The 57671-nt window shown below is 36.1% G+C and carries 42 protein-coding genes, 2 tRNA genes and 4 pseudogenes (1 of these 48 running past the window's edge); 9 read left to right on the top strand and 39 right to left on the bottom strand.

Features of this window, described 5'->3' with window-relative positions; translation table 11 throughout:
- From ACFIQC_RS03445 to sodC, 4 genes are all read left to right on the top strand, one after another.
- Positions 1-567, top strand: partial view of a UbiH/UbiF family hydroxylase gene (locus tag ACFIQC_RS03445; protein WP_375706743.1) — the final stretch only. Its footprint begins 660 nt before the window's first position; the window shows 567 of its 1227 coding nt (coding positions 661-1227); its start codon lies off the left edge, out of view; its stop codon occupies positions 565-567.
- Positions 568-1076: 509 nt separating this feature from the next.
- Positions 1077-1421: a hypothetical protein gene (locus tag ACFIQC_RS03440; protein ID WP_375621250.1), complete on the top strand. Its 345-nt coding sequence runs from the start codon at positions 1077-1079 to the stop codon at positions 1419-1421.
- Complete coding sequence (locus tag ACFIQC_RS03435; protein ID WP_375621249.1) at positions 1414-1722, top strand: hypothetical protein; 309 nt, start codon at positions 1414-1416, stop codon at positions 1720-1722. The genes ACFIQC_RS03440 and ACFIQC_RS03435 overlap by 8 nt, the downstream gene beginning before the upstream one ends.
- Positions 1723-2174: 452 nt before the next feature.
- Positions 2175-2702 carry a superoxide dismutase [Cu-Zn] SodC gene (gene sodC, locus ACFIQC_RS03430; RefSeq protein ID WP_375621248.1) on the top strand — a complete coding sequence of 176 codons (528 nt, stop codon included), beginning with the start codon at positions 2175-2177 and terminating at the stop codon, positions 2700-2702.
- 548 nt (positions 2703-3250) lie between these two features.
- Here sodC and ACFIQC_RS03425 read toward each other — a convergent pair.
- The 9 genes from ACFIQC_RS03425 to ACFIQC_RS03385 all read right to left on the bottom strand — a co-directional run bounded on the left by ACFIQC_RS03425 (position 3251) and on the right by ACFIQC_RS03385 (position 15729).
- Positions 3251-4189, bottom strand: a complete 939-nt coding sequence (locus tag ACFIQC_RS03425) for a COG2958 family protein (protein WP_375611904.1) — start codon at positions 4187-4189, stop codon at positions 3251-3253.
- 372 nt (positions 4190-4561) lie between these two features.
- Entirely contained in the window at positions 4562-7315 is a 2754-nt protein-coding gene (locus ACFIQC_RS03420; RefSeq protein WP_375706742.1) for a DEAD/DEAH box helicase, read from the bottom strand.
- Positions 7316-7337: 22 nt separating this feature from the next.
- Positions 7338-8981, bottom strand: coding sequence for a site-specific DNA-methyltransferase (locus ACFIQC_RS03415; protein ID WP_375706741.1), 1644 nt, complete (start codon positions 8979-8981; stop codon positions 7338-7340).
- Positions 8982-9064: 83 nt separating this feature from the next.
- Positions 9065-9466 carry an SUF system Fe-S cluster assembly protein gene (locus tag ACFIQC_RS03410; protein ID WP_273787976.1) on the bottom strand — a complete coding sequence of 134 codons (402 nt, stop codon included), beginning with the start codon at positions 9464-9466 and terminating at the stop codon, positions 9065-9067.
- Positions 9459-10703 (bottom strand): cysteine desulfurase, encoded by a 1245-nt coding sequence (locus ACFIQC_RS03405; protein WP_375629820.1) that lies wholly within the window; start codon positions 10701-10703, stop codon positions 9459-9461. The genes ACFIQC_RS03410 and ACFIQC_RS03405 overlap by 8 nt, the downstream gene beginning before the upstream one ends.
- Before the next feature lie 10 nt (positions 10704-10713).
- Positions 10714-11976, bottom strand: coding sequence for a Fe-S cluster assembly protein SufD (gene sufD, locus ACFIQC_RS03400; RefSeq protein ID WP_375621244.1), 1263 nt, complete (start codon positions 11974-11976; stop codon positions 10714-10716).
- A gap of 11 nt (positions 11977-11987) precedes the next feature.
- Complete coding sequence (gene sufC / locus ACFIQC_RS03395; RefSeq protein WP_375706740.1) at positions 11988-12743, bottom strand: Fe-S cluster assembly ATPase SufC; 756 nt, start codon at positions 12741-12743, stop codon at positions 11988-11990.
- A gap of 159 nt (positions 12744-12902) precedes the next feature.
- A complete protein-coding gene (sufB, locus tag ACFIQC_RS03390; protein ID WP_375613439.1) occupies positions 12903-14414 on the bottom strand; it encodes a Fe-S cluster assembly protein SufB in 1512 nt (503 codons plus the stop codon).
- A 139-nt stretch (positions 14415-14553) separates the two neighbouring features.
- Positions 14554-15729: a cysteine desulfurase family protein gene (locus tag ACFIQC_RS03385; RefSeq protein ID WP_375706739.1), complete on the bottom strand. Its 1176-nt coding sequence runs from the start codon at positions 15727-15729 to the stop codon at positions 14554-14556.
- A gap of 160 nt (positions 15730-15889) precedes the next feature.
- On the opposite strand from ACFIQC_RS03385, the gene ACFIQC_RS03380 reads away from it, so the two are divergent.
- The 3 genes from ACFIQC_RS03380 (at position 15890) to ACFIQC_RS03370 (ending at position 18824) form a co-directional block, all read left to right on the top strand.
- Positions 15890-16570: an alpha/beta hydrolase gene (locus tag ACFIQC_RS03380; protein ID WP_375621241.1), complete on the top strand. Its 681-nt coding sequence runs from the start codon at positions 15890-15892 to the stop codon at positions 16568-16570.
- A gap of 324 nt (positions 16571-16894) precedes the next feature.
- Positions 16895-18148 (top strand): tyrosine--tRNA ligase, encoded by a 1254-nt coding sequence (tyrS, locus tag ACFIQC_RS03375; protein WP_375621240.1) that lies wholly within the window; start codon positions 16895-16897, stop codon positions 18146-18148.
- Between the two features lie 190 nt (positions 18149-18338).
- Complete coding sequence (locus ACFIQC_RS03370; RefSeq protein ID WP_375621239.1) at positions 18339-18824, top strand: peroxiredoxin; 486 nt, start codon at positions 18339-18341, stop codon at positions 18822-18824.
- A 338-nt stretch (positions 18825-19162) separates the two neighbouring features.
- Here the strand turns inward: ACFIQC_RS03370 and prfB are convergent.
- The 3 genes from prfB to ACFIQC_RS03355 form a co-directional block, all read right to left on the bottom strand.
- Positions 19163-20291 (bottom strand): peptide chain release factor 2 gene (gene prfB, locus ACFIQC_RS03365; RefSeq protein ID WP_375706738.1). Its coding sequence is split into 2 segments (ribosomal slippage): positions 19163-20221 and positions 20223-20291, totalling 1128 coding nucleotides; the frame shifts between segments, so codons are not numbered across the junction.
- Positions 20292-20462: 171 nt separating this feature from the next.
- Positions 20463-22928, bottom strand: coding sequence for a penicillin-binding protein 1A (locus tag ACFIQC_RS03360; RefSeq protein WP_375621237.1), 2466 nt, complete (start codon positions 22926-22928; stop codon positions 20463-20465).
- A 168-nt stretch (positions 22929-23096) separates the two neighbouring features.
- Positions 23097-24326, bottom strand: a complete 1230-nt coding sequence (locus ACFIQC_RS03355; RefSeq protein ID WP_375706737.1) for an N-acetylmuramoyl-L-alanine amidase — start codon at positions 24324-24326, stop codon at positions 23097-23099.
- 587 nt (positions 24327-24913) lie between these two features.
- Between ACFIQC_RS03355 and ACFIQC_RS03350 the strand changes: the two genes are divergently transcribed.
- The gene (locus tag ACFIQC_RS03350; protein ID WP_375706736.1) at positions 24914-27544 is read left to right on the top strand and encodes a ribonuclease E/G; all 2631 of its coding nucleotides are present in this window, start codon (positions 24914-24916) and stop codon (positions 27542-27544) included.
- 89 nt (positions 27545-27633) lie between these two features.
- On the opposite strand, the gene ACFIQC_RS03345 is transcribed toward ACFIQC_RS03350, so the two are convergent.
- From ACFIQC_RS03345 to ACFIQC_RS03230, 24 genes and pseudogenes are all read right to left on the bottom strand, one after another.
- Entirely contained in the window at positions 27634-28245 is a 612-nt protein-coding gene (locus ACFIQC_RS03345) for an invasion associated locus B family protein (RefSeq protein ID WP_273791265.1), read from the bottom strand.
- Between the two features lie 1640 nt (positions 28246-29885).
- Positions 29886-30725, bottom strand: a complete 840-nt coding sequence (locus ACFIQC_RS03340; RefSeq protein ID WP_375621234.1) for a hypothetical protein — start codon at positions 30723-30725, stop codon at positions 29886-29888.
- A gap of 242 nt (positions 30726-30967) precedes the next feature.
- A complete protein-coding gene (gene mfd / locus ACFIQC_RS03335; protein WP_375640730.1) occupies positions 30968-34456 on the bottom strand; it encodes a transcription-repair coupling factor in 3489 nt (1162 codons plus the stop codon).
- Between the two features lie 5 nt (positions 34457-34461).
- Positions 34462-34749 carry a succinate dehydrogenase assembly factor 2 gene (locus tag ACFIQC_RS03330; RefSeq protein WP_375621232.1) on the bottom strand — a complete coding sequence of 96 codons (288 nt, stop codon included), beginning with the start codon at positions 34747-34749 and terminating at the stop codon, positions 34462-34464.
- Positions 34750-34814: 65 nt separating this feature from the next.
- Entirely contained in the window at positions 34815-35495 is a 681-nt protein-coding gene (locus ACFIQC_RS03325; protein ID WP_273791269.1) for an ABC transporter ATP-binding protein, read from the bottom strand.
- Complete coding sequence (locus tag ACFIQC_RS03320) at positions 35495-36763, bottom strand: lipoprotein-releasing ABC transporter permease subunit (protein ID WP_273791270.1); 1269 nt, start codon at positions 36761-36763, stop codon at positions 35495-35497. Before ACFIQC_RS03320 ends, ACFIQC_RS03325 begins: the two co-directional genes overlap by 1 nt.
- 11 nt (positions 36764-36774) lie before the next feature.
- Positions 36775-38100, bottom strand: a complete 1326-nt coding sequence (gene proS, locus ACFIQC_RS03315; protein ID WP_375706735.1) for a proline--tRNA ligase — start codon at positions 38098-38100, stop codon at positions 36775-36777.
- 203 nt (positions 38101-38303) lie between these two features.
- On the bottom strand, positions 38304-39980 hold the full coding sequence (locus tag ACFIQC_RS03310) for a ribonuclease J (RefSeq protein ID WP_375706734.1): 1677 nt from the start codon (positions 39978-39980) through the stop codon (positions 38304-38306).
- Between the two features lie 45 nt (positions 39981-40025).
- Positions 40026-40836: pseudogene (locus ACFIQC_RS03305) on the bottom strand (biotin--[acetyl-CoA-carboxylase] ligase).
- The gene (gene nuoN, locus ACFIQC_RS03300) at positions 40836-42290 is read right to left on the bottom strand and encodes an NADH-quinone oxidoreductase subunit NuoN (protein ID WP_375706733.1); all 1455 of its coding nucleotides are present in this window, start codon (positions 42288-42290) and stop codon (positions 40836-40838) included. The pseudogene ACFIQC_RS03305 and the gene nuoN overlap by 1 nt, the downstream one beginning before the upstream one ends.
- 17 nt (positions 42291-42307) lie before the next feature.
- Entirely contained in the window at positions 42308-43777 is a 1470-nt protein-coding gene (locus ACFIQC_RS03295) for an NADH-quinone oxidoreductase subunit M (protein WP_273791287.1), read from the bottom strand.
- Positions 43777-45741, bottom strand: a complete 1965-nt coding sequence (nuoL, locus tag ACFIQC_RS03290; RefSeq protein ID WP_375629783.1) for an NADH-quinone oxidoreductase subunit L — start codon at positions 45739-45741, stop codon at positions 43777-43779. The genes ACFIQC_RS03295 and nuoL overlap by 1 nt, the downstream gene beginning before the upstream one ends.
- Before the next feature lie 6 nt (positions 45742-45747).
- Positions 45748-46056, bottom strand: coding sequence for an NADH-quinone oxidoreductase subunit NuoK (nuoK, locus tag ACFIQC_RS03285; protein WP_273791275.1), 309 nt, complete (start codon positions 46054-46056; stop codon positions 45748-45750).
- Between the two features lie 14 nt (positions 46057-46070).
- Positions 46071-46691: an NADH-quinone oxidoreductase subunit J gene (locus tag ACFIQC_RS03280; protein ID WP_375629780.1), complete on the bottom strand. Its 621-nt coding sequence runs from the start codon at positions 46689-46691 to the stop codon at positions 46071-46073.
- 94 nt (positions 46692-46785) lie between these two features.
- The gene (gene nuoI, locus ACFIQC_RS03275; RefSeq protein WP_273723184.1) at positions 46786-47277 is read right to left on the bottom strand and encodes an NADH-quinone oxidoreductase subunit NuoI; all 492 of its coding nucleotides are present in this window, start codon (positions 47275-47277) and stop codon (positions 46786-46788) included.
- A gap of 14 nt (positions 47278-47291) precedes the next feature.
- Complete coding sequence (nuoH, locus tag ACFIQC_RS03270) at positions 47292-48338, bottom strand: NADH-quinone oxidoreductase subunit NuoH (RefSeq protein WP_375629900.1); 1047 nt, start codon at positions 48336-48338, stop codon at positions 47292-47294.
- Between the two features lie 22 nt (positions 48339-48360).
- Positions 48361-50430 (bottom strand): NADH-quinone oxidoreductase subunit NuoG, encoded by a 2070-nt coding sequence (gene nuoG, locus ACFIQC_RS03265; protein ID WP_375629777.1) that lies wholly within the window; start codon positions 50428-50430, stop codon positions 48361-48363.
- Between the two features lie 68 nt (positions 50431-50498).
- Positions 50499-51803, bottom strand: a complete 1305-nt coding sequence (gene nuoF, locus ACFIQC_RS03260; RefSeq protein WP_375629774.1) for an NADH-quinone oxidoreductase subunit NuoF — start codon at positions 51801-51803, stop codon at positions 50499-50501.
- Between the two features lie 129 nt (positions 51804-51932).
- Positions 51933-52623: pseudogene (gene nuoE, locus ACFIQC_RS03255) on the bottom strand (NADH-quinone oxidoreductase subunit NuoE).
- Positions 52623-53813, bottom strand: coding sequence for an NADH-quinone oxidoreductase subunit D (locus ACFIQC_RS03250; protein ID WP_375613457.1), 1191 nt, complete (start codon positions 53811-53813; stop codon positions 52623-52625). The pseudogene nuoE and the gene ACFIQC_RS03250 overlap by 1 nt, the downstream one beginning before the upstream one ends.
- Before the next feature lie 121 nt (positions 53814-53934).
- Positions 53935-54546, bottom strand: coding sequence for an NADH-quinone oxidoreductase subunit C (locus ACFIQC_RS03245; RefSeq protein ID WP_375613458.1), 612 nt, complete (start codon positions 54544-54546; stop codon positions 53935-53937).
- A 14-nt stretch (positions 54547-54560) separates the two neighbouring features.
- Positions 54561-55142, bottom strand: a complete 582-nt coding sequence (locus ACFIQC_RS03240) for a NuoB/complex I 20 kDa subunit family protein (protein WP_375629768.1) — start codon at positions 55140-55142, stop codon at positions 54561-54563.
- Entirely contained in the window at positions 55133-55498 is a 366-nt protein-coding gene (locus tag ACFIQC_RS03235) for an NADH-quinone oxidoreductase subunit A (protein WP_005773599.1), read from the bottom strand. Before ACFIQC_RS03235 ends, ACFIQC_RS03240 begins: the two co-directional genes overlap by 10 nt.
- A 297-nt stretch (positions 55499-55795) precedes the next feature.
- Positions 55796-55872, bottom strand: a tRNA-Asp gene (locus ACFIQC_RS03230).
- A gap of 173 nt (positions 55873-56045) precedes the next feature.
- Here ACFIQC_RS03230 and ACFIQC_RS03225 point away from each other — a divergent pair.
- Positions 56046-56121: transfer RNA gene (locus tag ACFIQC_RS03225), tRNA-Val, on the top strand.
- 34 nt (positions 56122-56155) lie between these two features.
- On the opposite strand, the pseudogene ACFIQC_RS03220 reads toward ACFIQC_RS03225, so the two are convergent.
- The 3 genes and pseudogenes from ACFIQC_RS03220 to ACFIQC_RS03210 all read right to left on the bottom strand — a co-directional run.
- Positions 56156-56589: pseudogene (locus ACFIQC_RS03220) on the bottom strand (XRE family transcriptional regulator).
- A 49-nt stretch (positions 56590-56638) separates the two neighbouring features.
- Positions 56639-57427, bottom strand: coding sequence for an AAA family ATPase (locus ACFIQC_RS03215; protein WP_375706732.1), 789 nt, complete (start codon positions 57425-57427; stop codon positions 56639-56641).
- Positions 57428-57473: 46 nt separating this feature from the next.
- Positions 57474-57671, bottom strand: a pseudogene (locus ACFIQC_RS03210) (filamentous hemagglutinin); the annotation flags it as partial.

The following is a 57671-nucleotide window of genomic DNA, read 5'->3' as shown; positions in this document are numbered from 1 at the left end:
AGATCTAGTCTTGTATGGGTTGTTCATCCTTCCCGCGCTGAGGAATTATTAAATATAGAACCAAAAACAATTGCAAAAATGATCGAAAACCAAATGCAATCAATGCTTGGAAAGCTAAGCTTAGAAACATCAATTCAAGCATGGCCGCTTTTCGGACTTCTTTCTCATCATTTTGCTGCTAATCGAACAATTTTAGTGGGTGAAGCCGCTCATGTTTTTCCCCCTATTGGGGCACAGGGATTGAATTTAGGATTCCGTGATGTCCAAACTTTAATTGATATTTTACCCAATAAAATATCCAATTCTAACTCTGAAATGATTGTTGCACATTATAACAAATGCCGCAAACCAGATATATTAATCCGAAGTGGAGCTGTTCATGCGCTGAACTCTGCTCTACTTTCTCATATGTTGCCTGTTCATATCATACGAAGCATTGGGCTTGGTTTGTTGCATAGTTTCCCACCATTACGTAATTTATTTATGCGCGAAGGAATGTATCCCGGTTATGGATTTAAGGAAATTATGCAAATATTTCCAACAAAATCATCAAAACAGCTCTACTAAGCAATAATGGATAATAACGTAAAATAATAAATTGCATTTTGCAATCATATCTATTACTGATATAAAAAATATTTTTGTTCTTTATAAGAAGTAACAAATTATATTAAAATAATTAATTATATTTATTTGATTTATTTATAATAATAACATGTGTAATTAATATAACTGTAAATTATTTTTTATTAAAAATTATTATATATATTTAGTATGTTGATATGAAATAAGAGAAAACTGAATTATATACTACAAATTAAATTATAAAGATATCTTCTAAATCATAGCTGTTAAATTTAGAAATATAAATAAAATGAAAAATAATACCGTTTTGAAAAAGTTATTTTATAAAATTAATTTTAATAATAAAATAAATAATAAAAAAACAGTTTTATTTAATCAATATATTTTTAAAAATTTTTATTGTTAAGTATAATATTAAAAATAAAATCATCTTTGGAACCTGTTAGTAACACAGAGGTTAATGAAATGTTGTTTCAACAAATGGTAACAAGATGACACTAAATAATTTTTTGAAATTAAGTACTTTTTTTATAATGATTGCATGTGTCTCGTTGATAGTCACGACTTCAATAAGTGAAGTTTTTCACCTTCCTTATTGTCAAACCTTTACCTATAGCTCTACTCAAAAGGTCACTAAAATAGGTCAGAACTCATTTACTGCTTCACAAGTTAAAAATTGTCTTATGCAAAATGGTTTTGGGAATATTAAACGATTGCGCTTAGATGACAATGGTATCTGGCGTGCTTTAGTAAAATTTAAAAAGTCCCTTTTTTTCGTATCCGTTGACTATTCAGGAACAGTTAGCATTCAAAATGAAAGAAAAGAATATGATTGATTTAAAAACTTACAGCAACGTTTCTTTTCACAGCTGTAAGAAAAAAAAATTAAAAAAGTGCTACCATTCTATTAAAGAATTTGCTTTCATTGGCGGTTTAAATGGTAGCATATCAGGAGCTATCGCGGCAACTCTTGCAGCTTATGGTTATATTGCTCTTCCAGGATTTGGTCCAGTTATCGCAATGGGTATAGGAGTAGCACTTTCTGCCGGAATAATAATAGGAGCACTGATAGGATCAGGAATGGGAGGGAGTGTCGGTATATGCTGTATTTTATTGGGAAATTTATATGAATCATAATAATTTTTTCTCTTATAAATTTCATAATGAATAGAAATTTCTCGTCATTTTTTCTATGAAAAACAATTAAATCATCAACAAATTATATGTTCTTTTTTTGATGAAACGATTATCATATTATAAATGAAATAACATCTAACTTACTAAAATTCCTTATTTAATTTCTTATTATACCTCAAAAAGTAGATTTTTTAAAAGCATCTCTTGAAGAAATGTAAGCGAGATATAATTATCCATCCATAAAAGCTGTATTTTTTATAGATCAAGAAATAAAAGTTATGTTCAGAAATATATATAAACACACTTTAATTTATTTGCTCTTTCTAATAACAGAATATTTCTATGTAAATTATTTTTCTTAAATTTAAATTTAAGACATTTATATAATATATCATTAATATAGATTGTTATTTATAGATATAATATATTAAAGTATAAGATAAAGGTATTTCATGAAAAAAATATTATTATCATTATTGTTTTTTATGGCATTTTTAATTCATAAAAATTCTGCATTAGCACTATCAAAACAAGTAAATATTTATAAATTAGAAGATAACAATTCCAAAAAGGCTATTGGTAGCATTAAAATTGAAGAAAACATACACGGTTTGATTTTCATCCCTAATTTATCTACTTTATCAGAAGGGATACATGGTTTTCATGTACATGTAAATCCTTCATGTGATACAAAAGATGGTATAATTGGTGGAAGCGCAGGTGGACATTATGATCCGGAACATACCGGAAAACATTTAGGACCTTATAATGTCAATGGTCATCTTGGTGATCTACCAGCACTTTATGTTGATAAGCAGGGATATGCCATAATGAGCGTTCTTGCTCCACGATTAAAAAAAATCTCTGAAATTAAAGGGCGCTCTTTAGTCATTCATTTAGGGGCTGATAATCAATCAGATAAACCATTACCGCTTGGCGGAGGTGGTGCACGTTTAGCGTGCGGTATTATTGAAAAATAAAGAGTGTATTGTGGCAGACTGCGACAGTACACACTCCCTTTACCATAAGGTGTGAGAGAAATTTATTTTTTAAATCTATTTCAAGAAATTGAGTAAACTGTGTGAATATTTTATAAAATTAATGTTTTTTTGAATGTTTAGTTCGGATAACAAAAAGCTTAATAATCATCAAAACGAACAGCAATGGAAATTAAAGAAATAGTAGTGTAAATTCTCCGTAAGAAGACTTCAATATGAGGAAGTAATATTTTCCATGCTTGATGTAAAAAAGCAAAAAAGTCGAATTTCACTCTCTATAATAAAAAATTTATAATAAAAATTATAATCATTAAGTCTAGTATCTAATGGAATCACGCTCAATGCACAAAATATAACAGGCCTAAAACAGAATTTTTACTCTTCCCCTACTCAACCCTACTCATGAGGTACGTGAGAAAAATTTTAATTGATACAATATCAATATAATAAGTCAAACAAAATAATTAGAGTAATTTTTCATCACTCTGAAAAAAGGCTTTTAAATAATAGAGTCTTTTTAAAAATACTCCTCATAGATACATACGATCCCAATCTAGTGGACGCATCTCACCAGTTTGATAAAATTGACGAATGAGCTTAATATAATCAAGAAAATCTTTGTTTTCCTCCACTAATCTATTAGCAGTATCCCAATCAATATCACTACGTTCTTTGGCAGGAATTAAGATTTCACTCTCGGAAGAGTTTTCCTTATTAAGTCTTATAAATCCAATTCCATGCAAACTTGAAAGCATCCGAAGCTCTTTTAATGTATCAACTCCTTCAATTTCACTAGCAACTAAATAACTCAAATTAGCCCATGAAGAATTACTAACTGTTTGAAAAAATGCTTTTCGTAAATTTGAACGATTGATGAGAATTTTTACTTCAAAAGACCAAAGCTTTGTCTTTTTATCAAAATATTGCAAAACACAGTCTTTGATTTCACGATTCCATTCCTTGCTTAAATCTTGCATCCCTACGAGATCTGGATAAAGCCATTTATTTCCGCCTGCACCATGTTTATTACGAGAACATTTCTCATTAATGCGCTTGCTATAAACTGCAAGCTCTGACCATAAAAATTTAGATAATAATGGATAAAGATCATGCTCTTTAACAGAGCCATCTTCTGTTCTACTCTTTGCATTGTCCTCTATTGTATCAATTTCAGCACTATCTGTTTGTTCAGTAAAATAATATTGTCGCGGTCGTCCTTCAGTGGTTTTAATTTCTGAATAACGCTTTTGTAACTGAGGGCGTTTTGCCCCTATTTCAGCAACAATTTGCTGAATAAGAGCTGCATCACTATTAAGGGGAGTGATTATTGCCGTTGAATTCTTTTGTTTTTGACGGCATTTTTCTGGGTAATTTTCAAATATCCATTGAGCAATTTCTCGAGCTGTAAACTTTTTTGTCGGGTTTTTCTTTAAAAAATTAAAAACAGTGTTTGTTAAATTTAAAGTCATATGAAAAACTCCCCCTTTTATCCTCTGGGTATTTCATTATATTCAGGCGTTTTAAATGAAAGAACAATAAACTGTTTAAGTTTTTTTAAAAAAAGAACATTTATCAAATTACTCAATAAAATTAAAATATTTTTTTTAATTTATAACTATAACTCAAAGATCTTTTCACATAACGAAAATAAGATTGTACTTTTATAAAAAATTGTAAATGTGCTACAAATCCCCATACAAAAGCATAATCTTGTATAACTTTTCTATACATTTTTCTTTTAACGTCGTTAGAAAAAAGTTAAAATAATTATTCAAATATTTGATTGAACCTCACACCCGTCAATTAAAAAAACTTATGTGTTTTATTTTTGAAGCAAAAAGTTATGAGCTCTCAAGTATAGATTCTGAAATGGTAAACTCTGCACACAAACCTTCAAAACTACTATTTGCTTTAATAGCATCATGGGGAATAAGAACATAATACCATTTTTTATCGCCATAAGTTGCCGCATAGCGCGTTGCATGACAACACCATTGAACTGCAGCTTCTCTCTTTTTTAAAACAATAGGATTTTGCATTTCAGAGGCTTTTTTAGGCTCACAAAGATATTTGGCATCCTTCGTTTCTACAACAAAGTCTGGTTCATAGATTGATCCTTTATCATATTCTATTCTGAAAAAACCTCGAGCGGGTTTCATCCATTTCAATACTTTTGCATCATCCTCTAATATTTGGGCAAATCGTAATTCCCCTTCTACTGAATCAAACTTTTGTAAAGGATAACAGCATTTTCTAAAGCCGCTGAATACAAGTTTTTTAATATCGCTTTTAATGGCAGGAATATTACGAAAATCAAGAGGAGACGTCCCTTGCGGCAACACATAATGGATAGGTTGTAAAATTGTAAAACCTCGTGTAACTTTAACCGCATAATCTTTTTGCGTTTCCCATTGATGTTCTCTTAATTGCGCAACAATAAAACTAGTAAGCTTGTGCTGATAGTGAATTAATACGTTCTCAACAGCTGTATCATTGGGTAAATAAGATCGGAAATGTTCTACTATCTGACTAGCTAATTTTCGTAATAAGAGCGTATGGTTATCATAATCGACAAAGTCATTATCAATCAAACCACGAATGATGTAGTTTTCAAGATAAGGCTCTTTGACATATTCATTCTTAGATGTGAGAAAAATGCTTTTATGGGTACGCAATTCTCGAATTAAAAGTTCTTTACTAACAGGTTGAAAATTTAAGTTTTCTAAATTTTCCAAATCAAAATCATAAAAACCATAAGTAACATCACGCGAAGGAATGAGTATAATATTTGGAATATCTATTATTAGTTCTGTTAATTGTTTTGTCAGAATTGTCACCACTTTTGATACAAGAGACTTTTGTGATGAAGGCTTAATATTCATAACTTTATTAGCAATTTTTTCTTGTATCTGTGCAGAACAAAGCATTTGAGAACTTGGCAATTTATCATTCTCTTTGATAAGATCCCACGCGATCGCTGCAATATCTTGCTCTTCAGGCGTTAATGTAGGGGAATCTGTATGACGTAATATGATACCTTGTAAATCAGAAGATGCTCCATTTATATCGGAATTACGTATTACCATCGTTTGCATCAATAAAGCTTCTACTTGACTTGGAACTGTCACTATATCGGTCTTTTCAAAGGGGATATTCCCTCCTGTTCCAATCTCAATATGCTTTTTTATAATTGAGTTTGGATCGTTTGCACGATCAATAATATCTTGAAAACGATCATGCGCAATAATTGTTAAACGATCAATAGCTTCCACGCCTGTTCTATACCCATAAGGCAAACGCAATCCACGCCCAATTGTTTGCTCTGTTAAAATTTCTGAAGCCGATGCACGCAACGGTACAATAGTATAGAGATTCGTAACATCCCACCCCTCCTTTAATTTATTAACGTGAATAACAATTTCTGTTGGGTCATGAGAATCTTCAATTGCAATCAGCTTTTGAATATTTTGATCTTCTTCTATATTCGACTGTTTTGTATGAATCTCTATAACTTTTCCCTTATAAGCTCCTGTAAAAAAATCATCTGTTTCCAATAAATCACGCAATTTCTGTGCATGATTTGTATCTTGAGCGACAACTAAAATAAAAGGCTTAACAAACTTTTTGTTATAATCTTTGGCATAGGCAATTAAATCTGCTTTCACGTTTTCATGGGCATGAATTGCATCTTGTAATTTGATATGTTCTAATTGTTCAGATGTATAATTTTGAGGTTGAAAATCTTTACGTGTAGCAATAGCAGGCTCTTTTACAAAACCATCTCTCATAGCCTCTGCAAGTGAATAACTATAGACAACATTTTTAAAATCTACGGGTTTTGCACCTATTGTTTTTGGTGTCGCTGTAAGCTCTATTCCTAAAACAGGTTTTAACTCATTAATTGCTGCCGCACCAGCAGAAGCTCGATAACGATGTGCTTCATCCATTAACAAAACTAAATCAGGAAGATTTGCGAGATAATCAAAATAACTTTCACCAATCGTTTCTTGTAAGCGTTTAATTCGCGGAATACTAGATTTTAGTGCGCCTTTTTTATTATCCGTTGTATTAATTTTAGAAATATTAAAAATATTGATAAAGGCCGTATCTCTATTCTCAAACAAACGCTTTTGTCCTTGAATATGGTGTTCATCAACACGAATACCTTTACCACTTTCATAATCTTCACCTGTAATAATAACGGGTCTATTGGCAATAAATTCACTCATTCCACTGAAAACATACTTCGGACTTTGGGGACTAAAATCCTGTTTTAACTTTTCATAAATAGTCAAATTTGGCGCTAAAACAAAAAAATGGCGACTACGACCTGTTAAATAAAGATAGCTGATAAAAGCCCCCATAAGTCGCGTTTTCCCAACACCCGTTGCTAAGGCAAAACAAAAAGAGGGAAAATTTCGTTCAAAATCTTGTACAGAAGGATAAAGATTTTTTATCACTTCTAACTCTGCAACCAAATCAGCATTTTTAGAAAGCTCTATATTTTCTAAGATTTTTACCAAAATATTTAAAGATTCACGTTGAGGATCACGTAACGATAAGCGAGCAGAAATCCTTTTTTCAACAGTGTTCATGAAAAACTCCGCTTTTTATATACTATTCAAATAAATCTAATTCTGCTTGCGTAATAATATCTTTATTTTTGTTGTTTTCTTTTACCACAATCACTGGTTCAAGATTGGCTACATTTAAACTGTAATCGTCCCTTCCCCATTCGCATTTTTCTAATATTGCACGGGGGATTTTAGTGAGTGTTAGATTTTCAAAGAATGCTGATTTTGTATCAAAGGCTGTACCACAAACCAGCAACGTGCGATGAGAGCCAACCTCTTCACTCATTATACGGAGTTGTTCATGGGTCATAGCGCTTGTTGTGACATAAATATAATCTGTTTCGGTTGAATACCCTTGCATCCAATAATGATTTTCATCAGGTGCGTAGGTAAATCCCATATGTTTGCACATGGCTTCTGATAGCATGGCAGCATTATATTCGCGACTAATAATCCATTGTCCCCATGGATCTTTTTGCAACAGGGAAGGTGCAAGGCGATAATAACGGAATCCACCGCCACCTTGCCAATTGACACTTTTGGAAATTCCCCCTTGATCAGTTCCATCAATGACTTGTTTTAAACGAGGGATAATGTGGGTGTGACAATGCTCACCAAGTTCAATCATAATCCACTTCCTTCCCATTTTATGGGCAACAGCACCGGTTGTGCCAGAACCAGCAAAAGAATCCAGTACAAGATCACCGGGATTAGTGGCAAGTTGAATAATGCGTTCCATTAAACGTTCCGGTTTAGGAGTTGTAAAGACACTATCAAAATTGAAGACTTTGGCTTCTTTTTTTGCATCTTGATTATGGCCAACTTCCTGATAAGGCCAAATGGTCATTGAAACCATACCATTTTTTACCTCTGATAAAAAACGTTTCATAGAAGGAACATTACTTCCTGTTGGACCAAACCAAATACGATTATCATTCAATAATTCAAAGAATTTTTTTTTATTCATAGCCCAACTTCTACCATTAGGAGGCATTACCTTGCGTCCAGAAGGTGTGATGATTTCATAAATATCCTTAGGTGTTACTCTTTTTACAGATAAATCTCCAGATTTCCAAGGACCGCGAGGATCATTATCAGGATTTTTATAGCGCGCATCCATATCGCTTGAACGAGGAAGCAATTGAGGGCGCCAAATCGTTTTATCTTTAGCATAAACCATTATAAAATCATGATTATCAGAAAGCCATTTTGTATCATTTTGTGGAGCATATTTCTTTTGCCAAATAATATTGTTGATGAAATTTTGGCGACCAAAAATTTCATCCATCATCACTTTAAGATAGGCTTGTTCATCATCATCAATTGATATCCAGATACTTCCATCATCCGCCAGTAAATGATGTAACAATTCTAGCCTGTCTCTCATAAGGCTGAGCCATATGGAATGCTCTAAACCATCTTCATAATGTTCAAAGGCATTGCCTGTATTATAAGGCGGATCGATATAGATACATTTTATCTTCCCCATATATTCTTGTTCAAGCGCTTTGAGTGCGAGTAAATTATCACCAAAAATGAGTTTATTATCAAAAATATCTTGGGTAGATACTTGGTGCGGAGCGTGATAAGATTTTTCAAGATCTTCTAATAAGATACGAGGCTCTAGTTTTGGGCGTTTTTCTTTTCCAATCCAAGTGAGTTCTAGTTTTTGTTTATTATAACTCATGCGATCGTCCTTAAATTCAAATGCTTGTGAAAAGTAAACAGCTTATTCATGAATGGCTAAATTAGAGTCTCTTAACAATACTTTTAGTACCATCCGACAGCAATTTGAGCTTCTTCTGACATACAATCAGGTGTCCATGGTGGATCAAAAGTCATAGTGACTTCAACATACGAAACCCCTTCAACTGCACTGACTGCATTTTCTACCCACCCTGGCATTTCACCCGCAACAGGACATCCCGGTGCTGTAAGAGTCATTTCAATTTTTACTGAACGATCATCTTCAATATCAATACGATAAATCAGTCCTAGCTCATAAATATCAGCAGGAATCTCTGGGTCATAAACTGTTTTGAGAGCAGCAATAATATCATTTGTCATACGATCAATTTCGTCTGCTGGAATTGCTGATATGTAAGATTTTTTATTTTCGCTTACAGTTTCAACGGATTCTGTAGAATGACGCTCTTCAATTGATTCAGCCATTAAAAAATGTCCTTGTTTCTTGCAATGCTTCTACTAATTGATCTATATCCTCTTGAGTGTTATACATGGCTAACGATGCGCGGCAAATAGATGTTAGACCAAAGCGCTGTAATAAAGGCTGTGCACAATGAGTTCCCGCACGTATCGCAACCCCTTTTCTATCAATAAACATAGCGATATCATGGGCGTGAATCCCTTCAATTGTAAATGATATAATAGCTCCTTTATTGGGAGAATGACCATAAATACGCAATGACTCAACCATTTTAAGTTTTTCCTGCGCATAAGCTAAAAGGGACCTCTCATGGGCATGAATCTTACTCCGACCTTTCTCTTGTATATAATCAATAGCCGCAGTTAATCCAATAGCTTCAACGATAGGAGGAGTGCCTGCTTCAAAACGGTAAGGAGGAGCATTATAAAAAACCTTATCGGTTGTTACCTCCTCGATCATTTCCCCTCCCCCTTGAAAAGGACGCATTTCTTCTAATCTATCTTCTTTACCATACAAAACACCAATACCAGTGGGTCCATAAAGCTTATGACCTGTAAAGACATACCAATCACAATCGAGATCTTGTACATCAACGGTTAAATGTACTGCTCCTTGAGAACCATCAACAAGAACCGGAATAGAATTTTGATGTGCTAGCTTAATAATCTCTTTAACAGGAGGCACCGTTCCTAATATATTGGACATATGCGTTATAGCAACAAGCCGCGTTTTTTCGCTTAAAGATTTTTGGAAATCTTCAATGTGCAGAACACCATTTTCATCGACAGGAACAAAAATAAGTTTAACACCTTTTTGTTCACGGAGAAAATGCCAAGGAATAATATTTGAATGATGTTCCATGATCGTTAGAACAATCTCATCACCTTCCTTGAGTTTTGGCATCGCCCAACCATAAGCAACAGTATTAATAGCTTCTGTTGCATTTTTCGTAAAAACAATTTCTTCAGCTTTTTGAGCATTTAGAAAAACACGAACGGTTTCACGAGAATTTTCATATGATTGTGTTGCTATATTGGCTAAAAAATACATTCCCCTATGCACATTAGCATAACTATAGTGATAATAATTATTCATTGCATTGAGTACTGACATTGGTTTTTGGGCAGAAGCACTACTATCAAGATATGCTAATCGCTTTCCATAAACTTGATGGTGCAAAATAGGAAAATCACGCCGAATTTCTTCGACATTATAAGTAAATGTTTGTACGTTATTTTCCATTTTTTCTACCTTAAACATTTTTTTCAAGCCATTTACTAATGATATTCTCCAAAACGATTTGAATATTATCTTGCTTGATGTCATCAATGAGCTCAGAGATAAATCCTTTAATCAAAAGCGCACGAGCCGTTTTAAAAGGGATACCACGTGTCATAAGATAAAAAAGATAATCATGATTAATATTAGCAACTGTTGCACCATGACCACATGCAACATCATCAGCAAAAATCTCCAGTTCAGGCTTTGCATTAAATTCTGCATCATCTGAAAGAATAAGGCTATTACAAGCCATGCGTGCATCTGTTTTTTGCGCTTTTTGAGAAACACGTATTATTCCTTGGAAAACACCAACAGCCTTATCTGTAACCACATTGCGTATAATTTCGGTTGATGTTGATTTTTCTTCCACATGACGAACAGTCATTGTAAGATCACTATGTGTTTGTCCTGATAATAAATTTATGACGCGTAATTGAAAATCAGATTCTTCTCCCTGTAATTCAATATCGATTTCTTGGCGATTTAATTGACTCCCTATATTAATGACATAAAGTGATAACTTCGCTCTTTGATCAAGAACAGCACAAAATCGACCAAATTGTGTAGAATTAAAATCACGATTGCGAATGAGAATCCACGTAACATCACTATCAGCAGCAACATTTAATGAAAATATTGAACTGACAAAGGTATCTTTATCATTGCCAACCTGATGTTCAATAAACATAACTTGACTATTTTTATCAACTTTTATATCCGAAAAAATATGAGATTGTCCCCCCATTTGTATATTTTGTAATTCAATGGGGATATTTAACTTTGTATTTTCAGGGATGTGAAAAAGCCAACCATCTGTAACAAAAGCTGTATTTAACTGTCCAATAAAATCTTCATCAGAAATGTTTTGATTTATCTGTACAGAATTATCTTCTAATGCGTCTGAAAGGCGTTTTACTGCAATGTTGTCTACCTTTGACTCTATCGATGTTTTTCCATTGTTTATGGAGAAAACAGCACTTTCTGAAAGCAATGCATCAACCAATTGATTGTCTTGAACTTTTGAAAAATTGCTAATAGACTTCAGTAAGGTACGCAGATTGGTATAATGCCAACTTTCGATTTTACGGGAAGGAAGCCGTGTCATTTGAAACTGCTCAATAGTTTTCTTGCGGATTTCCTGTACAGCTTTATCACCAGGTAAGTGGTTTACATACTGATTGAAATTACTGAGTATATTTTCTTCAACCGCTAATAAGTTTTGCTGTGCATTCATATTTAATAACCTCAAACCGCTTCCCTAATAAGATCAGCATACCCATTTTGCTCTAAATAAAGCGCTAAGGATTTATCACCGCTTTTGATAATTTGTCCTTTATAAAGAACATGTACCGTATCAGGAATAATATAATTAAGCAGCCGTTGATAATGGGTAATCACCAAAAATGAACGTTTTGAATCCCGAAGTTTATTAACACCATCTGCAACAATTTTTAGTGCATCAATATCTAAACCAGAATCCGTTTCATCTAAAATGCAAAGTGTAGGTTCAAGAAGTGCCATTTGTAAAATTTCAGTGCGTTTTTTTTCTCCACCTGAAAAACCTACATTTAATGGACGCTTTAGCATATCCATATCTATTTCAAGTTTGGCTGAAACTTCTTTAACACATTTTATAAATTCAGGAATTTTAAGTTCTTCGTCACCTCGCGCTTTGCGTTGAGAATTCATCGCAACTTTTAAAAATTCCATTGTTGCTACCCCTGGTATTTCCATTGGATATTGAAATGCAAGAAAAACACCATATGCAGCACGTTCTGCTGGATCCATTTCTAAAAGTGATTGTCCATTATAGAGAATAGCTCCTTCTGTTATTTCATAATCATCACGACCAGCAAGCAAATAAGATAAAGTTGATTTTCCGGCTCCATTTTGTCCCATGATAGCGGCAACTTCTCCATCTTGAACTGTCAAGTTTAAACCACGAATAATTTCTGTATCGGTTTCAGCAATACGGGCGTGCAAATTTTTGATCTCTAACATAATTTAATCCTGTTTTGGCTGTTTTTCAGATATCAATGCGTATTATTTTACCTTAGCATCCATCTACTTTTGTAATTACCACAGAGGTCATTTTTAGCATTATGTGCTACCGTTACAGCCTTTTTACATAAAGTCTTCTATTTATCTAATTAAATAAAATTATCCAACACTACCTTCAAGGCTAATACTAATAAGCTTTTGTGCTTCGACAGCAAATTCCATGGGAAGTTTTTGAATGACCTCTTTTACAAAACCATTTACAATTAATGCGATAGCTTCTTCTTCGGGAATTCCTCTTTGCATAACATAAAAAAGTTGGTCATCAGAAATTTTTGATGTTGTGGCTTCATGTTCAAACTGAGCTGTTGCATTTTTTGCTTCAATATAAGGAACTGTATGCGCACCACAATCATTTCCGATTAACAAACTATCACATTGCGTAAAGTTACGCGCATTTTGTGCTTTTCGATGCGCTGTGACTTGTCCCCGATAAGTGTTATTTGAAAAACCTGCAGAAATACCTTTGGAAATAATGCGACTGGATGTATTCTTTCCCAAATGAATCATTTTTGTACCAGAATCAATTTGTTGATAACCGTTTGCAACAGCGATAGAATAAAATTCTCCACGCGCATTATTACCACGGAGTAAGCAGGATGGATATTTCCAAGTAATCGCAGAACCGGTTTCAACTTGTGTCCATGAAATTTTAGAGCTATCACCTCGACAATCTCCACGCTTCGTCACAAAATTATAAATACCGCCCTTGCCATCTTTATCGCCAGGATACCAGTTTTGTACTGTAGAATATTTAATCTCTGCATTTTCAAGGGCAATAAGCTCAACAACAGCAGCATGAAGTTGGTTTTCATCACGTTGGGGTGCTGTACACCCTTCAAGATAAGAAACATAGGAATCTTCAGCGGCGATAATCAATGTTCGTTCAAATTGGCCAGTGTTGCGTTCATTAATCCTAAAATAAGTTGAAAGCTCCATAGGACAACGAACCCCTTTGGGAATATAAACAAATGAACCATCTGTAAAGACAGCAGCATTTAAGGCCGCATAATAATTATCACTTATAGGTACAACTGTTCCTAAATATTCTTTAATAAGCTCAGAATGTTCAATAATCGCCTCTGAAATAGAACAAAAAATCACACCGGCGCGTGCCAGCTCTTTTTTGAATGTTGTTACAACAGAAACAGAATCAAAGACTGCATCAACAGCCACCTGCCCCGATACAGACATACTGTCATCAAAAGTGGAGGGATCAGACTGTTTTCTTACTCCTGCCAAAATCTCTTGTTCTTTAAGGGGAATGCCAAGTTTTTCGTACGTTGCTAATAACTCAGGATCCACTTCATCCAAAGATTTTGGTCCTGTATGATTTTTGGGAGCAGCATAATAATAAAGCTCCTGAAAATCAATTTTAGGATATTCAAGACGCGCCCAATGAGGCTCTTGCATCGTCAGCCAACGGCGGTAAGCTTTTAAGCGCCATGTTAGCATCCATTCAGGCTCATTTTTTTTAGCGGAAATAAATTTGATAATATCCTCATTTAAGCCTTTTGGAGCTTTATCGGTTTCAATATTGGTTTCAAAACCATATTTATATTGGTCAACATCTATTTCACGTACTTGGCGTATCGTTTCTTGTACTGCCGGCATCAATTTTCTCCATTTTTTGGCGTCAAAAACCGGTAACTAAAGTCTTGTTTTTTACAAGATTAAAGTAAGCAAGTTATCTCCTAGGCTATAGGTAAAGCGCAAAAATTTCAATCAAACTTATTTTATTTTTAAAATAATTCTAATTTTTATAACTTTCTGATGATAAATCTTCCCCTTTTTTCCTGCTTATAATTTGAGAAAAAAACGACAGAAAATCATCAATATCTTCAGAAGTTGTGCCACGTCCTAGCGAAATGCGAATGGCACCATTTGGAACATGATACCCCATTGCCTCCAACACTTTGCTTTGTTTTACTTTTCCTGAAGAACAGGCAGAGCCGGATGATAAAGAAAACCCTTCTAAATCAAAAGCAATTTGCATCGTTTCAGCTTTTATATTTTTCACGGTAAAGTAAGTTGTATTTGGCAAACGTTGAACTCTTTTGCCAAAAATCTCAACATTTTTACTTATTTTTTGTAGTCCAGCTTCTAATTTATTGCGTAAATATATTAACTGTTTTATTTCCTCCTGTGTGAAGCAATCAGTCATTGCTGCCCCAAAAGCAGCAATAAGGGGCAATGCTTCTGTTCCTCCACGGAGACCTTTTTCTTGTCCTCCCCCAATAATAAGAGGGTGTGGCATGAGAAGATTACCACATGAAACAAAAGCACCGATTCCTTTAGGACCGCCAACTTTATGTGCAGACAGTATAAAAAAGTCTCCTCCTAGCTGATGAATATCCACAAAATTTTTATCTACATATTGTGTTAAATCAACTATAAGAGTGCCTCCTAAATCCCGAACAATAGCGGCGATTTCTGTTAACGGTTGAATAACACCCGTTTCACTATTTGCAGCTTGAATAGCAACAAGAGGTAAACCTGTTGTTTTATCGTGAACCGTTAAGAGTGATGTTAATTTATCTTGTTGTATGAGCCCATCTTGATCAACATCAATGACGCTTATCAACTCTTTAGAAAAACGTCCTCCCTCTGCAACAGAGGGATGTTCAGTCGCTCCAAGGTAAAGGTGAGAAAATTTAACTTTTGCTTTCCCCATATTGTAAAAGGGTGTTAACAAAGTCATTGCAGCTTCACTCGCACCAGAGGTAAATACCACGTGATCTGGATCTGTTTTAAGATTTTCAGCGATTTGCCGACGGGCCTTTTGCAACAAAGTTTTAGCGGCACGCCCTTCCTTATGAACCGATGATGGATTACCAAATATCTCTAAAGATTCCAGTAACGCCATCCGTGCCACTTTTTTGAGCGGTGTTGTTGCGTTATGATCAAAATATCGGCGTTTTATAACCATTTTACATCGCAATCATTAATCTTATGAATTGATTGAAAAAATAGCGCATTTTTCTTGAAAAGTGCACTAAAAAAAGAATATCTAATAATTATTTAAGAGATTCTATGGTAAAAGTCGACTAGGGTCAAAGAGAGCCCTTTATTGCATTAAGGAGCATTTTATGCCAGAAATTATTTTTAACGGTCCCGCGGGTCGGCTCGAAGGGCGTTATCAACCTTCACAACAAAAAAATGCACCCATTGCGATCATTTTGCATCCTCATCCCCAATTTGGTGGAACTATGAATCATAAAATTATCTATGACCTCTTTTATATGTTCCAACAACGTGGCTTTACAACTTTACGTTTTAACTTTCGTGGTATTGGTCGTAGTCAGGGTGAATTTGATTATGGAATAGGAGAACTTTCAGATGCTGCTGCTGCTCTCGATTGGGTTCAAACACAACATCCAGACTCTAAAAATTGTTGGGTAGCAGGATACTCATTTGGAGCATGGATTGGTATGCAGCTTTTAATGCGCCGACCAGAAATTGAGGGATTTATCTCAGTTGCCCCTCAGCCTAATGTTTATGACTTTTCATTTCTTGCACCTTGTCCCTCTTCTGGACTTATCATTCATGGCGGTATCGATAAAGTTTCCCCTCCAAAAGATGTTCAAATACTTGTCGATAAATTAAAAACACAAAAAGGTATCATCATCACACAAGAAATATTGGAAGAGGCTAATCACTTTTTCAGTGGATGTCATGAAAAACTTATTGAGCGATGTGCCCACTATTTGGATAACCATACCTCCAATGAACTTCTCGCTCCTCCTCCTGAAATACTTTCACTAACTTAGGAAAATACGATAGATTTATAAAAAAAATTAGCAAAAATCGTCTCTGATCATAACAAAGTAATTTTTTTAGTCTGCATTTAAAACTTTTCTAAATTTTATTTCAGGATAGAAATGAGAATAACAGAATACCTTTTTTCTATTACTAAGAAGTCTCTTTTTTAGCGTATAAAGATAATAATACTTGTATTATTATCTTTATACTACCAATATGTCTCTTTCTCTTGTGAGGTGTGCGTCAGTTATGATAGATACCGCATTAATAATTCGTTATATAATCGCCTATTATATACAATAAATGCACTCTTAAATTAGGAAATTAAATCTGTGTTTGCCTTTAAATCTGATTTTTTACACATTATGAGCGAACGTGGTTTTATCCACCAAATTTCAGATGAAAAAGGCTTAGATGATCTTTTTTCAAAAGAAACTGTAAGCGCTTATACTGGATTTGACCCAACAGCATCGAGTTTACATGCTGGAAGTCTTCTTCAGATTATGATGCTTTATTGGTTACAAAAAACGGGTCATCGCCCCATTGCTTTAATGGGTGGAGGAACCGGATTGATTGGTGATCCTTCTTTCAAAGACGAAGCGCGACGCCTTCTGACACAAGATGATATTGCTGCAAATATTGATGGTATTAAAAAGGTATTTGCTAACTATTTGACATTCGGTGACCGAGAAACCGATGCTTGTATTGTGAATAATGCTGAATGGTTATGCAATTTAAACTACTTAGAATTTTTGCGTGATGTAGGAAAGCATTTTTCTGTCAACCGTATGTTGTCATTTGATTCTGTCAGACTCAGACTTGAGCGTGAGCACTCTTTGTCATTCTTAGAGTTTAATTATATGATTCTGCAAGCTTATGACTTTGTTGAACTTTATAAACGTTATGGGTTGCGTATGCAAATGGGGGGCTCTGATCAGTGGGGCAACATTATTAACGGAATCGAATTAGGACATCGTTTAGGAACACCGCAATTATATGCGTTAACATCACCATTGCTGACAACCTCTTCCGGTGCCAAAATGGGTAAATCATTGAATGGGGCTGTATGGCTAAATGCGGATAAACTTTCACCTTATCAATTTTGGCAATACTGGCGCAATACAGAAGATGCTGATGTAACACGATTTCTAAAGCTCTATACTCCATTGCCGATGGATGAGATTCTTAAACTTTCTCTATTACAAGGAACTGAAATTAACGAAGCAAAAAAAATTCTTGCAACAGAAATTACAGCAATGTTGCATGGACGTGTTTTTGCTGATGCAGCAGCAGAAACGGCTCGCAAGACGTTTGAAGAAAAAACTCTGGGAGAAAATCTTCCAACTGTTGAAATTAATGCCTCAGAATTAAAAAAAGGTGTTGGATTGCTCACTCTTTTAGTACAAGCAGGACTCGCTAGATCTAATAGTGAGGCACGCCGACACGTTCAAGGTGGAGGTGTCCGTGTAAATGATCAAATTATTGAGGACGAAACACATCTTATTATTGAAGGGGATGTCAGTGCAGAAGGAACCATTAAACTTTCTTTTGGTAAGAAAAAACATGTTGTAATGAAACCAGTATAATCTTTTGCTGTTTTGTTTATGTTGTTCACGTCGAGCTTGTTCTTTCAATTCAATCGTTGTGATAGGGCGAATTTTGTTAGGGAAATAAAAGTCTCTTCAAAACGATAAAATTCTAGAGAGTTGAATAGTTCTTTTCTTCTGTGTACTCTGATATTTTATACCTGTTACACAAAAAAGAAAGATGAAAACAATGACAAGACCAATGAAAGGTGCTCTTGCTCCTGATTTTACTTTGCCGCGCGATGGAGGTGAGACAGTGTGTCTTTCTGACTTTAAAGGAAAGCCTGTTGTTTTATATTTTTATCCAAAAGATGACACCAGTGGTTGCACAAGTGAAGCACTTGATTTCACAAAATTAAAGATGAAATTTGATGAAATCGGTGTTTCTGTTATTGGAATCTCTCCAGATAATGTAAAAAAACATGATAAATTTAAAATAAAACATGAACTTGATGTCATCTTGGTTTCTGATGAAGAAAAAACGACCCTCGAAGCTTATGGTGTTTGGGTTGAGAAAAGCATGTATGGACGCAAATATATGGGAGTTGAACGGAGCACTTTTTTAATTGATGCAAATGGAATAATAGCAGAAGAATGGCGCAAAGTGAGCGTATCTGGGCATGTTGAAAATGTTTTAGCTACTGCAACACTTTTATATCATAATGGTAACTTGTAAATTGAGTGTTTGATTTACCTTCAAAAGCAAAAGTTATTCTCCCTAATTGATTTTAGTTTTTCAACGGATTCAATTTTTACAATATATTGATTTATAAGGATAATGAATTGTTTTACATTTATATTAGTCCCCCGAATATCGCAAAATTTTCTGATTTCAGATTCTTCCTATCACTTGCAATATCATAAGCAGAATTAGCGTGTGAGAAAAAGTTGAAGAAAGGAACAAGAAAATCCCCCTTTAAACCTTTAAAGTATCAAAGGCTATATAACATCACAGCATCCATGAAACGAACAGCTTAAGAAAAAATCTACATGGCTTGAAGGAAGGATATGTAATTAACGAATATCCTCAATTTTTTTGTCTTGTCCATAAATGCGCCGTGCGAGTGCTGCCTCTATAAATGCATCTAAATTACCATTAAGTACGGATTGTGGATCCGTATTTTCAATTCCTGTACGCAAATCTTTGACAAGCTGATAGGGTTGAAGAACATAAGATCTAATTTGATGTCCCCATCCGATTTCTGTTTTAGAAGATTCAGCAGCATTGGTTTCTTCTTCTCTTTTTTTAAGCTCTTCTTCATAAAGCCGTGCACGCAACATCGACCAAGCCGTAGCGCGATTTTTATGTTGAGAACGCTCTGTTTGACATTGAACAACAATACCCGTTTTTATATGTGTGATGCGAACAGCAGAATCTGTCGTGTTAACATGTTGTCCTCCTGCTCCAGATGCACGATATGTATCAATACGCACATCTGCCTCTGAAACATCAACTTCAATATTGTCATCAATAACTGGATAAACCCAAATGCTCGCAAAAGAGGTATGGCGCTTTGCATTCGAATCAAATGGAGAAATCCGCACTAAGCGATGAACACCTGATTCTGTTTTTAACATTCCATAAGCATTATGCCCTTTTACAAGAATAGTCGCTGACTTTATTCCTGCCTCTTCTCCATCATGAATTTCTAAAATCTCAACCTTCATTTCATGCTGTTCAGCCCATCGCATATACATACGTAAGAGCATAGAAGCCCAATCTTGGCTTTCTGTTCCCCCTGCTCCAGCATGAACTTCTAAATAGGTATCATTCGGATCTGCCTCTCCTGAAAGAAGTACGTCAATTTGCCTTTTATCTATCTCATTTTTAAGATTACGTATTGATCTTTCTGCATCAGCGATAATTTCCACATCACTTTCTTCTTCGCCCATCGCAATAAGCTCAATGCATTCTTCAAGTGTTTTTGTAAATGATAAAAGACCATTGATTGAATTATCAAGACGTTGACGCTCACGCATCATATCCTGTGCTCGTTGTGCATCATCCCATAATGATGGATCTTCTGCTTTTTGATTAAGATATTCAAGACGCTTTAGTGATTGATCCCAGTCAAAGATGCCCCCTTAGCAATTGTATTGCTTTCTGGATTTCATCAACTAATGTTTCTATTTCTGCTCGCATAATTTAACACCGTATTTTAAAAAACTCTTTTTGGTTGTGTCTCTTAGCATTTTATACAAATTTAATAGCTGCTATCAGAAAATGGTACAGTTCTATCACTCTATTTATAGAACCGACATTGTAAAAAAAAAGATAAAAACCATGACTCATGGCAAAAGGAGATTTTGTCGATTAATACAGCCCACCTGTCCCACTTTCAAGTGCTTTGTTGACTTGTGGAGAAGTCGTTACTGCAGGAACACCTTCTTGAAAAGAATTTGTACTCCCAATAACTTGATATATATCAGCAGGACCAGTCCCTGGTTTAAATGCTTCTATAATGACATCTTGATCTCCTCTTTCGGCAAGCATTCCTGTTTTCCGATTAATTGGCATTAAAATCATACCTTTTGGCATCTTAAAGGGAACATCTGGCTTCCCTTTAAGAGCATCTGCCATAAAATCACCAAAAATAGGTGCAGCTAATGAACTTCCTGTTCCATTATATCCTAACGAAGCTGGTTGATCATAACCGACAAAAATACCAACGACAATGTCAGGAGTAAATCCCATAAACCAGACATCCTTAGAGTCATTGGTTGTTCCTGTTTTAGCGGCAATATGTCGATTAAGATAACGTAAACGTGCCGCAGTACCACGCTGAACAACCCCTTCCATCATCGAGGTAATTTGATAAGCCGTCATAGGGTCAAGAACTTGATCTCGCTCATCAATCAATGTGGGCTCACTTTGATTATTCCATGAATTCGTATTACAATTTTCGCAAATACGATCATCATGACGATAAATTGTCTTCCCATAACGATCTTGAATTCTGTCTATCAGAGAAGGTTTAATAGAGCGTCCGCCATTGGCAATAACGGAATAAGCTGTAACCATCCGTAATACTGTTGTTTCACCAGCCCCTAAAGCCATGGGAAGATAAGGCTGCAATTTATCTACCACCCCAAAGCGTTCTGCATATTCAGCGACAAGAGGCATTCCCATATCATTGGCAAGCCGTATTGTCATAAGATTACGAGAATGCTCAATACCGTAACGCAACGTTGAAGGTCCTGCAAAGGTACCACCATAATTTTTGGGTTGCCAAACTTCACCATTATATTGACGAACTTCAATGGGGCCATCTAAAACAACGGATGCTGGTGTATATCCGTTATCAAGAGCTGCTGCATAAACAAAAGGCTTAAAAGCAGACCCCGGTTGGCGGTAAGCTTGGGTTGCACGATTGAATTCAGATGCGGCAAAAGAAAATCCTCCCACCATAGCAAGAACGCGCCCTGTATGAGGTTCCATAGCAACAATTGCACCTTCAACCTTTGGAATTTGTTGTAAACGATAAGTGTTGTTTGTATTGGATAGTTTTTCAACAAAAATGACATCCCCAACTTGCAGAACATGAGATAAATTCTGAACAGTTTTTCGATAACCATTTTCTTTTACAACATGGAGTGCCCATTTTGAATTAGCTTCAGATAAAACAGCAATTTCCCGTTTTTTTGATAATATACCTGAAGCTTCGCGCTGTGGCTGTAAACCAATCTCTACTTTGTTGGGATTAGTAGAAAGAACAACAGCTAAACGCCATTCAGGAACATCACTTAGCCCTATGATATCTGCAAGTTCTGCCCCCCAATCACCTTTCTCATCAATATGCGCATAAGCTCCACGCCATCCTTGCGCATGATCAAATCTAATTAATCCATCGTGCAAAGCACGTCGCGCAATAAGTTGTAAATGCGGATCAAGCGTTGTACGAATGGAAAGCCCACCTTCATAAAGTGTTTTAGCCCCATAGCGATGTATTAAACGACGCCGTACTTCTTCAGTAAAATAATCAGCTGCAAAAACATAGCTATCACTCCCACGGATTGTCGCTCCTAAAGGTTTAGCTTTCGCTTTTTCACCTTGTTCACGCGTTACATATCCATTTGCAATCATCCGGTCTATAACCCAATTACGCCGATCAATAGCACGTTGTGTATTCTTAAATGGATCATAATTTGCTGGTCCTTTTGGAAGAGCAGCCAAATAAGCACATTGTTCTAGCGTCAGGTCATTGACGGATTTATTGAAATAAGTCAAAGAAGCAGCAGCTATGCCATAAGTGCCACGACCCAGATAAATTTCATTGAGATAAAGCTCGAGAATATGATCTTTTGAATAAGTTTTCTCAATACGCATTGCTAAAATAGCTTCCTTAAATTTACGTTCTAACGTTGTTTCTGAACTTAAAAGGAAGTTTTTAGCGACTTGTTGCGTTATAGTTGATGCACCCTCTGGACGTCTTCCAGAACCAATATTACGAATATTATTGATCAAAGCTCGAGAAAGTCCTTCAGGATCTAAACCAAAATGATGATAAAAGTTTTTGTCTTCAGCCGAAATGAAAGCATTTATAACAAGCTTCGGTATTGATTGAATCGGTAAATAGAGGCGATGTTTTGTTGCAAACTCTGCCATAAGACGGCCATCAGAAGCATGGACACGGGTCATTACCGGCGGCTCATAAAGTGAAAGAACTTCATAATCAGGGAGTGCATTTGCTTGACCACTGGTCATAACACCCCACGTTATTGCACCATAAAGTCCAATAGCAATAAAAAAACGAAGAAGATATCTTAAAAAAATCATCATAAAAACGGCTATCGCTTTCTTAAGAATTAATTAAAGAAAAAATACGTTACTTCAAACACACCAAGTGGATATCACCACAAGATTGAGATCAAGAGAAATTGTTTTCTATCTTTTATTTATACCAGGGTACATTAGAAGCCCATATTGATACTCTATTTTCTCATAAATTTAAAGAGGCTGTATCATTTTCTGCCTATAATCAGCAAATTGACGAATAGAATGAGCAATAGAGGCTGCCATTTGTTTTCTCCAATGAGGATCATTTAATAACTTTTCATCCTCTTTATTGGATAAATAACCTATCTCTATCAAGACTGAGGGTATATCTGAAGCTCTTAAAACTTGAAAATTAGCATACCGATGTGGGTTATTAATCAAGTTAATATGATTCTTTGATAAACTTGAAATAACACTATTTGCAAAATTAACCGAAAATGTATGTGTTTCACGTCGTGTAAGATCCATCAAAATATCTGTAACTTCGAGCGTTTCATCTGCAGGCAAACCATCAAGCAAATCAACTTTATTTTCATTTTCAGCTAAAGATTTTGCAATGGCATCAGAGGCTTTATCTGATATGGTATACACTGTGGCACCGCGAAGAGAATGTAGATCAATCGTATCTGCGTGAATAGATATAAAAAGATCAGCATCAAACTCTTGCGCTTTTTTAACTCTTTCACTTAGTCTTAAAAAAATATTGGAATCTCGTGTTAAAGCAACGGTAATATGAGAATCCTTTTGTAATTCGTCTCGCAATGCACGCGCAAAGTCTAAAGTCACATCTTTTTCTAAAATTCCAGTAACACCCCGTGCACCGCCATCAATACCACCATGACCAGGATCAAGAACAACACGGAAATTATATGCTGGCATTAACTGTGTTTTTGTATCAAAATTGCTTCTTTGCTGTTTTTTTAATATCTCATCAAATTTTTCTTGTGTACTTTTACGAATATCAATCAGCAACTGCCATAAACCATTATTTAATTTTTTTACGACATTTTTTTCAACCACAAAAGCCGTTTTACTTGTCAAAATAATGCGTGAAGTCTGTATGTCAGAGAAAGCATAACGCACATCTGAAAGCATAACGGATAATGTATTCCGTTTCTTTAAAGGCGTATTTTGCATCGAAAAGTCAATTGTAGGTAAATTGATAACCAAACGTGCGGGCCTGTCCAAAATCTGTAAACGAACATTTGGTTTTGAATTAAAAACCGCAATAATACGCGTATGAACACTATCACCAATGGTTCGAAAATTAATAAGTCTCAGAGGATCTGCGGCTTGAACACTAGTTTGGAGTAGCAAAAAAGATAATAAAAAGTATGTGACGAGCACAATAACATCCCCATAAGCTGTTTTCAGCTTTTTGGTAAAAAAAACTCTTATCATAAGCAAAATACTCTACATTACCTTTGTAATAATTTATCTTGGTTACATAAAACGATACACCAATTTATTATCTATTTTTCAATAAAAGCTAAATAAACACCTCAAAACGAAATTAAGGTCATAAAGATATTATAATTATACATGATTTACATTGTTACTTGCCAAACGCATGATATCAACATAAAAGAATATTTATGCTTCCTAGCTGATAATAGTCATCTAAATTATCTGTAACTCATATTAAGTTGTCTTTAGAGGTTTTTTGTCTATTATGCGTTGAGACTTTTTTATGGATGAAAAATTTCTATGTTGTAACATTAGGATTGCATTACTTAAGATTCGTTGGTTCGGATATCCGAACTGTTTTAAAGATTATTTTACCGGAGACTTTTAAGAAAATATGAGTCATAAAAAACAGATGGAAATAATGATGAGAAATGGTGTAAATGCAGTCATGCCTTTGCACGTGGTGTTCCGTCCTGTTTTTCTGGTACCTCCCTTTTATGGCAGACAGCCTTTTATGTTTACGAATAGTTATAGCGTTCGTTTGAATAAAATTGTGCATGTCGCCTTCAGGATATTAACTTATGTCAAACAAAATGCTTATAGATGCCTCCCATCCGGAGGAAACACGTGTTGTTGTTGTTCACGGCAACAAAATTGAAGAACTTGATTTTGAATCAGAACATAGAAAACAGCTCAAGGGGAATATTTATCTCGCACGTATTACGCGTGTAGAACCGTCTCTCCAAGCGGCTTTTGTTGAATATGGTGGAAACCGACATGGTTTTTTAACATTTTCTGAAATTCATCCTGATTATTATCAAATTCCTATTGCTGATCGCCTTGCTCTTCTTGAAGAAGAAGAAAAAGAAGCTGTAGGAGAAAATTCTGTAGATACCTTTACGGAAGAAGCAACTAAAAATAAAAAACGCTCCAGAAGAACAAAAAAAAGTGAAAAAAACAATGTTATAGCAGCCGATATTGAAAATGATATCACATCTGAAGCGATAATAATTGATAATACAGAAGAAGCATTAAATGCTGATATCTCTTATGATGAGATTGAAATGGTCGGTGCTGAGGACATCCGTGAAGAGCTCCCAATTTATCAAAGAAAACAAGGGCGCCAGTATAAAATTCAAGAAGTCATTAAACGACGTCAAATTTTGTTGGTACAAGTTATCAAAGAAGAGCGTGGTAATAAAGGTGCTGCCCTTACAACATATCTATCTCTAGCTGGTCGTTACTCTGTTCTAATGCCCAACACAGCACGTGGTGGTGGTATTTCACGAAAAATTACGAACGTACAAGACCGTAAGCGTCTTAAAGAAATCGTAAAAGAATTAGCCGTTCCAAAAGGTATGGGCGTTATCTTACGAACCGCTGGTGCCAATAGAACAAAAGCTGAAATTAAACGTGATTATGAATATCTTATGCGGTTATGGGACACTATTCGCACTTTGACACTCGAGTCAACGGCGCCATGCCTTGTCCATGAAGAAAGCAATCTCATCAAGCGTTCTATACGAGATCTTTATAATAAGAACATTAGTGAAATTCTTGTCTCTGGAGACCAAGGATATCGTGAAGCGAAAGACTTTATGCGTATGCTCATGCCAAGTCATGCAAAAGTTGTGCAACCTTACCGTGATCCTACGCCCATTTTTGCAAGAAATAATATTGAAATTCAACTTGATAAAATGTTGCAACCACAGGTTTCTTTAAAATCTGGTGGTTATCTTGTTATTAATCAAACAGAAGCACTTGTTGCTATTGACGTAAATTCTGGCCGCTCTACGAAAGAATTCTCTGTTGAAAAGACAGCCTTACAAACTAACCTTGAAGCTGCTGAAGAAGTAGCGCGTCAATTACGCTTGCGTGACCTTGCTGGTTTAATTGTGATTGATTTTATTGATATGCTTGAAGAACGCAATGTGAAGCTGGTCGAAAAAAAATTAAAAGATTGTTTAAAAAACGATCGTGCTCGTATTCAAGTAGGTCATATTTCACACTTCGGCCTTTTAGAAATGAGTCGTCAACGTATTCGCATATCGGTTTTAGAAAGTACGACACAGCCCTGCCCACATTGCGCAGGAACAGGAAATATACGTTCTGAATCATCAATTGCGTTACATGTCATGCGCTCAATTGAAGAATATCTTCTTCATAATTCGCAACATAATATTATCGTGCGCACCCCCGTAGCAACAGCGCTTTATGTATTAAATCATAAACGCAATATTCTTGTTAATTTAGAAGCTCGCTTTAAACTTAATATTAGTATTGAAGCAGATGATAGTATTGGAACACAACATCTTGTTATTTCTAAAGGCTCAATAGCAGAGAGAATTTCTCAATCTTCATTGGAAGATGACAATAAGCAAGAAATTGAAGATTCTGTTTTCATAAAGAGTGAATCTATTGAAAATCCTTCTCCCATTGAAACAAATCAAAAGCGTCGGCGCAAAAATCGTCACGGTGAAATTACTGATCATTCTCTCTCCAACGTTCATAAAAAAGAAGATACCTTGAATGATGATTCTTATCGTCGAGGACGTCGTCGAGGACGTCGTGGTGGTCGACGCAATCAAGATAATAGTTTTCATCAGATTCGCGTTCCTTATGCAGAACCAGTGGGAGATTTTGCTAAGCAAGCTTTAGCAGAAATTAAAGCAGCGCATCGCAAACGTCGTGTTTCACCTGCTAAATCTTTTGAACTTGAAGAAACAAAAAATAATACACAAACTCTAGATATACAACAACAGAGTGAATCTGAAAAAAATGATACAAGTATTAAACCTAAAAAACGTAAAACACGTTCTTCAAAAGTAGTAGAAAATCAACTTTCTTTAGAGAATGATCAAAATATTGCAGAACAAAAATCTCTTGAAAAAAAACCTACAACCAGTCCGGTGCGTAAAACTAAAACAAAAAAAGCAGACAAAGCTATTCATGAGGTAGAAGATAAAGCTCTTGAAAAGAGTAAAAAATCAACACGTGGAACACGTAAAAAATCATCTTCTAAAGAGACAACGCAAATACAAAAAATATTAGAGCAAGAAACTGTAATCGAGATGGAGAAAGTTATCGAAACCTCTCCTTCCCAAATTGAAGAAACAATTAATCAACCCGTTGTTATTTCATCAACGCCTAATGATTCTTCCAAAACTGAACGTATTGGTTGGTGGAAACGCAGAATTCTTTCGAAAAATTAAGGATTAAAAAAAACCGCCACAGAAAACTGTGGCGGTTCAAATAAACAATTATAGAAAACGTTTTGACCAACTTTTATGGTGTGGTTTTATTACTTTTGTTTCGCTTTTTCTTGCTCAGCCCGCATACGCTCTTCAATTTCTTTTTGCTTTGATTGAATAGCTTGCTGCAGCTTTATTTGTTCTTGTTGGAAATCTTTTTCCTCCATACCAGGACCGGTATAGGCTGCTGTAAACCCATTAAGAGAAAATTCAATAGGATTAGCTGAACCACGGAAATTAACTGTGGTTACAACCATTTTTGTACCACTTTTCATAGCTGCTATAAGCTTATCATCTAAGACATCATTAGCAATACAACTTGGTCCATTACAAATAATATAAGGAATTTTTTTAGAGAACTCGTCACCAATTTTAATGTGAACACCTTCTGGCAAAAAACGACCTGTAGGCACTTGAATACCTATACGTTTCTCATTTTGCTTCCCTTTTATTTCAACAAGATTAAAAGCCGTTAAAGGTTGTCCCGTATTCGATAATACAGTATTCATTGTATTACAAATATCAACATCATGCTGCTTACTGCAAACTTTGTACCAACCTTGTGATAAAGTTTGCGCATTTGCAGAAATACCAGCTATAAGAAAAAGGGCAGCGGCTCCAACTAATACTGAAACAGCAGAATAAACATTTTTATGCGACATGATTAAGTTAATCCTTTCAACGCGCTCTTAAGTAACTTCAAAAAAATATTAAATATAATTCCAACTTAATTTATTAAATTATAATGAAATAACAATTAATTTTACTATTTTTACTTCAATATAAAAAAAAAAGTCAAATTTAGAGAAAAAATACGACGAGCCATTCTAATTTTTATACACTCATATCATTTCCCCTCTTCATCACATTGGTATTTGATGCAATCTATCCATAAAACACCTCTGTGCACTTAAACTAAGATTACACAAACGAATCAATATTGCAATATTAATTAAAATAAACTCTGATACTACTCTAAAAAACTTACTAATTAAAATTTTTACATTTATTACTCTTCATGTTAAGCTTATAGAACCTTTGCAACAGGTGTTGCAATGCATGAAGCTCCAAAATATCAGATAAATTTTACTGTTTTCCTTGTGTGATACACAAAAACAAAATCATCTACGATATTATTGAAACATTTAATGAATTAAAACCACTGATTGTCTAAAATTTCTGCATAATTGTAAGAGAGCTTTTTGCTAATGAACAATTTTCTGCCCTTGTTTACAAAATAATAGTGATACGCTTTTGTAATAAAAATTTTATATTCCATAGCGTTTAACTAAACAGTTTAGTTTAAAAATACGCTACTAAAGAAGTGCTTTTTTCTTAATTAAACAACACATTTTCTTAGAGAGAAAATCTATAACTGCTGAAAATATTTTATTTATAATAAACTTTCTTAAAATATAATAACATATTAATTTATAATAATAATTTATCTTTTTTCTATATTGTATGAAAGATCCTAATAGCGCAAACCTCTCTTATGTTGAATCAATAAAATTTATCCACTTGTACATCACAAGCGGAGTTAGTTTTATAGATAAAACTACTGAACAAAGGAAACCCTCCCTATGAATCATCTCACGTGCCTAAAGCCATAATAAATTTATGCTCATATATTAAACATCTATTATTGCACTTCTGTACGAATATCATCTCTCAGTTTTATAACGTGAATAAAAAATATAGCTTTTATCAATTTCTTTTAAGTTATTTCTTAAATAAAAGAATCTACTAAAATGATAAATTCTTTTTATCTTTCACAATATCAAAGATATAAATCGTTAATGATTTAAGTTTTAAGAAAAAAATGAATTAAAAATATCATTTTGTTTCTCTATATAACACAACTTAGAGCTATAAAATATCTCTCTTATCATATTAATGAAACAAGATTTATGATATGAGATGTATCGTCATTAAAATAATTAAACAGATAAAAATAAAAAACTACAAGCACAAAAAATTATGCATAAAAAGAAAACATAAAAAAGATATATGATTTTATTATTTAATATATATATTAAATCTTATATGATAAGAACAATATATAATATCTTATGTGCATAAAATTACTTTATTATAAATAATAATTAAAAACAAAAAATTAAAATATATTTTAAATATTATTTAGTATATAATCTTAATTTCTCTGTATTTATATGAGTAAATTTTTAATTGGCTATTCTTATAGCATTATTTTTTATGAATTTTCTAAACTATACCGTTACGAAAAATTAAGTATTTTTCTATTTTGAATATAATTCAACATAAATCAAATAAATAATTTTTAATTGAATAATTCTTCAACATGAAAACGCATACGATCTATAATATTCTTTTTCTTGTTTGGAAGCATTATATTATGTACTTCTTTAATGGTATTACAAAGCTTAGGTGCACTTTTTACAAACCAATTATCTTCTGTAAGACTATTTTTTATATCGTCAAATATTTGTTTTTCATAACTATAAGAGCCATCTGTTAGTAATTCTTTAATATCCCTGACTAAACTAGGACTTATTGAATTATTTGCGCCTTTAGCCCAACTAAAATCTTTATCTTTCCAATCAAAATCTTTGCGCAAAATAGCACCTATATCACTTTGCAATATATCCGCTAACGTATTGCAAGCAATAATAAATATGAGATAATTTTTCATTATCTCATCATCACCTCCACTTTTCTCATTCATTCCCCATTCATTAAACGTTTGAGTTTTTTTTAAATAATCTTTTGCTTTAATCAACTTTTCTTCATACTCCCCTACTTCATACTCTCTCGCTATATGTATTCTAGAGATAATTTTTTGTTTTTTTTCAGCTAGATCCTGTAATTTCGAACCAAGATTATAATATTCATCCTTCAGAGTTTTCAGTTTTTTATATAACTTATTCCGTTCCTGTAAACGCTCATAGTATTCTGCTTTAGAAATATTTTTTTCCCAAATATCCAAATGAGATATACTTTCTTCAATAAATTGTATGCTCTCTTTAATATTCTTTCTTTTGTTTTTTAAATGTTGGTATTGTTCATCAGAAGATAACTCAGCATAAGCGTTTTTTACGCCATATATTAAAGTGAGTAACAAAAAAACGATAGTTAGACACTTTTGTAATGAAGAAAGCATGCTATCTTTACCTAAATTCTTTCTAAAAAATTTACAGGAGCTTATTAGCTTATTATATTGAAAGTGCTATTTATTGCAGTTAAACTGTCTAATCTATTTTCTTCATTATATCAATACGTATATAATAAAAACCAAATAAATATATAAAAGGTTCTTTATTATAAACTTAAATTTTATTCAGAATGATTTTATAAAAATGAGTAACAGTTCTGAAACAATAAAGAAATTTTTTAAACAGAATGTTATTCTGCCATTTCGACAAGCTGTGTCATAATATTCGCTGCTCCAACAAGCCTTTCATCCGCTGAGGACCAATCACGAATAAGAGCAATACTTTGATCTGGTCGAATTTTTGCCATTGTACCTTGTTTTCCCACCCACTGAACAAGAGCAACACTATTTGCGAAATAGTTATTACGAAACTGTATGACAATCCCCTTTGGTCCAACATCTAATTTTTCTACATGTGCTTTTCGACACAATGTTTTAATATGAAAGACTTTAAGAAGATGTTGAACCTCAAGGGGCAAAGGACCAAAGCGATCAATTAATTCCGCTGCAAATTCATCAATTTGTTCTAAATCATCAAGTTCTGTTAAACGACGATAAAGTCCCATACGTAATGATAAGTCAGGCACGAAACTTTCTGGTATCATAACTGTTGTACCAAGGGAAATTTGAGGAGACCATTGCTTATCTTCATTTAGCTCTCCATCTTTTAATTCAGCAACAGCTTCTTCAAGCATTTTTTGATAGAGTTCAAATCCAACTTCTTTGATATGCCCCGATTGCTCTTCACCTAAAAAATTGCCTGAACCGCGGATATCCATGTCATGGCTTGCCAATTGAAAACCGGCCCCTAAGGTGTCAAGAGATTGTAACACTTTAAGACGGCGATCAGCAGCAGTTGTTAAAACTTTACCAGCAGGAAATGTAAAGAGAGCATAAGCACGTTGTTTTGAACGTCCTACCCTACCACGTAACTGATAAAGGGCAGAAAGGCCAAACATCTCAGCACGATGCACAATTAGGGTATTTGCTGTTGGAATATCAAGACCTGATTCAATAATGGTTGTTGAGAGCAGCACATCATATTGTCCATCATAAAATGCATTCATGATATCATCAAGTTGTCCAGCCGGCATTTGTCCATGAGCCACAACGAATTTCAGTTCTGGCACATGTGTTTTGAGATATTCTTCTACAAAAGCTAAATCTGAAATACGAGGACAAACATAGAAACTTTGTCCACCACGATAATATTCTCGAAGCAGGGTCTCTCGTATAACAAGTGCATCAAAGGGTGAAATAAAAGTACGAACCGCCATTCTATCAATGGGGGGGGTTGTTATCAATGAAAGTTCACGTACACCCGATAAAGCTAACCCTAAAGTGCGTGGTATGGGAGTTGCTGAAAGTGTGAGAACATGAATATCACTTTTAAGCTCTTTTAAACGCTCTTTGTGTTTGACACCAAAATGCTGTTCCTCATCAATGATAAGAAGGCCTAACCGTAAAAAATTAACTGCACCACTTAATAATGCATGGGTTCCAATGACAATATCGATTGTACCATCTGAAACACCTTTTTTTACTCGTGCAAGTTCTTTCGCTTTTACAAGCCTCGAAGCATGTCCAATTTTAACCGGTAATCCTTGAAAACGCGAAATAAATGTTTTGTAATGTTGACGTGAAAGCAAAGTTGTCGGTACAACAACAGCAACCTGATATCCATTTAATGCTGCAACAAAAGCACTTCGAATGGCTACTTCAGTTTTTCCAAAACCAACATCACCGCATATCAAGCGATCCATCGGCTTGCCTGAGGCTAGATCGTCCAAAACAGCATCAATTGCATTCATTTGATCTTCCGTTTCTTCATAGGGAAAGCAAGCAACAAACTCATCAAATGGTCCAATTGGTGGAAGTAAAGCAGGCGCAGCACGAGTCATACGCTCTGCAGCTATACGGATTAATTGCCCTGCCATTTCCAATAAATGTTTTTTAAGCCGAGCTTTACGTGCTTGCCAAGCAACACCTCCTAATTTATCTAAAGTTACCTCTGTTCCTTCTGAGCCATAACGTGAGAGAAGCTCAATATTTTCAACAGGTAAAAAGAGTAAATCACCTCCAGCATATCTAATTTCAAGGCAGTCTCGTAAAATTCCAGTGGTTCTGATGGTTTTAAGACCAACAAATTGGCCAATACCGTGGTCGATATGCACAATAATATCACCAGAATTTAAAGCAGAAATTTCAGAAATAAAATTTGTATTATTCTTACGCCGCTTTGGCGATCTTATAAAACGATCGCCAAGGATATCTTGCTCTGCAATAATAGCCAAATCTTCAGCCACAAAACCATGTTCTATCATGATAACAGCTGCTAATATGCGATCTCGAGGTGTTGCTTTGACTGTTTGCAAAGATTTTGCAACATCTATTTTTTTCAATCCATGCTCATCGAGAACTTGTAACAAACGATTGAGAGATCCTTCACTCCAACACGCTAAAAGCACTTTTTTACCAGCAGCGCGTAAAGATGCGATATGATCAATAACACTTGAAAAAACATTTTTTTCCTGCGCATTACGCTCTTTTACAAAATCATATCCTTGTTTAACATTTGTGTGAATAACAGTTTGTTCCAAACTTTGTGGAACATTAAAAGGAGAAAAATCAATACGCTGTGAAGATTGTTGCGCACCTTCCAAAACACGCTCTGGCGTTAAATAAAAAAGACTAGGATCTATTGGATGATAAGAAGTAGAATTTTTTTCATCACTTTCGCGCTCTTTGCGTGCATTATAATAGTCTTCAATAAGACGATAGCGCTCAATGAAAACTTCTTCTATGAGATGCTCAAAAACTATCGGTAAATTGCCACAATGATCAAAAAAGCTATCAAGGTTTTCATAAAAAAATGGAAGCCAATGTTCCATACCGGCAAAACGCCGACCTTGAGAAATTGCTTCATAAAGCATGTTATTTTTTTGTGATACACCAAATGTACGGGTATAATTGCTTTTAAAACGACTGATGCGTTCTGGTGTAAGAGCAACCTCACTCATTGCCTGTAATAAAAGTTCAGTTTTTTGGCCTGTTGTCCTTTGACTTTCTGGATCAAATACGCGGATACTTTCTAGGGTATCTCCAAAAAAATCAAGGCGTAAAGGTTCAACATCCATCGGAGAAAAGATATCAAGTATTCCTCCTCTTACAGCAAACTCACCAATATCACGGACAACCGTAACGCGTTCAAAACCATTGGTTTCTAGAAATTGAATAAGATTTCCCATGTTATTGCGCTGGCCAACACGTGCGTGAATAAGCTGAGCTTCTATCATTTCACGAGGAGGCAACTTTTGCATAATTGCATTTGCTGTTGTTAATATAATTGCAGAATATGGATCTTTCCGTAAATTTGCTATGTGTGCCAATGTTGATAGTCGACGTGCCATAACAGCAATTCCTGGTGATACGCGATCATAAGGCAAACAATCCCATGCAGGAAATTGAAGTACGGGTAAATTGGGTTCAATAAAATTTAAAACTTGTTGTAAATGCGCAATTTTTGTTCCGTCACGGACAACATAGAGGAGCGGTTTACCTTGTGCAATTTCTGAACTTAATTTAGCAAGCGCAAAGGCTTCAAATCCATCAGTAACGCCATCTAAAATCATACGAACAGAATTATTTTTGGGAATAACAATTTTTTTAAATATAGGCATTGGAATCAATAACTTAAGCAAAAACGATAATTAGCAATATCACGAAAAAGTGGACTATCGACCTCAGTGGGGGGCAAAATTTCTCCAGTGATCCATGTGAGTAAATCACGGTCATCAAAAGACATAATATACTCAAGCTCAGAGAGCGTTTTATCATTCATCTCAGTGATATGAGCATCAACATAATGCCCAAAAATGAGATCCATTTCACGAATACCGCGATGCCATGCACGAAAAATCAACCGACGACGACGAGCATCTAATTGATTTTTGTCAACGACAAAAACTGTCATAAAAAATCTCCTTGAATAAAGTAATATAAACTATTCAATTAGTCGTATAAAGTTTTTACCTTGCTTTAAGGAAGTTCTATAATCTTTTGTTCTTTAAGTGTAATTCGACGATGCATTTGCTTAGCCAAAGCGTAATTATGTGTTGCAATAAGAGCAGAAAGACCAGACTGACGAACAAGGATAGATAAAGCTTGAAAGACATAAGCTGAAGTTACTGGATCAAGATTTCCTGTAGGTTCATCAGCCAAAAGAACCGAAGGGCCATTTGCTACTGCACGTGCAATAGCAACACGTTGTTGTTCTCCTCCCGATAACTCTGAGGGACGATGGTTCGCACGATGAGAAACACGCAGATACGTCAATAATTTGCGCGCACGATCTTCTGCTATAGATTTTTTTAATCCTGCTATCATTTGGGGTATCATGACATTTTCTAACGCCGTAAACTCTGGAAGTAAATGATGAAATTGATAAACAAAACCAATATCATTTCGTCTTATAGCTGTTCGCTCACTATCAGAGCGCTTTGCACAAGAAACACCCCGTAACATCACATCACCAGCTGTTGGTTTTTCTAATAATCCAGCAATATGAAGAAGTGTTGATTTTCCAGCACCAGATGGTGCAACAAGTGCGACAAGCTCTCCACGATTAAGAATAAAATTCGCTTTATCTAAAACAATGAGTGGCTTATGACTCTCGAAAAAGTGTCTTTCAATCTCTACAAGCTCTAAAATAGCTGTCATTATTCATACCTCAAAGCTTGTACGGGATCTAGCTTAGCAGCACGCCATGCCGGAATGAGAGCAGCAAGAAACGACAAGAATAAAGCCATCATAGCAACCAAGATGGTCTGTTTCCACTCAATTTGTGCAGGCAATTTTGTTAAAAAATAAAGTTGAGGATTAAAAACGTCGACATTAAATAACCAAGATATAAAATCTTGGATATGATTAATATTCGCGGTCGCGATAACACCTAAAACTAAACCCAATATAGTTCCAATAAAACCAATCATCATTCCTGTAATGATAAATATACGCAAAATCGCACTCTGTTGAGCCCCCATCGTGCGTAAAATGGCAATATCATGACTTTTATCTTTTACAAGCATAATCAGCCCTGAAATAATATTTAAAGCAGCAACAAGAACGATCAGAGAAAGAATGAAAAACATAACATTTCGTTCAATCTGTAAGGCTGAAAAAAAAGCCTGATTGCGTGTACGCCAATCAATTAAATAGACCTGTTGTTCAACTGCTTTTTCTACAACAGGTTTTATTTGATCAACAGCATCAGGATCATTTAGAAATAATTCCAAAGACTGAACCTTATCTCCCAAATTAAAAAACATTTGTGCTTCATGGAGAGGCATAAAGATAAATATTGAATCATATTCAGACATACCAACTTCAAAAATAGCAACGACTTTATAAGCTTTCACACGTGGGGTAACGCCAAAAGGAGTCTCATCACCATCTGGAGTAATAATACGAATATCTCTTCCAACTGTCAGTCCTAATTTTTCTGCTAAGCCACTTCCAATTGCAACACCTTCTTCTTGATCAAACCGAGAAATCGATCCTAATTTAATGTTTTGAGAGACTGTTTTAAGCTTTTCTAGATCTTGTTTGCGCATACCACGAACTAACGCGCCAGAGCCACCTTGAACTTCACCTTGAACAAGCGCTTGACCTTCAATAACAGGTAAAGCAAACTTCACACCATTTGTAGTTTCTAAAGAAGAAATAAGAGTCTTATAATCAGAGAAACCAGAATCAACTGTTTGAATAATAAGATGCCCATTCATACCAAGAATACGATTGAGAAGTTCTGTACGAAAGCCATTCATCACCGCCATAACAACAACCAGAGCAAATACGCCCAACATAATCCCAATAAGAGAAATAATTGAAATAACAGATGCAACGACATGTTTTTTATTGGGAATCATATAACGAAAAGCGATCATCCACTCATAAGATGAAAAGCATTTGTTTTTCAGCCTCTTCATAATATTTCCTATTAAATTATAGAAAGTTGGCTGAGCACATCTTCAACCTTTAGAGATTTTTTTATTCCTGTTTTTCGATCTTTAATTTCAACTTCATTTTGTGCAATACTGTTAGGACCAACAATGATTTGCGTTGGCAAACCAATCAAATCCATTGTTGCAAATTTTGATCCAGGGCGTTCATTTCTATCATCTAATAACGGATCAAAACCAACCTTCTTTAATCCCTGATAGAGAAACTCACATGCCTGTGTGCATTTTTCATCATCGGGCTTCATATTGATAATCCCAAAATCAAACGGTGCCATCGACTTTGGCCAAATAATACCATTTTCATCATGAGAAGCCTCAATAGCGGCCGCAACAAGACGCGAAGGCCCAATACCATAAGATCCCATAGAGACCACATGCTCTTTTCCATCTTGTCCCATAACTTTTGCTCCCATTGGAGCAGAATATTTAGTACCAAAGTGGAAAATATGCCCTACTTCAATACCGCGCGCTGAAAGACGATTATGATCAGAAACTTTAGCCCACTCCTCTTCATTATGCATTTCTTCCGTTGCTGCATAAAAAGATGTCCATTGCTTAACAATATCATCTAAAACAGCTTTATCACTAAAATCGATTGAACTATCAGGAACGGTAAGTTCAAGAAATTGTTTATCACAGAAGATAGCACTCTCTCCTGTTTCAGCCAAAATGATAAATTCATGACTGAGTTCCCCCCCTATTGGACCTGTATCTGCACGCATAGGAATTGCTTTTAAGCCAAGGCGAGAAAAAGTGCGTAAATAAGCAACAAACATACGATTATAAGATGTTTCAGAGCCTTCATAATCAAGATCAAAAGAATAAGCATCTTTCATTAAAAATTCTCGTGCTCGCATCACACCAAAACGTGGACGAATTTCATCACGAAATTTCCATTGAATATGGTATAAATTAAGCGGAAGATCTTTATAAGAACGAACATAAGAGCGAAAAATATCTGTTACCATCTCTTCATTGGTTGGACCATAAAGTAAATCACGCTTTTGACGATCTTTAATGCGGAGCATTTCCAAACCATAATCATCATAACGACCGCTTTCACGCCAAAGATCAGCAGACTGAATTGTAGGCATCAATATTTCTATTGCACCCGCACGTTCTTGCTCTTCACGAATAATTTTACAAACTTTATCAAGCACTTTTTTTCCCAAAGGAAGCCAAGAATAAATCCCTGATGTTTGTTGTCGAATCATTCCAGCGCGCAACATGAAGCGATGAGAAACAATTTCTGCTTCTTTAGGATTCTCTTTTAAAAGTGAAAGGAAATATTGAGAAAGACGCATTGAAATAATTAACTCCTAATCAGATATATCATATCGGAACAATTTATCACACCCTCTATTCATCTATAGCCGCATTCTGAATACTTGCAAATATAACGATCTTATCATTTAAAAATTTATTGTGCTTTATTCTCTATTTTTCTTATTTAGCAATAAAATAAAAATGCTCTTCTCTTTTTTAATAACGTAATAGAAAAGTTCTTTTATTTTGACCGATGTAAAAAAACTGTACAGATAGGTTTTTTTTGCCAAATTTCATGAACAGCCGCTCTTACTGCACGTCGTGTTGCCTCTCGAATAAGTTCATTATTTTTCTGTTTCATGCGTGGGATATTATAAACTGTGTTTTCTACGATATCTAAAAGAATATCTTTTAAACTTTCCCCCTTTCCATTACTTTCAGGTAACCCGAATGTTGTTAGACCTATATCCCCTAATAATTCATGCTTACTATTTATATGGAGAGAAATAGTAACATGACCAGCATAACTTAGTTTACGGCGTTCACGAATCCCTAATTCATCTTCATCTCCAATTAAGCAACCATCCTTATAGATGCGGCCAACAGGAACTTGATCAATAACTTCTACAGGCTCTGGTGCAAGACGTAACATATAGCCATTTCTGATATCCATAACAGTTTTAATACCCGCTTGACGTGCTAAAATTGCCTGAGCCTTAAGATGCATTGCTTCCCCATGTACAGGGACAAGTATTTGTGGCTTTATCCAATCATACATCTGTAAAAGTTCTGAACGACGGGGATGACCTGAAACATGAACAAGTGCATCTTCATTCGTAATAATTTTAATACCCAAATCAATGAAACGATTTTGTACCTCAATAATCGCTTTTTCGTTTCCTGGAATACTTCGTGATGAATAAATAACGGTATCACCAGCGGAAAGTGCAATATTTTTCATTCCATCACGTGACAGTTTAGCCAAAGCAGCACATGGCTCACCTTGGCTCCCTGTGACAATTAAAACAAGATCTTTTCGCGAGATGTAGCCATAATCATCTTCCGTTACAAATGGTGCTAAATCATTCATATAACCAAGCTCTTGTGCAACCATAATACTTCGCTTAAGGGAACGCCCAATGACAAGCACCTTACGTCCAGCAGCTTCAGCTGCAAGAGCAATAGAACGTATCCGACCAATATTAGAAGAAAAAGTTGCTATCGCAACGCGCCCTTCAGCTTTAGAAATAATCTCTGAAAGACTGGCTTGAACTTGCTGTTCTGAAGGAGAGATACCATCCCGACATGCATTTGTGGAATCACAAAGTAATGCTAAAATACCTTTTTTGCCTAAAGCACGAAATCTTTTTTCATCGGTTACAGCCCCGAGTGAAGGGGTATGATCAATTTTCCAATCACCAGTATGAATCACAGTCCCCAAAGAGGTTGTAATTGCTAAAGATACAGATTCTGGTATTGAATGGTTAACGGCTATAGCCTCTACAGCAAAGGAACCTACCTGAAAACAATCACTAGCTTGAAAAATATTGAGTAAAATTTTTTGAGATTCAAAATCTAATTGTTTTTTAGTTTCCAATAATCCTGCCGTAAAAGGCGTACAGTAAATCGGTACTTGTAACTTTGGACATAAATCAAGAACGGCCCCATAATGATCTTCATGTGCATGTGTTAAAACAAGACCCCGTATATTGTGTTTTTCACTTTCTAGAAAACGAATATCAGGCAAAACAAGATCGACACCTGGTAATTCAGAACCAGCAAAACTAACCCCCATATCAACCAGCAGCCATTCACGAAGACTTTGGGGACCAAATCCGTAAGCAGCTAAATTCATCCCTATCTCACCTACACCTCCCAGAGGTAAAAAAACAAATTCATTCTTATTGGCTGCAACCATAAACATCTCCCAAATCATTAAGGTATTTGATGATAAAATAATTTTTCAACAACGGCCTGCATTAGACAGAATCAGCCAAACCAAAATGAACATCCCCAGCTGTTATAATTGCTGTCTGACCGTCTTTTTGCTTTATGATGCAGTTAAAATCACTATCAAGACCATCAAAAATACCCTCAATGACTTTTTCATCATTCACCACTTTGACATATTTCCCAAGATGAGCGGAGTATAAAAGCCATTTTTTTCGGATTATTTCACATCCTTTTGGTTGTTTCCAAAGAAGGTAATTTTTAGAAAAACACTCCGTCAAAACCGTAAATAATTGTTCTGCATCAATATGCAAACCGATATTCTTTAAGCTTGAAGTGGAATAGGGCGCATCTTCATAATTATATTTCACATTTATTCCAATACCAATAACCAAGGCATATTGTTGTGATGACAATTTTAAAATCTCAAGCAAAACTCCAGAGCTTTTTTCTCCTCTGAGCAAAATATCGTTTGGCCATTTTAAGCTCACAATATTGTTTGTCTGCTTTTCCTCTTTTATCAATTGTTTTATTGCCTCTGCCACACTTACTCCAGCAACAAAACCAAGTTGAGCCGCAGTTTGATGAACAATATCATCAATTAATAAAAGACTAGAATAAAGGTTCCCTTTTGGACTAGACCAAGTCCTCCCTCTTCTTGCTCTTCCCTGTGATTGTTCTTGTGCAACAATCCAAAGATTACCTTGATGACCAGTTTGCGCTTTTCGTTGCGCAATGAGATTTGTTGAATCAACACTATCGTACGCTTCAACAGTGTATCCCTGTTTTTGTGCAAAATCTGATAAAGTATAAACCATATTCATTAAAACAATGCTGTTGCTGCTTTTTCTGCTAGCTCAGCGAACCAAACTCCAAAAAGCGCGTAAAATAAAATAAAGAATACAGAAAGACCAAGACAAAATTGAAGCTCTTTCGATAAAGCAACAAAATGCGCTTGTGCATCATCAAACCACATAATTTTAATGACTCGCAAATAGTAAAAAGCCCCAACGACAGACGCTATCATCCCAACGACAGCAAGTGGCGTAAGTCCAGCGTGGACAGCAGCAGAAAAGGTATACCACTTTCCAAAAAAACCAGCCATAGGTGGTATACTAGCTAAAGAGAAAAGCTGTATTGTCATCACAACAGCCATAAACGGATTCGTCTTTGCTAACCCTGAAAGATCATAAATATTTTCAACATTTCCATTCTGAGAGCGCATTCCAAGAATAAAGGCAAATGAACCAAGCGTCATTCCAAGATAAATAGTCATATAAAGGATAACACTTTTTATCCCAAGCATATCTCCAGCAGATAAACCAACAAGTGCATAACCCATATGACTGATCGACGAATAAGCCATTAAGCGCTTAATATTATTCTGACCGATTGCAGCAAAAGCACCCAGTATCATTGATGCAATCGCCATGAACACCAAAATTTGTTGCCATGCAGGCATCACGTTATCAACACGCCCTAGGGGAATAAAGGTCACCACAATAATACGGATGGTTAAAGCCATTGCAGCAACTTTAGGGGCACCAGCAAAAAATGCTGTAATCGGTGTGGGCGCTCCTTCATAAACATCAGGTGTCCACATATGAAACGGAACAGCAGAAATTTTGAAAGCCAAACCAGCTAAAATAAAGACAATTCCAAAAATGACCCCCAATTGTACATTTTTGCCTTTTAAAGCAAGAGCAATTTCGTGAAAACCAATTTGACCGGTAAAACCATAAAGCAAAGAAATACCATAAAGAAGCAAACCTGAAGATAATGCTCCTAAAACAAAGTATTTTATACCGGCTTCAGAAGATTTTACATTATTACGATTAATCGCTGCTAAAACATATAAAGCTAAAGATTGCAGCTCTAACCCCATATAAAGCGACAGCATATTACCCGCTGAAATCATAAACATCATTCCAAGGGTTGCTAAAAGAACAAGTACTGGAAACTCAAATATATTAAACTTTTGTGCATTGGCAAAACCAACAGACATGATAAGAGAAAAGAGTGCACCAATAAGCATTAAAATTTTCATATAACGACTAAAGGAATCGATAACGAGCGCATTGGTTTGAAATGAACCATTTTTCGGAAAAATTATAAGAATAATAATGGTTGCCACAAGAATTGCTATGGCTAAACCTGTCACTGTTAAAGAAGCACGTGTATTGGAATAAACACCAATCATAAGCAGCACGACAGCTCCTAATGCAATTAAAAGCTCTGGAAGAATTAAGACTAATTGCGCTATTATTTCAGTTTGCATGTGCATTCTTCCCTTATCTAGTGCAGTTTATTGATGAGGGTTTCTACGGAAAACGCCGTTGCCTTAAGAATAGGCGTTGGATAGATACCAAAGAATATTGTAAGAATAACCATTGGATAAAGGAGGAATTTTTCTCTTAAAGAAAGATCTATTAATACTTTTAAATTCTCTTTATCCAAGGAACCAAAAACCACACGCCGATAAAGATAAAGGGCATAGGCTGCCGATAAGATAACACCTGTTGTTGCTAAAACAACAACCAATTTATTTACTTGAAAAACACCTATTAAGGTTAAAAATTCACCCAAAAATCCTGAGCTTCCAGGCAAACCAACATTTGCCATGGTGAAAATTAAGAAAACAACAGCATATTTAGGCATATTATTCACTAAACCACCAAACGCTGAAATTTCACGTGTATGCAAGCGATCATAGATAACCCCAACACAAAGAAACAATGCTGCTGAAACAATTCCATGGGATAGCATCTGATAAATAGCCCCTTGTATCCCCTGTTCATTCGCAGCAAAAATACCCATCGTTACATATCCCATATGCGCTATTGAGGAATATGCAATAAGTTTTTTGATGTCACTTTGAACAAGTGCAACCAGTGATGTATAAATAATAGCGATAAGCGATAATGTGAAAACAAAAGGCGCAAAATCTGCTGAAGCGATAGGAAACATAGGCAAAGAAAAACGAAGAAAACCATACCCACCTAATTTAAGTAAGACACCAGCTAAAATAACAGAACCCGCTGTCGGTGCTTCTACGTGAGCATCAGGAAGCCATGTATGAACTGGCCACATTGGCATTTTAACTGCGAAAGAAGCAAAAAATGCAAGCCATAGCCATATTTGCATATGAGCAGGAAACTGATAATTGAGTAAAGTTGGTATATCAAGTGTCCCAGCCTCCCAATACATAACCATAAGAGCAACCAGCATAAGCACTGAACCAAGTAAAGTATATAAGAAAAACTTTATACTTGCATAAACACGACGTGCTCCTCCCCATACACCTATAATGATAAACATTGGAATGAGGCTGCCTTCAAAAAAAACATAGAATAGCATTGCATCAAGAGCACAAAAAACACCAATAATCGCAACTTCTAGAAGAAGAAACGCAATCATATAGGCTTTTAATCTCTCTTTAACATTCTCCCAACTTGCTAAAATACAGAAAGGCAAAAGAAAAGCCGAGAGAACAACAAAAAGAATAGAAATACCATCGACCCCCATATGATAGCTAATACCCCCCCCTAACCAACTGGATTTTTCAACCATTTGAAAATTTTGGTTGCTAGAATCAAATCCTATCCAAATAATTAAAGAAATAATAAAAACAAATAGAGTCGTAAAAAATGCGACATTACGTATATTATGGCGTGCTACTTCACTATCATCTTTGATAAACAAAATCAGAAGAACACCAACAAGCGGCAAAAATGTAACCGTAGAAAGAATAGGCCAATCGGTCATTAGTTTACGCCCCCGATCATCATCCATGTAATGAGCAATGCAACGCCGATAAGCATTGCAAATGCATAGTGGTAAAGATAGCCTGTTTGCATTCGAACAACTCTATTTGTAATATCAACAACACGCGCTGCAATACCATTGGGACCTAGACCATCAATAATCTTACCGTCTCCCACTTTCCAAAGAAAAGAACCAATTCTAAAGGTAGGACGAACAAATAAAAAGTTATATAATTGATCGAAATACCACTTTTGGTAAAGAAAGTGATACACTCCTGGCATAATACGCGCCATTTTCTTGGGAAGAGAGGGAGCCACAATATAAAATAAATAAGCCAACATAAACCCAAGAATCATTGCTATAAAAGGCGACCATTTTACCCAATTAAAAACATGGTGAGCATCATGAAGAATATGATTATGGCTGCTTGTAAATAATGCTCCCTTCCAAAAAGCATTATACAAGTCACCAAAAAAGTAAGGTTGGAAAACGACACCAGAAAATATTGCTCCAATAGATAAAAGAAAGAGTGGAATCAACATAACTGGAGGCGATTCATGAACATGATGCATCACATCAACTGTTGCCCGTGGTTTACCATGAAATGTCATAAAGATAAGTCGCCATGAATAGAAACTTGTTAAAAAGGCAGCAAAAACAAGAAGATAAAAAGCATATCCTGAAGCAATATTATGAGATGCAAAAGCAGACTCTATAATCGCATCTTTTGAGAAAAAACCTGCAGTCCCGAAAAGTGTTCCTGGAATTCCAACACCGGTCAAGGCAATGGTCCCGACCATCATCATCCAATAGGTGACCTTTATATGTTTGCGTAACCCACCCATTTTTCGCATATCTTGTTCATCAGATACAGCATGAATCACAGAACCTGCACCAAGAAACAATAAGGCTTTAAAAAAAGCATGCGTAAAAAGATGAAAGACAGCAGCGCCATAAGCTCCAACACCTAATGCCACAAACATATAACCAAGTTGAGAGCATGTAGAATAAGCAATAACACGCTTAATATCGTTCTGCACCAACCCCACAGTTGCTGCAAAAAACGCTGTTGTTGCACCAACAATAATAATCACGGTCAAAGCAGTTGAAGAAAGTTCAAAAATTGGCGACATACGCGCAACCATAAAAACACCAGCCGTTACCATTGTAGCGGCATGAATAAGCGCTGATACAGGGGTTGGTCCTTCCATTGCATCAGGCAGCCAAGTATGTAAAAGAAATTGTGCGGATTTTCCCATCGCACCAATAAATAATAAAAGACATGTAATGGTAATTGCCGTCTGCCCATCAAATTGCCAATCTAAAAATGTCATATTTTGTATAAAGCTCTTGTCGGCAGCTTTTGCAAAAATAGAGGCAAAATCAACCGATTGGAACAAAACAAAAATACTAAAGATTCCTAAGAGAAAACCAAAGTCTCCAACACGGTTAACTACAAAAGCTTTCATTGCGGCCTTATTAGCAGAATCGCGCTGAAACCAAAAACCAATGAGTAAATAAGAAGCAAGTCCGACACCTTCCCATCCAAAAAACATCTGAATCAAATTATTGGATGTGACCAACATAAGCATCATAAATGTAAACAAAGAAAGATAAGAAAAAAAACGAGACCTTGAAGGGTCATGGTGCATATAACCAATTGAATAAATATGCACCAATGCCGAAACACTGTTTACAACAATAAGCATGACAGCTGTTAATGTATCAACATGTAAAGCCCAATTAAAGCTTAAGTCACCAACAGTCATCCAATGTAATACCAATACATCAATCGCTGGAATATGACCAAGTGCAATACTGAAAAATGCTATCCACGATAATATGGCAACAACAACCATAAAGCTACATGTTATCAATTCACTCGCACGATCTCCTATCGTTTTTCCACCTAGTGCAGCAATTAAAAAACCCAAAAGCGGAAGAAAGACAATCGTATAATACATCACTGGTTAGCCTTTCATTACATTAACATCTTCAACCGCAATGGAACCACGATTACGGAAAAAAACGACCAGAATTGCTAAACCAATGGCAGCTTCAGCAGCTGCTACGGTTAAGACAAATAAAGCGAATACCTGACCAACGAGATCATGAAGAAATGCTGAAAATGCAACAAAATTGAGATTAACTGAAAGCAATATAAGCTCAATGGACATCAAGATAATAATCACATTTTTTCTGTTGAGAAAAATTCCAGCAATACCAATTGTAAACATCAAAGCAGAAACAGTGAGATAATGTGTAATATCAATATACATCTACATAGCCCCCCTTACATACCTTTGCCTGATTCAACTTGTTTGATTTCAATGGCACTTTCTACCGTTCTAGAAACTTGCTCCGCAATAGATTGCCGCTTTACTTCTAATTTATGACGAAGTGTTAAAACAATAGCTCCAATCATTGCAACCAATAAAATCATTCCAGCAATTTGAAAATAGAAAACATAATCCGTATAGAGAATATCACCTAATGCTTGTGTATTTGTTCGCTGCGCTAAATCTGGCATTGGTTGCGTAACATGCGTTCTCAAGACTGGAGAAAAATAGCTACTCATAAAAACAACAATCAATTCTACAGCGATAATAATGCCAATAAGAGCCCCAATCGGAGCATACCGAAGAGTTCCACTCTTTAACTCAGCAAAATCAACATCAAGCATCATAACGACAAATAAAAATAAAACAGCGACAGCTCCAACATAAACAACAAGCAGAATAAGCCCCAAAAACTCTGCTCCTGCAAGTAAAAACAAAGCTGCTGCATTAAAAAATGCGAGGATTAAAAACAAAACAGAATGCACTGGATTGCGTGCTGTAATAACAATAACTGCACTTGTTAGCATAATAAAAGCAAACAAATAGAAAAATGCCGCCGCTAGATCTGTTAGCATAGGCTTCTCCTTAATTATTCAAACAATTGGTATAAACTTCATACCAGATTACAATTTATCGGAAAAATATCCGACACCTCATTTAACGATACACTTAACGATAAGGCGCATCCATCAATATATTTCGAGCAATTTCTCGCTCCCAGCGATCTCCATTCAATAAAAGCTTTTCTTTATCATAATAAAGTTCTTCACGTGTTTCCGTCGCAAACTCAAAATTTGGACCTTCGACAATAGCTTCAACCGGACAGGCTTCTTGACAAAAACCACAGTAAATACATTTAACCATGTCTATATCATAACGGACAGTTCTACGTGTACCATCATTGCGCCGTGGCCCAGCTTCAATTGTAATCGCTTGAGCAGGACAAATCGCTTCACATAATTTACAAGCAATACACCGTTCTTCACCATTTGGATAGCGACGCAATGCATGCTCACCGCGAAAACGCTGAGATACAAAACCTTTTTCATAAGGATAATTAATCGTGGGTTTTGGTGAAAAAAATTGACGCATAGCTAAGAAAAAAGCACTCACAAATTCCAATAGAAGAAGTGACTTTGCCGCCTGAATAAAACCTGACATCGTAAAATCTCCTCTTAAACGAAATCCGTAAACTTTAAAAAAGCAGCAGTTATCACAACCATTGTTAGTGAGAGAGGAAGAAAAACCTTCCAACCAAGCCGCATGAGCTGATCATAGCGATAACGTGGAACAAATGCTTTGACCATAGCAAACCAAAAAAATACAAAACAAACTTTTAAAACAAACCAAATGATACCAGGAACCCAATTAAGCCACCAAACATCTAAGGGAGGCAGCCAACCGCCTAAAAATAGAATGGTTGTTAATGCGCACATTAAAACAATCGCAACATATTCACCTAGAAAGAAGAGCATGTAAGGCGTTGAAGAATATTCTACCATATGACCAGCAACAAGTTCAGATTCTGCTTCCACCAAATCGAATGGAGGACGGTTTGTCTCTGCAAGCGCAGAAATAAAAAATATAATAAACATTGGAAAAAGGACCAACCAATTCCAATCGAGAAAACTGTTAAAAGGAAGACCAAGAGTTGTACCAAGCCCGTGCGTTTGTTTAAAAACAATTGTTGTGAGATCTAACGAACCACTTATTAAAATGACAGTCACAAGCACAAAACCAATGGAAACTTCATAAGAAACCATTTGTGCCGCCGAACGAAGAGCTCCTAAGAAAGGATATTTTGAATTTGATGCCCATCCCCCCATAATAACACCATAAACTTCAAGAGATGAAATGGCTAAAATATAAAGCAAGCCAACATTAATCTTTGCAACCTCCCAGCCCTCATTGACAGGAATAACAGCCCAAGTTGATAAAGCAAGTGTCGCTGAAACAAAAGGAGCCAAAAGAAAAACCCCCTTATTTGCACCTGCTGGGATAATAGGTTCTTTCACAACAAATTTAATTAAATCTGCAAAAGACTGTAACAAACCCCATGGTCCAACAACGTTTGGTCCACGACGCAATTGTACCGCTGCCCAAATTTTTCTATCGGCATAAAGAAGATAAGCAACTAAGACCAAAAGAACGACCAAAAGAAGAAGTGTTTTTCCGATTATAATGAGTAATGGCAACAGCCAAGTCATAAAGAAATCATACATCATTATTCCTTTTCCTTTGCCCTTACTTTACTGTTTGTGTAGCACGTTTTTTTGCAAGAGATGAACATTCAGCCATAACAGCAGAAGCACGTGCTATCGGATTTGTTAAATAAAAATCTTTAACCATAGAAGTAAATGCTTGACTCTCGAGAGAAACCATTTTTGAACCAAGCGCCTTAAGACCACTTATATCAGAAGGCACTATATCATCAACAGCACAAAGGTGTGGATAATCATTAAACAAGCATTGCCTTAATTGAGAAAGAGAATCAAAAGGGAGCTTTTGTCCTAAAATATCCGATAAAGCACGCAAAATAGCCCAATCTTCTTTTGCTTCACCTGGAGCAAAACCAGCCCGATTTGTCATTTGAACACGTCCTTCTGTATTCACATAAAGCCCTGATTTTTCAGTGTAAGCAGATGCAGGCAAAATAACGTCAGCAGCATGTGCACCATTATCACCATGGCTCCCAATATAAACTGTAAAAGCTTTTGTATTGGCTAATTCTACTTCATCAGCACCAAGCAAAAATAGAACTTCACAGGTTTTAAGTATATTTGCAACCCCAAGCTTAGAAGTAAAGCCTATGTCCAACCCTCCAACAATCGATGCTGCATTATGAAGAACCCCAAACCCATTCCATGTCTCACTAAGAGCACCTATATTATCAGCTAATTTAGCAAGACTTTTTAAAACCGATAAACCTTCACTTCCTGAAACCGCTCCCTCTCCGATAAGAATAAGGGGCCTCTTCGCTTCTTTTAAGACATTAAAAAAAACATCCTCTCCACGAATAAGTGTCGTTAATGTATCACTCCCAGATCCAAGGTAAGAATAAGGATAACGTAAATCGACTTTCTCTCCAATTAATGCAATAGGAAAATTGCCCATCCGTTGGCGCTTTAAAATACGCGCATTTAAAACAGCTGCTTCATGACGTGGATTAGATCCCACAATAAGCAGTGCATCAGCCTGTTCAATACCTACAATTGTAGGATTAAAAATATAACTCGAGCGCCCAAACTCTGGCGATAAAGCCCCCCCTCTTTGACGACAATCAAAAAGCGTTGAGCCCAAAGAACTCAATAATGCTTTAAGGGCATACATTTCTTCAACAGAAGCAAGATCCCCCGCAATGGCTCCAATTTTTTCTGGAAAAATTTTAGAGATTACCATTTTAATTTTTGCAAAAGCTTCTGTCCAACTGACAGGTTGAAGCTTTCCATCTTTGCGTACATATGGCTTATCAAGCCGCTGAGTCCGTAATCCATCCCAAATAAAACGCGTTTTATCAGAGATCCATTCCTCATTTACATCTTCATTCGTACGCGGCATAATCCGCATAACTTCACGGCCGCGGCTATCAATACGGATAGCACTACCAAGCGCATCCATCACATCAATCGATTCCGTTTTTACCAATTCCCACGGACGGGCATGAAACGCATAAGGTTTTGAAGTTAGAGCTCCCACTGGACAAAGATCAATAACATTTCCCTGTAATTCAGATGTCATAGCTTTTTCAAGATACGTCGTAATTTCAGCATCTTCACCACGACCGATCAAACCAAGTTCAGAAATACCTGCAACTTCCGTTGTAAAACGAACACACCGTGTACAATGAATACACCGTGTCATAACAGTTTTGACGAGAGGTCCAATATATTTATCTTCTACAGCACGTTTATTTTCTGTATAACGAGAACAATCTCGTCCATAAAGCATTGCTTGATCTTGAAGATCACACTCTCCCCCTTGATCACACACTGGACAATCCAAAGGATGATTAATGAGAAGAAATTCCATAACACCTTCACGTGCTTTTTTTACCATCGGTGTATTGGTAAAAATCTCAGGTGCCTCACCGTTAGGCCCCAATCGTAAATCACGAACCCCCATAGCACAAGAAGCCTGAGGTTTTGATGGACCACCCTTAACCTCAACTAAACACATACGACAATTTCCAGCAATTGACAAAGATTCATGAAAACAAAAACGTGGAATTTCTACCCCAGCCGCCTCAGCAGCCTGAAGCAAAGTGTAGTAATCAGGAACTTCAATCTCTTTGCCATCAACTTTGATATTTATCATCACCCATCCAACCTGCGGATAACCCACTTAAAATTTGCATTCGGTTGCTCTTAAAACAAAATCCTTTATTAAACCGCTTCTAAAGCAATATTTTTGCTTTGGACTACATTTCGCGTGTATTCATCAATTCTACGCTCGATTTCCGGACGAAAATTACGTATCAACCCCTGTACAGGCCATGCGGCAGCATCACCAAGCGCACAAATAGTGTGTCCTTCAACCTGTTTAGACACTTCAAACAAAAGATCAATCTCGCGTTTTTGCGCTCTTCCCTCAACCATACGCCCTAAAAGACGCATCATCCATCCCGTCCCCTCACGACACGGTGTACACTGACCACAACTCTCGTGCTTGAAAAAAGCAGCTATACGCCAAATTGCCTTGATAATATCGGTTGATTTATCCATAACAATCATTCCCCCTGTGCCAAAAGAAGACCCGACATCTCGCATCCCATCAAAATCCATGATCGCATCGATCATATCCTCACCACGAACGACTGGACAAGAAGCCCCCCCTGGAATAACTGCTAAAAGATTATTCCATCCACCACGAACACCACCCGTATGTTTTTCAATTAATTCACGGAATGAAACACCAAGAGCGTCTTCAAATGTACAAGGTGCATTAACATGCCCTGAAACCATAAATAATTTCGTTCCAACATTATTTGCTCGTCCGATTGATGAAAACCACGAAGCACCCCGCCGCAAAATCGTTGGAACAACGGCAATAGACTCTACATTATTTACTGTTGTTGGACAGCCATAAATCCCCATATTGGCAGGAAATGGTGGTTTAAGCCGAGGTTGTCCCTTTTTTCCCTCAAGACTTTCAAGAAGAGCCGTTTCTTCACCACAAATATAAGCACCAGCTCCATGATGAATAACAATATCACAAGCATGCCCATATTTCGTTTTTTTACCAAGTAAACCCGCATCATAGCATTCATCAACGGCAGCTTGAAGCGCTTCACGTTCACGAATATATTCACCACGAATATAAATAAAAGCAACATTGGCTCCCATAGCAAAAGTAGCGATTGCACATCCTTCAATCAAAGTGTGGGGGTCATGACGTAAAATATCACGGTCTTTACAAGTTCCAGGTTCAGATTCATCGGCATTGACAACCAAATAATGAGGACGCCCATCATTCTGCTTTGGCATAAAGGACCACTTCATTCCAGTAGGAAAACCAGCACCACCACGACCGCGTAAACCCGATGCCTTCACTTCATCAATGACCCAATCACGACCTTTGTCAATCATTTCTTTCAGACCATTCCAATGCCCACGCAACATCGCAGCCTTTAATGATTTGTCTTTTAAACCATAAATATTGGTGAAGATACGATCTTTATCAGCTAGCATGCCCCACCTTTTTTTCTATTACCCATAGCATTTTCCGCTTTTCCTCAAATGCAGTTTTTAAATATCTTTTCAAGACTTCTTACTTTTCGTTAAATGTTGCCGTCATGGGTAGAATAATAAAATATTTTCTCAAGAAAAATACTTAATTATGTTCCCCATTCTTTCCTTATCCTTTTTTGGTGAAGACTTGAGAGATCTTTTTTTCTTTCTCATCATCAATAAGAGAAGTTAAACCACTAATCGGTTCCGACGATTTACGACTATTTTGCGGACCAACCGCTATCTCAGAACCCTTACCTGCTTCAAATGCATCAATAATTTCTTCAAGGCGTTCAGCTGTAAGATCTTCATAAGTATCTTTAAAAATCATAACCATCGGAGCATTCACACAAGCACCAAGACACTCTACCTCTTCCCATGATAAGGTTCCATTCTGATTGGTCGCAAAAGGTTCATGATGAATTTTTTTCTGACAAACTTTGATCAATTCGTCAGAACCACGTAACATACAAGGCGTTGTACCACAAACTTGAATATGCGCTTTTGTTCCAACAGGCTTAAGCTGAAACTGAGTATAAAAAGTAGCAACTTCTAAGACACGGATATAAGCCATGGAAAGAATCTGAGCAATATGCTCAATCGCAGCACGTGTCACCCAACCATCTTGCTCTTGAGCACGCATTAATAATGGAATTACAGCAGACTGCTGACGCCCTGCAGGATATTTTTTTATGGTATTTTTTACCCATATCTGATTTTCTTTTGTAAAAGAAAACTCAGCGGGCTGATAAACATCATCTGCAAGACGGCGTACGGACATTAGCGATCAACCTCCCCAAAAACAATATCAATCGAACCCAAAATAGCTGTAGCATCTGCTAACATATGACCTCTGGTTAAAAAATCCATAGCTTGGAGATGAGCAAACCCAGGAGCACGCAACTTGACACGATAAGGCTTATTGGTTCCATCAGAAACAAGATAAACACCAAACTCACCCTTCGGAGCTTCCACAGCAACATATACTTCTCCAGGAGGTGTATGAAAACCTTCCGTATAGAGTTTAAAGTGATGAATCAGTGCTTCCATCGAGCTTTTCATTTCACTCCGCGTCGGTGGTACAATTTTGCGATCCAAGCTCGAAACCGGTCCATTTTTTTCAGTACTCAGTAAACGTTCCACACATTGGCGCATAATTTTCGCTGATTGACGCATTTCTTCCATACGAATAAGATAGCGATCATAACAATCGCTATTTTTACCTATAGGAATATCGAATTCCATTTCATCGTAACATTCATAAGGCTGACTTTTACGCAAATCCCATGGAACACCAGCTCCACGAATCATAACCCCAGAAAAACCGCGTGCCCAAGCTTCATCAATACTTACAACGCCAATATCCACATTACGCTGCTTAAAAATCCGATTTGGGGTCACAAGCGCATCAAGTTTTCCGAGAGAAACAAGAAATGGATCAATAAAATCACCAATATCTTCAACTAAAGATTCTGGTAAATCTTGATGCACGCCACCAGGACGAAAATAATTTGCATGAAGACGAGCACCACAGGCACGCTCATAAAAAATCATCAATCTTTCACGTTGCTCAAATCCCCAAAGCGGTGGTGTTAAAGCACCAACATCCATTGCCTGTGTCGTTACATTAAGCAAATGATTAAGAATACGCCCAATTTCAGAAAACAAAACACGTATTAATTGCCCTCTTTTAGGAACTTTTATATCTAATAACTTTTCAATAGCAAGAACAAAAGCATGTTCCTGATTCATAGGAGCAACATAATCCAAACGATCTAGATAAGGACCAGCTTGGAGATAAGTCTTTGTTTCCATTAATTTTTCAGTACCGCGATGCAACAACCCAATATGTGGATCTACACGCTCAACAACTTCACCGTCCAGCTCCAGAACCATGCGCAAAACCCCATGCGCGGCAGGATGCTGCGGACCAAAATTGATATTAAAGTTTCGAACATTGACCTCAGCCACAATCAACCCCTTGCTTTTTAAAAAACTTCATATCAAATATCAAAAAAATCTATCACGCTAAAAAATATTTAATTATTTAAGAAATACAGTACCCTAATATAATGCCTTATCAAAACCAATATTATTTTTTTTCATCTGCTTTCCCATCACATGGCAAAGTATACTGTCCTCCTTCCCAAGGAGAAAGAAAATCAAAATTACGCATCTCTTGGCGCAAAACAACAGGCTCATAAATCACCCTCTTTGCTTCATTATCATAACGGCATTCAACAAATCCTGTCACAGGAAAGTCTTTGCGTAAAGGATATCCTTCAAACCCATAATCTGTTAAAATCCGTCTCAAATCCGGATGTCCTGAAAATAAAATCCCATACATATCATACGTTTCACGTTCATACCACTCTGCGCCAGGATAAACCGTACAAGCTGAAGCAACAGGAGTATTTTCATCTGTACGAACTTTTACACGTAAGCGTAAATTCTCACGAGGAGATAACAATTGGTAAGAAACATCAAAGCGCTTATCGCGAGAAGGATAATCCACACCACTAATGTCTGTAAGATTAATAAATTGACAGCGAGAATCATCACGAACAAACATTAAGACATCGATAATTGCATCAAGACGTGCCACAATGGTCAATTCACCAAAAGCAAGAACAGTCTCTTCAAGCTTATTTTTTAATTTGTTTTCCAAATAAGCAGCAAGCTCAACCAATGTTTCATCCACCATGACAAGAAAACTCTCTATCGCTCTATGGATCCGGTACGACGGATTTTTTTCTGTAGCAACAATATGCCGTATAATAATGCCTCTGCTGTAGGTGGACACCCTGGGACATATATATCGACAGGCACGATACGATCACATCCCCGCACTACTGAATAGGAATAATGATAATATCCCCCACCGTTTGCACATGATCCCATAGAAATCACATAACGTGGCTCTGGCATCTGATCGTACACTTTTCTTAAAGCAGGAGCCATTTTATTTGTCAGAGTACCTGCCACCACCATCACATCTGACTGGCGGGGTGAAGCTCGTGGTGCATATCCAAAACGCTCATTATCATAATGAGGCATTGAGCATTGCATCATTTCGATAGCACAACAAGCCAAACCAAAACTCATCCACATTAAAGAACCGGTACGTGCCCAAGTAATCAAAGCATCTGCCGAGGTAACTAAAAAACCCTTATCTGATAATTCAGCATTGATATCACGAAAAAACTTATCGTCAGATCCTATCAGCCCACCAGTATTTGGATCAATGATTCCTTTTGGTTTTGGAGCCTCAATCGTTGAATTATTAGATATTAATTCCATTCAAGGGCTCCTTTTTTCCATTCATATATAAATCCAATAGTCAAAATCGCTAAAAACACAATCATCGACCAAAAGCCAAACATACCTATTGATTCGAATGAAACAGCCCAAGGAAAAAGAAATGCAACTTCAAGATCAAAAATAATAAATAAAATTGATACCAAATAGAAACGAATATCAAACTTCATGCGTGCATCACTAAATGAATTAAACCCACATTCATAAGCCGATAATTTTTCAGGATCGGGGGAACGATATGCTACAATGTAAGGTGTAATCAACAAAACTCCAGCAATAACCGCTGACACAATAATGAAAATCAAGACTGGCAAATAAGAGCTCAATAAATAAGCCATAACCCTCTTCCATCGTAACGAAATGCCTGAGTTTAACACAATGATTCAATATTGCGAGACCAAACAGACAAATTTAACAATCGCTCTATTAACTCTATTCATACTGCTTCTAAGGCATACAGAGCGATACTTCTCTTATCGGCATAGGTAACGCAGAGCAAAGAAAGACGCAAGCCCTATTCTTATAAACCATATAAAAAGAAAGAAAAAACATATCTATTCCCAATCAAACACTCCACCACATTACTCATAGCATATGGATATTTTAAAAAGGAAATTTCATAAGGAATCACGAAATGGCGCGAGTGACGGGGCTCGAACCCGCGACCTCCGGCGTGACAGGCCAGCACTCTAACCAACTGAGCTACACCCGCGCATTTTTTTCGAACCAATTTAATTTGGTACAAGCGGTCGTGTAAGGGGTTCATGCGTTTATGTCAAGAAGGATTCTGCATTTTAAAAAAAAATTATCAAATCCCATCTTTATTCTTGCGTTTAGAAAAATTTTTCCTTAAAGACTCTCCATTCAATTGCTGATCATTGCATTGGGCGATTAGCTCAGCTGGTAGAGCGCCTCGTTTACACCGAGGATGTCGGGAGTTCGAGTCTCTCATCGCCCACCATATAGCTTTATATTCCTATTAAGTTTTTGATTCTTCATATATTTTTAAAAGATAAGGGATGCCTAAATAAAGTTAGGGGAATATGATTTTTATTCTTTTCTTTACAAAGCGCATTCTTTTTGCCAGCTTTCTCTAACAATTTTTTAATAGTTCTAAATCTTCTTGTGAAATAATGTTTATCAGTCTAGCAAACATACCAACAGCTTCACATCTAAATGTATCAGAAGACTTTATAGTGAAACTTTTACAATAAGAATCCGATTCTCTTTTCAAAATTTCTGCTACCTCTTGATCTAAACTATAAAGCTCTATGATCTTTTCCTCCAGTCCTACAGGAACAGATTTTTTGCTAATCTCGACAGAAGATAAAAATCCTACAGATATGTCTAATTTCTTAGCCATATCTAAGAGGCGTTTGGAGTGATCAATGCGAAGTTTCCGTAAAATTTTACCAAAGGGTGTAAGCATTTAAATAAAACGCGTAAGGGTATAAGCTTTACGGCATAAACTGAGAAAATTATCCACCAATAATATGTTTCACGCAATCAGCAATGTGATTTACCTTCTTTGCATTAGCAGCAACTCCATTAAATTTTTTTATAATCCAATCAGCTCCTGTTCCAAGGTGTGTAATCCATGTTTTTTGAACAATAGGCTCAACAGCCCTCACAGTTTCTTCAGTAGATGTAGTTAATTCCAGAAATCTTTCACAAACAATTCGAGGCGCTTCAAAATCATTTGCTTCATTACGTACGGTAAACAAATTATCCAAATTATCGTCGTTAATAAGATAAGGGGAATGCGTCGAATAAATTACTTTATTGCCCTTTATGCTCGATAACGTTTGTAAGGAGCTTAATATTTTTCTCTGTGGATGAATATGTAAATTATTTGCTGGCTCATCCAATAAAAAAACTATTCCATTTTTGCTTCTATGCCTGCGAACTTCTGTAAGAACTTTAAAACAAAAAAACCAACGAAACCCTTTACTTCTCTCATGTAAATAAAAAAAGAGGTTATTTGCTTTAATTTGTAAACAATAATCTACAAAACCACTGACAGTATCGTGATCACTATTAGATTTTTCTATTATACAATCATCAAAAAGGCTCTTCCCTTCAGTAATATCCACCCAACCTTCCTTCACTACTGACTTCAAATAACCATTGATCAATCCTATACGCTGCTTAACAGCATCGTTGTCATCACAATCGACAATATCTTCCTGAAAACTAATACCAAGATTTTTTCTTATTTTGCACTCGATTGGATGAGCCATAAACATACCGACATGCTTGGCTCGCATCTCCAAGACAAGTATGGGAACTTATGGGATTCATGATCACTCTCCATCATTCTTTCCACCAGTTACTACCAGCAGGCACTGTCCCGTAGGTATAGCCATTGCCGCCAATCCATCGGCTTACAAAGTCATATCTATGCCCATCAAAGCCAATAGTGGTTTGTTTGCCGTCACTCACATAATCTAACAGACCGGCTGCAACTAAAACATTAAAGGCTGGTCCATAGAGATTGATAGTCGTGTTTTC

The organism is Bartonella sp. AA126HLJHH (assembly GCF_042197425.1).
In the GTDB taxonomy this organism is placed as follows: domain Bacteria; phylum Pseudomonadota; class Alphaproteobacteria; order Rhizobiales; family Rhizobiaceae; genus Bartonella.
The sequence above is the reverse complement of the archived record's forward strand: the minus strand, read 5'-3'. Positions and strand labels throughout refer to the sequence as shown.

Excerpts from the sequence above, each read along its gene's own strand:
- ACFIQC_RS03330 (WP_375621232.1), bottom strand. The coding sequence starts at position 34,749 with ATGACAGTTTTTGTCGTTGACAAAAATCAATTAGATGCTCGTCGTCGT.
- ACFIQC_RS03380 (WP_375621241.1), top strand. The coding sequence starts at position 15,890 with ATGCCAGAAATTATTTTTAACGGTCCCGCGGGTCGGCTCGAAGGGCGT.
- ACFIQC_RS03410 (WP_273787976.1), bottom strand. The coding sequence starts at position 9,466 with ATGGCTGAATCAATTGAAGAGCGTCATTCTACAGAATCCGTTGAAACT.
- ACFIQC_RS03355 (WP_375706737.1), bottom strand. The coding sequence starts at position 24,326 with ATGATAAGAGTTTTTTTTACCAAAAAGCTGAAAACAGCTTATGGGGAT.
- nuoI (WP_273723184.1), bottom strand. The coding sequence starts at position 47,277 with ATGTCAGGTTTTATTCAGGCGGCAAAGTCACTTCTTCTATTGGAATTT.
- nuoF (WP_375629774.1), bottom strand. The coding sequence starts at position 51,803 with ATGCTAGCTGATAAAGATCGTATCTTCACCAATATTTATGGTTTAAAA.
- ACFIQC_RS03310 (WP_375706734.1), bottom strand. The coding sequence starts at position 39,980 with ATGGTTGCAGCCAATAAGAATGAATTTGTTTTTTTACCTCTGGGAGGT.
- ACFIQC_RS03240 (WP_375629768.1), bottom strand. The coding sequence starts at position 55,142 with ATGGAATTAATATCTAATAATTCAACGATTGAGGCTCCAAAACCAAAA.
- ACFIQC_RS03325 (WP_273791269.1), bottom strand. The coding sequence starts at position 35,495 with ATGACAGCTATTTTAGAGCTTGTAGAGATTGAAAGACACTTTTTCGAG.
- sodC (WP_375621248.1), top strand. The coding sequence starts at position 2,175 with ATGAAAAAAATATTATTATCATTATTGTTTTTTATGGCATTTTTAATT.
- nuoK (WP_273791275.1), bottom strand. The coding sequence starts at position 46,056 with ATGTATATTGATATTACACATTATCTCACTGTTTCTGCTTTGATGTTT.
- sufD (WP_375621244.1), bottom strand. The coding sequence starts at position 11,976 with ATGAATGCACAGCAAAACTTATTAGCGGTTGAAGAAAATATACTCAGT.
- ACFIQC_RS03245 (WP_375613458.1), bottom strand. The coding sequence starts at position 54,546 with ATGGTGGATGAAACATTGGTTGAGCTTGCTGCTTATTTGGAAAACAAA.
- ACFIQC_RS03320 (WP_273791270.1), bottom strand. The coding sequence starts at position 36,763 with ATGAAGAGGCTGAAAAACAAATGCTTTTCATCTTATGAGTGGATGATC.
- nuoG (WP_375629777.1), bottom strand. The coding sequence starts at position 50,430 with ATGATAAATATCAAAGTTGATGGCAAAGAGATTGAAGTTCCTGATTAC.
- nuoH (WP_375629900.1), bottom strand. The coding sequence starts at position 48,338 with ATGTATGATTTCTTTATGACTTGGCTGTTGCCATTACTCATTATAATC.
- ACFIQC_RS03415 (WP_375706741.1), bottom strand. The coding sequence starts at position 8,981 with ATGAGTTATAATAAACAAAAACTAGAACTCACTTGGATTGGAAAAGAA.
- sufB (WP_375613439.1), bottom strand. The coding sequence starts at position 14,414 with ATGCCGGCAGTACAAGAAACGATACGCCAAGTACGTGAAATAGATGTT.
- mfd (WP_375640730.1), bottom strand. The coding sequence starts at position 34,456 with ATGCCTATATTTAAAAAAATTGTTATTCCCAAAAATAATTCTGTTCGT.
- ACFIQC_RS03350 (WP_375706736.1), top strand. The coding sequence starts at position 24,914 with ATGTCAAACAAAATGCTTATAGATGCCTCCCATCCGGAGGAAACACGT.
- ACFIQC_RS03295 (WP_273791287.1), bottom strand. The coding sequence starts at position 43,777 with ATGACCGATTGGCCTATTCTTTCTACGGTTACATTTTTGCCGCTTGTT.
- proS (WP_375706735.1), bottom strand. The coding sequence starts at position 38,100 with ATGCGTCTTTCTCAATATTTCCTTTCACTTTTAAAAGAGAATCCTAAA.
- ACFIQC_RS03385 (WP_375706739.1), bottom strand. The coding sequence starts at position 15,729 with ATGGTTATAAAACGCCGATATTTTGATCATAACGCAACAACACCGCTC.
- ACFIQC_RS03420 (WP_375706742.1), bottom strand. The coding sequence starts at position 7,315 with ATGAACACTGTTGAAAAAAGGATTTCTGCTCGCTTATCGTTACGTGAT.
- ACFIQC_RS03280 (WP_375629780.1), bottom strand. The coding sequence starts at position 46,691 with ATGCTAACAGATCTAGCGGCGGCATTTTTCTATTTGTTTGCTTTTATT.
- nuoN (WP_375706733.1), bottom strand. The coding sequence starts at position 42,290 with ATGCAAACTGAAATAATAGCGCAATTAGTCTTAATTCTTCCAGAGCTT.
- ACFIQC_RS03340 (WP_375621234.1), bottom strand. The coding sequence starts at position 30,725 with ATGCTTTCTTCATTACAAAAGTGTCTAACTATCGTTTTTTTGTTACTC.
- ACFIQC_RS03235 (WP_005773599.1), bottom strand. The coding sequence starts at position 55,498 with ATGGCTTATTTATTGAGCTCTTATTTGCCAGTCTTGATTTTCATTATT.
- ACFIQC_RS03425 (WP_375611904.1), bottom strand. The coding sequence starts at position 4,189 with ATGACTTTAAATTTAACAAACACTGTTTTTAATTTTTTAAAGAAAAAC.
- sufC (WP_375706740.1), bottom strand. The coding sequence starts at position 12,743 with ATGTTAGAGATCAAAAATTTGCACGCCCGTATTGCTGAAACCGATACA.
- ACFIQC_RS03370 (WP_375621239.1), top strand. The coding sequence starts at position 18,339 with ATGACAAGACCAATGAAAGGTGCTCTTGCTCCTGATTTTACTTTGCCG.
- ACFIQC_RS03435 (WP_375621249.1), top strand. The coding sequence starts at position 1,414 with ATGATTGATTTAAAAACTTACAGCAACGTTTCTTTTCACAGCTGTAAG.
- ACFIQC_RS03440 (WP_375621250.1), top strand. The coding sequence starts at position 1,077 with ATGACACTAAATAATTTTTTGAAATTAAGTACTTTTTTTATAATGATT.
- ACFIQC_RS03405 (WP_375629820.1), bottom strand. The coding sequence starts at position 10,703 with ATGGAAAATAACGTACAAACATTTACTTATAATGTCGAAGAAATTCGG.
- ACFIQC_RS03345 (WP_273791265.1), bottom strand. The coding sequence starts at position 28,245 with ATGTCGCATAAAAATGTTTATTCTGCTGTTTCAGTATTAGTTGGAGCC.
- nuoL (WP_375629783.1), bottom strand. The coding sequence starts at position 45,741 with ATGTATTATACGATTGTCTTTCTTCCGCTTTTGGGTTTTTTAATTGCT.
- ACFIQC_RS03360 (WP_375621237.1), bottom strand. The coding sequence starts at position 22,928 with ATGATGATTTTTTTAAGATATCTTCTTCGTTTTTTTATTGCTATTGGA.
- ACFIQC_RS03215 (WP_375706732.1), bottom strand. The coding sequence starts at position 57,427 with ATGCGAGCCAAGCATGTCGGTATGTTTATGGCTCATCCAATCGAGTGC.